The organism is Variovorax sp. YR750, from assembly GCF_900109805.1.
GTDB classification, from domain to species: domain Bacteria; phylum Pseudomonadota; class Gammaproteobacteria; order Burkholderiales; family Burkholderiaceae_C; genus Variovorax; species Variovorax gossypii.
Map to the genome: position 1 here is coordinate 114,618 of NZ_FOBJ01000004.1, position 56,237 is coordinate 170,854.

Genomic DNA, 56,237 nt, shown 5'->3' on the forward strand with positions numbered 1-56,237 from the left:
CGAAACCTACAAGGTGGCCGTCACGCGTTTCGACAACCGCATCCGCGTGGGCGGCATGGCCGAACTCGGCGGCTTCGACCTGCGCCTGAACCCGGCGCGCCGCGCCACGCTCGAAAAGGTCGTGACCGACCTCTTCCCCGGCGGCGACGTGCCGAAGGCCACCTTCTGGACCGGCCTGCGCCCGATGACGCCCGACAGCACGCCCATCGTCGGCGGCACGCGCTACGCCAACCTGTTCCTCAACACCGGCCACGGCACCCTGGGCTGGACCATGGCCTGCGGCTCGGGCAAGCTCATCTCCGACATGGTGATGGGCCAGCGCCCCGAGATCCGCACCGACGGCCTGGCGATGGACCGCTACGAAACGGGCTCGTCGCGCGCAACGCGCCCGAACCCGGCGACCGCGCCGGCTTGATGCGCTTGATGCAGGGGCCGCTCAGGCGGCCTTTGCGATCGGAATCACGGCACTGCTCATGCCACGATAGACCTCCGCCTCGCCGTGCTTCGCGAGCAACTGCATCAGGTGCTTGCGGATCAGCATGCCGGGCCGGTCCGACTCCATCGAATACTCCACCCCGCGCCGGCGCGTGTCGACCAGCGCGTCGGGGTCGGTCGACTCGAGGATGTCCTTGTCCTCGCGCGTCACCGCCTCGTCGAAGTCGATCAGCATCTGCGCAGTGCAGTCGGCCTCGGTGTCGTTGCGGAACAGCCATTGACAAAGCTGCATGCGGCCGTCGTCGATGGGCGTGAAGCAGTTGATGATGATGTGGCGCACGCCGCTCGGATACTCGATGTCGAGCCGGCGCGAGAACGGCAGGAAATACGCGTTGCGCATGTGGCGCGTGGTGATCGGGTCGGTCACGCCGCTGATCGCATGGAACTTCACCGGGTTGGTGGCCTCGATGACCGTCTCCGCGTAGAAGCCCGAATCGTTCTCCACCAGCTCGTACTTGCTCGGCTTCGGGCTCGCGGCCACGCCGAAGGTGGCGCGGTGCACGAAGCTGAAGTGCGAGTTGTCGAAGGAGTTCTCCAGCGCGCGCATCGGGCTGGTCTGCCACTCCTCGTAGAACTGGAAGATGGTGCGGTAGCCCGGGTCGTCGAACTCCGGAATCGCCGGAATGTCGGCGATGGGCTCCTCCAGCGCCACCCACGCATAGCCGTAGCGCGCGGTGCAGCGGTAGGCCGTGGTGCGGTACTCCGGCGAGATCTTCCGGTCGGGCTCGTACTGCGGAATGCGGATGACCTGTCCGCTGCGGTCGTAGGTCCAGCCGTGGTAGCCGCACTGGATCGCACCGGTGCCGCAGGCCTGGCCTTCGGCGTCCACGCACCAGCCCTTGGAAAGCTTCGCGGTGCGGTGGCAGCAGCGGTCGCGCAGCGCGGCGGGCTGGCCGTCGGCGTCGATGAAGAGGACGATGTCTTCGCCCAGCAGCCTGAAGGGCTTCGGGCCGTTGGCAAGTTCGGTGAGCGGCATGACGGCATGCCAGAACTTGCGGAAGACGGGTTGTTGGGTGACGAGCATGCGCGGACTCCTTCCGTGGTCGTGTGGGGACGAACTGAAAGAGCAATTTCCTGCCTGGATGCGTGGGGCATCGCGCGGCTGAACGCTTCTACTCTGCGCAGACTGCCTTGCAAGTTGCGCGCCCGGATTGTGGCTCGACCGCGCCGCCGCTCCAAGCCCCGGCCCGCAAAGCCCGAGCAAAACACCCGAGCAAGATAGTCGAGAGGGCCCTTGGCATGCGTCGTGCATGACCGGCCGCAAGAGTAGAAGCGTTCAGCAGCGCACGCACCATGAAAGTGCGCCCGCCCGGAAATTGCTCTTGAAATGCCCGCCGCCCTCCTTCACCAGGAAAAGGCGACCGGATTCAAGACACGAAGCTTCCGAGGCCCCACATGCAACGTCGATCCTTCCTCGCGGCCAGCGCCGCAGCCATTGCCGCCCCCGCCGTGCTTGCGCAGAACGGCAAGCTCACCCCGCTCAAGTTCACGCTCGACTTCCGCATCAACGGACAGACCGCGCCCTTCTTCCTGGCGCTCGCCAAGGGCTACTACCGCGACGAAGGGCTGGACGTGAGCATCGACACCGGCGCCGGCTCGGTCGCATCCATCACCCGCATCGCCAGCGGCGTCTACCAGCTGGGGCTGGGCGACATCAGCTCGCTGGTGGAGTTCAATGCGCAGAACTCCGGCACGCCGGTGGTGCAGGCCGTGTACCAGTACTACAACCGCGCACCGTTCGTGATCATCGGCCGCAAGGACCGCGGCGTGAACGGCGACTTCAGGAGCCTTGCGGGCAAAAAGGTCGCTGCGGCGGCCGTCGAATCGACCCGCCGCGCCTGGCCGATGGTCGCGCGCAAGCAGGGCATGCGCGCCGACGCCTTCCAGTGGCAGACCACCGACTTCAGCGCGCGCGACAACGTGATGGTGCGCGGCGACGTCGACGCCGCCACCTACTTCCACGACTCGGCCGTCTCGCTCTTCGCGCGCATGAAGCCCGAGGAGCTCTCGGTGCTCAAGTACGCCGACGCGGGCGTCAACCTGTACGGCAACGCCATCCTCGCGGGCAGCAACCTGATCGCGCAGAACCCGAAGGTGGTGGCCGCCTTCCTGCGCGCGAGCAACCGGGCCATCGTCGAGACCTTCGCCAACCCGGCACCGAGCATCGCGGCCATGCGCCAGCGCGAGCCCATCCTCGATGAGAAAATCGAGCTCGAGCGCTGGGGCATCACGGCGCAGTACGTGGGCGCCGCCGACACACGCGGCCACGGCCTCGGCGATATAAAGAAGCTCACGCTGGAGCAGCAGGTCGACGAAGTGGCCGATGTCTTCGGCCTGAAAGTCAAGCCCGCCTCCGACGCCATCTTCAACACCTCGATGCTTCCATCGCGCAGCGAACGCTCCCTCCCCAAGGCATGAACACCACCAGCAGCAACAACGGCATCACCTACCCCGCGGAAACCGCGCTCGACGAGCGCGACGGACGCTACCTGCGCAAGGCCATCGTGTGGTCGCACGCGGCGCGCCGGCGGGGCAACCGCCCCTTCGGCTCGGTCATCGTCTCGGCCGCCGGCGAGATACTGGCCGAGGCCGGCAACAGCAACACGGAAACGGGCGACTGCACCGCCCATGCCGAGGTCAACGCATTGCGCGCGCTGGCCGGGCGCAACATCTCGCGCGAGGAGCTGGCCGGCGCCACGCTCTACGCCTCGGGCGAGCCCTGCGTGATGTGCGCGGGCGCGATCTTCTGGTCGAACATCGGCCGGGTGGTGTTCGGCATCGACGCCGAGCGGCTGCGCGTGTTCCGCGGCGAGCGGCAGGACCAGCGCGACGCGGAGCTGTCGTGCCGCGACGTGTTCCGTGCCTCGCCGCATCCCATCGAATGCATCGGCCCGGCGCTGATCGACGAGGCCAGCGCGGCCCACGACGGCGCCTGGAAGACCTGAAAGCCGGCGCACTAGACTCCCCGGATGCCCTGGCACGCCCGTCTCCATCTTTCCTACCGGCAGGAAGCCTCCCGCACCGTCGCCCGCTTCCGCCATGACGGCCCGCTGCGCATCCTGCAAAGCCTGTATCCCGAGGGCGACGCCGTGTGCCACAACGTGCTGGTGCATCCGCCGGGCGGCCTGGTGGGCGGCGACACGCTCGACATCGACATCGAGGCGGCCGATGGCAGCCACGGCCTGATCACCACGCCCGGCGCCTCGCGCTTCTACCGCTCCGAGGGCGATCTCGCGCTGCAGCGCACGCGCATCCGACTCGAGGCCGGCGCACGGCTCGAATGGCTGCCGCTCGAGGCCATCTGCTACAGCGGCTGCCGCGCCGAGAACCGGCTCTCCATCGAGGCCGCGGCCGGCGCCGAGCTGATCGGCTGGGACGTGACCGCACTGGGCCTGCCCAACGCCGGCCAGCCCTTCGAGCGCGGTACCTACCTGCAGCACATCGAAGTGCCCGGCATCTGGCTGGAGCGCGGGCGCATCGACGCGGCCGACCAGCGCCTGCTGCAGAGCCCCATCGGCCTCGGCGGCCAGCGCTGCCTGGCTTCGCTCTTCTTCGTGGCGGGCTCGCCGATCGCGCGCGCCCGGCGCGACGCCCTGCTGGCGCACGCGCGCACGCTGCTCGATGCGAGCCCGCTGGCCGAAAGCGCCGGCGCCACCAGCCCGCACGCCGAAGTGGTGGTGCTGCGGGTGCTGGCGCCCGTGGTCGAACCCGCGATGCAGCTGCTGCGGCAGGTCTGGCAGGCATGGCGCGCGGAGCTGTGGCGGCTGCCGGCGGCCACGCCGCGCATCTGGTCGACCTGAGGCCGTTTCGCCCTGCCCCCGGGGCCTCGGGGGATGAATCTGTAGGCACCGTCTGACGGACAGCCGCCGCGCAAAGGCGCACTCTGGCCCCTTGCCCAGCGGATGACGAGGATCGGCCATGCCTGTTGACGACACCCCGGACACCCTTCACCGCCGACTGGCGCGGTTCAACGCCGCACGGCTGAGGCCCGGCATCCCTTCGCCCCGGTGGAAGGAAGAGCTGGAGCATGAGCATGCCTGCCGCCTGCTCGAAGGCGAGTACGTCGAAGGCCTGCGCACCACCGTGCAGGCGGCCGCGTCGGCTGCCTGCGGCAACGCGGCGCATTTCGTCGCCTGGTTCGAGTCGCTGGCGCACACCGGGCCGGGCCAGGGCCACCCGCTGTTCGACTGGCTGGCGCAGGAGGCCACGCTGCCGCAGATGCGCTGGTTCCTCACGCAGGAGGCCGCGGGCGAGGCCGGTTTCGAAGACCTGCTGGCCTACGCCCAGGTCAAGTTGCCGCCGCAGCCCAAGCTGGAATGCGCGCGCAACTTCTGGGACGAGATGGGGCACGGCAAGCAAAGTGCCATGCACGGCCAGATGCTGGAGCAGATGGTGCGCGAGCTCGACCTGCATCCGGCCGTCGACACCACCGTGTGGGAATCGCTGGCACTCGCCAACACCATGGTCGCGCTGGCCACCACGCGGCGCTACGCCTTCCACGCCATCGGCGCGCTCGGCGTCATCGAGCTCACGGCCCCCGGCCGCGTGAAGCAGGTGGCCGCCGGCATGCGACGGCTGGGCCTCGGCGGCCGTGCGCGCGCCTACTTCGACCTGCATGCGGCGCTCGACGTGTCGCACTCCCGCGCGTGGAATCGCGAGGTGATCCTGCCGATGGTCGAGGCCGACCCGGCCTGCGGACAGTTCATCGCCGAGGGCGCGCTGATGCGGCTCACCTGCGGCGAACGCTGCTTCGAGCGCTACGGCGCCGAGCTGCGGCAGCCGGAAGAGGTCGCCGCATGCTGAACGCGGCCGAAGTGCTGCGCCAGGTGGCGGCCACCGGCTACCGCTTCACCGCGGTCACGCCGCTGACGCACCAGCGCGTGCTCGCGCGGCGCGGACGCGAGCCGGGCGCCACCCTGCGCGACATCTTCGGCTGGAACCTGCCCTTCGAGACGCGCGCGCTGCCGCCCGAACTGCTGGCCGGCATGGAGCGCGCCGGCATCGTGCGGCGCGAGGGATCGCTGCTGCGCAGCACGGTGCGCATCGCCAGCCTGGGCGACGACCTGTTCTTCCACTCGGCCTATCCCACGGTCGAGGAGAACGCCGTGTTCTTCGGCCCCGACACCAGCCGCTTCGCACGCTTCATTGGCCATGCACTGGCCTCGCGCAAGGCGCAACGGCAGTCTCTTCGCGTGCTCGACGTGGGATGCGGCAGCGGTGCGGGCGGTATCGCGGTTGCACGCGCTCTGGCTAGCACGGGCGCGACGCCGACGGTGGTGATGAACGACATCAACCCCCTCGCGCTGCAGTACACGGCGACCAACGCGGAGGTGGCGGGCATCGCCGTCGCGCTCGCACAGGGAGATGCGCTGTCGGCAGTCGATGGCGACTTCGATCTCATCGTGTCGAACCCGCCCTACCTCGACGACGCCGCGCAGCGCGCCTACCGCCACGGCGGCGCGCGGCTGGGGCGGGCGCTCAGCGTGCGCATCGCGGCCGAGTCGCTGAGACGGCTCGCGCCGGGCGGGCAGCTGCTGCTCTACACCGGCGTGGCGATGGTCGACGGCGAGGATCCCTTCCTCGCCGAGATGCAGCCGCTGCTCGCGGCACCGGGCCTGGCCTGGTCCTATGCCGAAATCGACCCCGACGTGTTCGGCGAGGAGCTGGAACGGCCGGTGTACGCGCACATCGACCGCATCGCCGCGGTCGGCCTGGTCGCCACCCGCGCGGCGGAGGCAGCCTGATGGCCGCCGGGCTCGACCTCGGCATCGACACCGCCCGGCTCGCCGTGGTGCGCGAGTGCAGCGTGCTGGAGCGCATGCCCAAGTGGCTCATCTGCGTGCCGCTGGTGGTTCAGTGGCTGTGGCTCTCGGTGCGCTACGGCGGCGCCACCGTGCCCACCGCCGCCAATCCGCACATCACCTCGGGCGGGATGGCCGGCGAAGGCAAGCTCGAATACTTCCGGGGCATGGGGCCGCTGGCGCGATCGGTCACGGCCGAACACGTCGGGGTGCTGAACGACGGCACGGCCACCGAAGACGCGCTGTTGCAGGCCATGGCCTCCAGCGGCCTCGCGTTTCCCGTGGTCGCCAAGCCCGACCTGGGCCTGTGCGGCTACGGCGTGCGCCTGGTGCCCGACATGGCGGCGCTGCTGGCCTACCTGGCCGTCTTCCCCGCGGACGAAACGGTGGTGCTGCAGCGCTACCTGCCGCAGGAAGGCGAAGCCGGCATCTTCTACGCCCGCGATCCGGCCACCGACGAGGGCCGCGTCATCGGGCTGGCGCTGCGCTACTTTCCCCGCGTGACGGGAGACGGCCGCAGCACGGTGGCGCAGCTCGTGGCGGCCGACGTGCGCGCCCGCCGCATCGCGCGCTCGCCGCGCCACCAATGCAGCGTGCCGCCGGACAGCGTGCCCGCCGCCGGGCAGCAGGTTCGGCTGGCCACCATCGGCTCGACGCGCGTGGGCGGCCTCTACCGCGACGGCGCGGCGCTCGTCACGCCGGAGCTGGTGCGCGCCATCGACGCCGTAGCTCGCGACATGCCCGACTTCCGCTTCGGGCGCTTCGACGTGCGCTACGAAAGCCTGCGCGAGCTCGGCGCCGGGCGCGGCTTCACCATCATGGAAGTCAACGGCGCGGGCTCCGAGGCCATCGAGGCGTGGGACCCCGACATCGGCGTGATCCAGGGCTTCCGCATGGTCTTCGCCAAGCAGCGGCTGCTGTTCGCCATCGGCGCGGCGCAGCGCAGGGCCGGCGTGAAGCCCATCGGCCTGCTCGCGCTCGCGCGGCTCAACCGGCGGCAGAACCGGCTGGTCGACCGCTATCCACCTTCCAACTGAGCACCTTCCAACCGAGTCGTCGCACGCACATGGACATCACCGCCCCGCACGCCCTGCCCCACCGCTCGCCCACGCCCCTCGCGGCCGTGGCGCCCGTCCTGGAAACCCGCTGGGCCGATTGCGAGGAGGACGTTCGCGAAGCGCAGCGTCTGCGCTTCTGCGTATTCGCGCAGGAGATGGGCGCCCGGCTGACGCCGCCCGAGGGCACGCCGCCCGGGCTGGACGCGGACCGCTTCGACGCCTTCTGCGACCACCTGCTGGTGCGTGCCGTCGATCCGGTGCACGGCCCCGGCCCGCTCATCGGCACCTACCGCGTGCTCACGCCGGAGGCGGCGCGCCGCGCGGGCGGCTTCTACACCGACACCGAATTCGACCTGGCACCGCTCGCCCCGCTGCGCGGCAGCGCGCTGGAGCTGGGCCGCTCCTGCGTGGACGCCGACTGGCGCTCGGGCAGCGTGATCATGGCGCTGTGGACCGCGCTCGGGCAGTACATGGTCGACCACGCGCTCGACACCATGATCGGCTGCGCCAGCATCGGGCTCGACGACCAGGGCACGGCCGCGGCGCGGCTGTGGCACCGGCTGTGCCGCACCCACCTGGTGGAGGAGCGCTGGCGCGTGGAGCCGCGCATCGCGCTGCCGCTCGATGCTGAGCCCGACACCGATGCCGACAGCGACCTGCCTCCTCCCGCCACGCCGCCGCTCATCAAGGGCTACCTGCGCTGCGGCGCGCGCCTGCTCGGGCCGCCCGCGCTCGACGTGGCATTCAACACCGCCGACCTGCCGCTGATGCTGCGGGTGGACGAGGTTTCGCCGCGCTACCGCCAGCATTTCTTCGGCATTCAGGCGTGAACACGGGCACCTGAACGGCAACGCGAAGACGGCGCAAAACGGGCGCAAAAACGGCGCCGAAAGGGCAGCAGGAGCGCTTCGGATACAGTCCCGCACCAGCCCGCCTCAAGACCTGCCGCCAGCGTGACCTTCCGAAGAACCGCCAACAGTCTGGTTTTCCGTCTCCTCGTCATGGGCCTGGCGATGGCGCTCGTCGGCACCGCGGCCAGCTACATCCAGCTCACCCGCTTCCTGCGGGAGGACCTGACGAAGTCGGTGGCGACGCAGCAGACGGCGCTGGCCGCCTACGTGGCCCGCGACGTGGACAACTACATCGTCGAGCGGCTGTCCTTCCTGGAACGACTGGCCCTCGCCCTGCCGCCGGAACTCATGTCGCAGCCCCGGCAACTGCATGCGTGGCTGGCGGAGCGAGGCGCGCTGAGCGACCTCTTCCCGCTGGGCCTGGCGGTCGCCGACGTCGACGGCAAGCGGCTCGACGACTCCGGACAAATCACAACGGACAGTCCGGAATTCACCGCCGCATCCGCCGGGCGGCGCGCCGTGGGCCGGCCACGGGCCACGGCCTCGCAGCACTCGGCCCTGCCCATGGGCGTGCCCGTGCGCAACGCCGCCGGCCAGGTCATCGCAGTGCTGCTCGGCATGGCGGACCTCACGGCCGACGGCCTGCTCGACCATCTGCAGGAGGGGCGCGTGGGCCAGAACGGCGGCATCCTGGTGATCTCGCCGCGCGACCGCCTCTTCGTCGCCTCGACGGACGTCTCGATGTCCCTCAAGCCGACGCCGGCCGATGGCGTGAACCTGCTGCACGACCGCGCCATGGCGGGCTTTCGCGGCAGCGGCACGACGCGCAACGCCAGGGGCATCGACGAGATATCCGCCATCGCGTCGGTGCCCAGCGCCGGCTGGTTCGTGGTGGCGCGGCTGCCGGTCTCGGAAGCGCTGGCGCCGGTGGCGCGCATGCAGACCTTCATCCTGCAGCAACGCGCGCCCGCCGTGACCGCGGTGCTGCTCGTGATCGGCCTGATCATGACCTGGCTGCTGCGGCCGCTCTTCCGCGCCGCCGACCAGGCCGACCGCATGACCCGCGGCGAACTCGCGCTGGCGCCGCTGCGGGTGGTGCGCGACGACGAGATCGGGCACCTCACGCAGGCCTTCAACCGCCTGCTGGCCAAGCTCGTCGACAACCAGGAGGCGCTGGCGCACCTCGCCCACCACGACGCGCTGACCGGCCTGCCCAACCGCCAGCTGCTGCGCGACCGGCTGCAGCAGGCGCTGGCCCACGCCGGGCGGCACGGGCACCAGGTGGCCGTGCTCTACCTGGACCTCGACGGATTCAAGAGCCTCAACGACACCTTCGGCCACGAGGCGGGCGACAAGGCCCTCGGGGAAATCGCGCGCCGCCTGCAGTGCCTGGTGCGGCAGACCGACACCGTGGCGCGCATCGGGGGCGACGAGTTCGTGCTGCTCGCCACCGGCCTCAAGGCGCCGGCGGAACAGGGCGCGCTGGTGCTGGCGCAGCGATGCATCGACGCCATTGCCGCGCCGCTGCCGCAGGAACTCGCCGGCATGGCGATCGGCGCGTCGATCGGCATCGCCCTGGGCAACGGAAGCGAAACCCCGCAGGACCTGCTCGCCGCGGCCGACAAGGCGATGTACCGGGCCAAGCAAGGCGGGCGCGGCAGCTATGCGATGACGGGCGTGGCGACCGGGACGTAAGCCCTGGCGCCGCTTCGGCTCCTACGCCGGCATGTCGGTACGCGGCAGCCGCAGGTGCTTCTTCAGCGTCTCGAACACCTGCCGCGTGACCGGGTTCACCACGTGGCTGCGCACGTAGAGGTAGTAGGCCAGGTCGGGCAGCCTGGGCATGCCGTCGCCCGCGCCGAGCACGCGCAGGCCGGCGTCGAGCTGCTCCACGCCGCGCGCCGTCACGCCCAGACCCGCCCGCAGCGCGGCCTTGATGCCGATCAGGCTCGACGAGGTGTAGCGCGGCGTCCAGGCCACGCCCGCCGTGTCGAGCGCCTCGTGGCCGATGCGGCGGAAGATGCTCGGACCGTCGGCCATGATGAGCGGCACCGGCTTGGTCGGGTCGTGCACGTAGCTCGCGGCGCACAGCCACACGGTGGGCGAGTTGCGCAGCACCACGCCCTCGAACTGCGACTGCGCGTCGGCGCGGTTGGAGATGATCATGTCGACCTCGCCGCTCTTGAGCGAAGTCATCAGGTAGGGGCTGCGGCCGATGTGGATGTCCAGCTGCAGCAGCGGCGAGGTGCGCGCCACCTCGGCCAGCAGCAGCGGCAGCATGGTCTCGGCCACGTCGTGCGGCGCGCCGATGCGCAGGTTGCCCTCCAGCTGCCCCTGCCGCAGGCTGCGCAGCGCCTCGTCGTTCAGCGCCAGCATGTGGTGCGCGTAGGTGAGCAGCCTCTCGCCGTGCTCCGTCAACCGCTTCTGCCGGCCCTGCTTGACGAACAGCGGGTGGCCGATCTGCTCTTCCAGCCGCTGCATCTGCTGCGTGATGGCCGACTGCGTGCGCCCCAGGTGCACGGCGGCGGCGGCAAAGCTGTGGAGGCTGACGACGGCCGCGAAGGAGCGCAGCAACTCGAGATCTAGCGTGGGCATCCATCAATTTTATTAATGTGTTTACTGCGTCGGCTGGATTGTTGCGTCACGCCCCCGTCACTACAGTGGATGCACACGAAACAGGCAACCCCACTGGAGAAACCGCATGAGCACCCCATCCGAGCAACGCAGCCGGGCCGTCGAGGCGTCCATCGCCGAGATGAAGAAAGCCATCGGCGGCGCTGAAGCCACCCGCGAAAAACTCGACGTGGTGCTCGATTCGCTGCAAGGCCTGGCCGCGCACACCGAATACTGGGGCGCCGCCGACTTCCCACCGCCCGAGGCCGGCGAGCACCAGGCCCGCTACCTGATCGCCGAGGACCCGGACCAGAGCTATGCGCTCTACCTGAACGTGATGCGCCCGGGCAAGAAGATCGTTCCGCACAACCACACGACCTGGGCCTGCATCGCGGCCGTGGAAGGCACCGAGCACAACCGCGTGTACGAGCGCACCGACGACGGCAGCGTGCCGGGCGTGGGCAAGCTGAAGCAGACCGAGCTGGTGGTCGTCGCGCCGGGCAAGGGCATCGCGCTGATGCCCGAGGACATCCACTCGGTCGAGATCCAGGGCGAGCAGGTCATCCGCCACCTGCACATGTATGGCCGCGCCCTCGAGACGCTGAACAGCCGCACCGCCTACGACCTGGCTGCCGGCACGTACCAGACCATGGGCATCGGCGTGCAGACGCGCCGCTAGCCGCCGCTTCCCCATTCGCATCCCTTCCTCATGCGGGCCGCGCGCCGTGGCCCCGCAGGACTTCGTTCGTCCCGACGACTTGCCCTCATGACTTCCTTCATCGACCCGAAGACCCTCAAATCCTGGCTGCACGACGGTGGCGAGATCGCATTGCTCGACGTGCGCGAGCACGGCCAGTACGGCGAGGCGCACCTGTTCTACGGCATCCCCCTGCCCTTCAGCCGCTTGGAGATCGATGCGCCGCGCCTCGTGCCGCGCCGCGCCGCGCGCACGGTTGTCTACGACGAGGGCGACGGCACCAAGGTCGCCGAGCGCGCCGCCGCGCGGCTCGCCGCGCTGGGCTATACCGACGTGCACGTGCTGCAGGGCGGCGCCCCCGCATGGAAGGCGGCGGGCTACGTGCTCTTCGCGGGCGTGAACCTGCCTTCGAAGACCTTCGGCGAGCTGGCCGAGGAGGTCTATCACACGCCCCGCGTCAGCGCCGACCAGCTGGCCGACATGCTGGCGCGCAAGGACAAGGTGGTGGTGCTCGACGGCCGCCCCACCGGCGAGTTCCGCAAGATGAACATCCCCGGCGCCACCTGCTGCCCCAACGGTGAGCTGGCCTACCGCGTGCGCCGGCTGGTGCCCGACACCACCACGCCCATCGTCATCAACTGCGCGGGCCGCACGCGCAGCATCATCGGCGCGCAGACGCTCATCAACCTCGGCCTGCCCAACCCGGTGTATGCACTGGAGAACGGCACGCAGGGCTGGTACCTCAACGACCACAAGCTGGAGCACGGCGGCACGCAGCGCTACGCCGACGACAGCGGCAACACCGACCTGCGCCCCGCCGCGAAGGCGCTGGCCGCGCGCTTCGACGTGCCGAGCGTGAACGCGCAGACCGTGCGCCAGTGGGCCGACGACGCGGGCCGCAGCCTGTTCCTGTGCGACGTGCGCACTCCGGAAGAATTCGCGGCCGGCAGCCTGCCCGGCGCACAGCACACGCCCGGCGGCCAGCTGATGCAGGCTGGCGACCAGTACTTCGGCGTGCGCGGCGCGCGGCTGGTGCTGTTCGACAACGACGGCGTGCGCGCGCCCACCGTCGCGAGCTGGCTGCGGCAGATGGGGCACGACGCGTGCGTGCTCGAAGGTGGCCTGGCGAGCGGGCTCTCGCTCGCACCGGTCGCACCGGTCGCGGCACCCGCGGCGCCCGCGCTGGCCACCATCGACGCGCAAGCGCTTGCGGCACGCATCGAGCGCAACGACGCGGCGGCGATCGACCTGCGCGGCAGCATGCAGTTTCGCGCCGGCCACATTGCGCAGGCGCGCTGGTCTATCAGGCCCCGCCTCGCGGCCGATGTGAAGAGCGAGACCCGCCAGCTGGTGCTGATCGCCGACGACGCGGCGCTCGCCGCATGGGCGGCCGCCTCCGAACTCGCCGGCATCTCGCCCGCCCCGCTGCTGCTGGCGGGCGGCATGGCCGCCTGGAGCGCCGCCGGCCTGCCGGTGGAAGCCACTCCCGCACTGCCCGCCGATGCGGACTGCATCGACTACCTGTTCTTCGTGCACGACCGGCACGACGGCAACAAGGAAGCCGCGCGCCGCTACCTCGCATGGGAGACCGGCCTGGTCGCGCAGCTCGATGCGCAGGAGCGCGCGGCCTTCCGGCTGCCCGCCGCCGCATCGCACGGCTGACCTGCCTGCCAGCCTGCCAACGGTCCCGCTTTCTGTTCGTCCTTGTCAGTTCCTATTCCAGGAGTTCCGTCATGTCGTTCGCCAGCCGCATCCCGCATATCGCCCGTCTCGCCGTCGCAGCCGCCTGGCTCTCGGCACTCGCACTGCAGCCAGCCACAGCCGAACCGATGGCGCCGCGAAACGGCTTCCCGTCGCAACCGGTGAAGTTCATCTCGCCGTTCCCGCCGGGCGGCGGCAACGACGCCACCGCGCGCCTCGTCACCACGCGCCTGCCGGAAATCATGGGACAGCCCGCCGTGGTCGACAACCGGGGCGGCGCCGGCGGCAACATCGGCGCCAAGGCCGTGGCCGATGCCAAGGCCGACGGCTACACGGTGCTGACCTCGCAGGTGTCGATCATGGCCGTGAACCCGTCGCTGTATGCGTCGCCCGGCTTCGATCCGATCAAGAACTTCGTTCCCATCACGCAGATCAACGCCGCGCCGCTCGCGCTGGTGGTGGAGGCGAACTCGCCCATCAAGAGCTTCGCCGACCTCGCCGCCAAGGCGAAGGCGAGCCCCGGCAAGGTGACCTACGCGACGCCGGGCAACGGCACGCTCTCGCACCTCGTCGGCGTGGTGCTCGCGAAGGACAACGGCGTGGAAATGACGCACGTGCCCTACAAGGGCGCCGGCCCGGCGCTCACCGACCTGATCGGCGGGCAGGTCGACGTGATGGTCACCTCCACCGCATCGGTGGCCGGCATGGTTCAAGGCGGCAAGCTGCGCGTGCTGGCCGTGACCAGCCCGCGCCGCATCGGCGTGTTCGCCAAGGTGCCCACGCTGGAAGAGCTGGGCTACCACGGCGCGCGATTCGAGGACTGGTACGGCTTCTTCGCCCCCGCCGGAACGCCGCCCGAGCGCGTGGCCTTCCTCAACGAAGCCATCGTGCGCACCCTGCGCATGCCCGAAGTGAGCAAGCTCGTCACCGACGGCGGCAGCGAGGTGGTGGCAAGCACGCCCGAGGCCTTCGCGGCGCAGCTGAAGCAGGACATCGATCGCTGGTCGCGCATCGTCAAGCTTTCCGGTGCGCGCGCCGACTGATTGGAGCAACATAGCGGGCCGCCCGCTCCTCGTCTTCTCTTCTCCTCGCCTCCTCTGCACATGTCCGACTCGCACAACGCTCCCGCCGACCTGAAGCTCGACACCCGGCTCACCCGCACCGGCAAGACCGCGTCGTACGCCGGCGGATCCCCCGTCAACGTGCCTCTGGTGCGCGCGAGCACCGTGCTGTTCGACAGCGTGGGGGCGATGCGCGACGCACGGGCGCGGCGCGACGAGGAGCGCGTCTTCAGCTACGGCGCGCGCGGCACGCCGACCGCGTTCGCGCTGGAAGACGCGGTGAGCGAACTCGAGGGCGCCTACCGCACACGGCTCTTTCCGACCGGCCTCGCGGCCATCGGCATGGTGCTGCTGTCGTACCTGAAGCCGGGCGACCACGTGCTGATGTCGGACAGCGTGTACGAGCCCACGCGCAACCTCGTGCACTCGTTCCTGGAGCCGTACGGCATCCGCAGCTCGTTCTTCGCGGCGGACGGCAGCGGCATCGAGGAGCTGTTCGAGCCGAGCACGCGGCTGGTGTACGCCGAGTGCCCCGGCTCGCTGGTCTACGAGATGTGCGACCTGCCCAAGCTCGCCGAACTGGCCCACTCGCGCGGCGCGCTGCTCGCCGCCGACAACACCTGGGGCTCCGGCTGCCAGTACCGCCCTCTCGCGCTGGGCGCCGACATCTCGACGATGGCCGCCACCAAGTACCTCTCGGGCCACTCCGACGTGATGATGGGCACCGTCGCCACGACCGAAGCCGCATGGCGCCCGCTCAACGAACGCTGCGACGCCTTCGGCATGACCGTGAGCCCCGACGACGCATGGCTGGTGCTGCGCGGCATGCGCACGCTGTCGGCGCGCCTGCAGGTGCACGAGCGGCATGCGCTCGAAGTCGCGCACTGGCTGGAGAAACGGCCCGAAGTCGCGACCGTGTTCTGCCCGGCCCTGCCTCAGCACCCGGGGCACGAGATCTGGAAGCGCGATTGCACCGGAACGAACGGGCTGCTTTCCATCGAGCTGCAGCCGGGCGTCGAGAACGCGGCGGTCGAGCGCTTCGTCGATGCGCTCAGCCTGTTCGGGCGCGGCTCGTCATGGGGCGGCTACGAGAGCCTCGTCGCATGGACCAACATGCGCGCCGCGCGCAGCGTGACGGACTGGAGCAAGCGTGGGCCGGTGGTGCGGCTGCATGTTGGGCTTGAGGCGCCGGCGGATCTCACGGCGGATCTGGCGCGTGGGTTCGATGCGATGAACATGGTGACCTGAGATCGAGCCTCCATGTGTCGCATGTCCTGGTCGCTGCGCGCCTACTTCCTCGGCCAGTCCAGCGATTGCGGCGTACTGAACTCCAGCACGGGCGATCCATTCTTGAAGGCATTGAACTGCACGAGGATCTTCTTTGCCTTCTTGGCCGATGCAATGAACTTGCCCGCGCCCTGTAGAAAGATCGTCTCGCTGCTGTGGTCAGCCGGCCCGTTGCCCCCGAAGCGCACCGGAGGCCCGTCGTCGAATTTGATCGTGACCTTGCAGTCATAGGTGCTGCAGAGCATCTGCCCCTTGTCGATCGAAATGAGGACATCAAGCCCGTACTGAGGATGCTGACGGACGGTGAGGTAGCCCCGGTTTTTTCCTTGATAGGGAAAGTCGAAATTCAGCAAGTTGTCCGAAACCGTCTGAGCGCTTGCAGATTTCTTCCCTGTCATCTTGTCGACCGACTCTTCGTAGTTCCAGCCTACGGCATGGGCGGCCGAACAAGCGGCCAACAGAACGGCAACGCCGAACCTTTTCATTTCCTCGCTCCTTTTACTGAAGGAGCAACCTTACCCCATGGAAAACGCCAGGATGACGAAGGTCGGCTAGCGGTTTTCCCCGATCAGCGCCCCAGATGCCTGTCGAAGAACCGCGCGATATCGCCGAACGCCTCCCTCGTCTCAGGCGCATCCGGATTGATGCCGTATTGCGCGTGCGACTGTCCCTCGTACACGTTGAGCTCGGCTTCCACGCCTGCGCGGCGCAGCTTGCGATGCGTACGCACGGTGTTCGACAGGAACAGGTCGCGCGTGCCGCTGGTCAGGATCGCGGGCGGAAAACCCTTGAAGTCGCCGTAGATCGGCGAGAGCTGCGGATCCTTCAGGTCGCGGCCCGCCGCGTACAGCAGCGCGGCGCGGCCGAGCCAGCCGTCCCAGGTGACGAGGATGTTGTCTATCCATTCGTTGGTCTGGTAGCTGTCGCCGATCTTCGAGATGTCGGACCACGGTGTGCCCGGTGCGATGGCGGCGGGCAGCGGCACGTTCTCCGCCTTGGCGCGCAGCACCAGCGCCAGCGTCATCGCGCCGCCGGTGGAAGTGCCGAAGACCGCCATGTTCCTCGGCCTGTTGGTCTTCACCAATTCCTTCCATACGGCCATCGCGTCGTCCATGGCGGCCGGGTACGGGAAGTCCGGCGGCATGCGGTAGTCGACGGAGACGACCTTGTAGCCGCCGATGCCGGCCAGCAGGATCGCCTCGGGCAGGGCCGACTCGCCGGGGCCGAACACGTAGCCGCCGCCGTGCACGTGCATCAGCAGCCGCTTCTCGTTGCCGGGCGCGATCTTGTTGGGCGTGACGATGAAGGCGTTCACGCCCGCGATCTTCGTTGCCTGCACGGAGACGCCGAGCTTCTGCTTCAGCGCGGGTATCGCAGCGATCACCGGCGCGGCGCGGCTGTTGACGAGCTGCTTCCACTCCGCCGCGTCCTTGGGCGCCGCGTTGAAATGCGGCGGGTACGGCGCCGCGATCAGCGCCTGCATCTGCGGGCTCACCTCGTTCGTGGGCACGGGGCTGAGCTGGGCCGGCGAGCGCCGCCCGCCGGCCTGCGCATTGGCCGCGGCCTGTGCGGTGGCCTTCTCGGCATAGGTCTGCGGGGCTTGCGTGGAGCACGCAGACAGTACGACGGCAGCGAGCAGCGCCGCGGCGCGCGAGATCCTGGAAATCATCGGCTTCCTCTTCTTTGTCTTGTGGATGGCGCCGGCTGAAGGCCGTGCGCACCGATGCTCGCATTGCACGCACGCGGCAAGCACCCGTTGAAACCCCAAGCGAAGGCATCGCGATTGCGCCCGATGCGGACAAAAGCACTCAGATGGAATGAAAACTCAGCGCCACTGCGCCAATATCCGGCGCACTTCTTCGTCGGTGGTCGCACCGAACGATCGGTACCAGTTGCCGACAGCGACGAAGGGCTCGGGCACGTGCATGCACACCACCTCGTCGGCACGGGGCGCCGGGCCTTTCAACGCATCGCACGCGGTCGCACTGCCCACGGGCACGGCCACGACGACAGACGCGGCACCGAGCGCCCGCGCCGCGATCACCGCCGCGCGCATCGAAAGACCGGTGGCGAGCCCGTCGTCGACCAGCAATGCCGTCATGCCGCGCAGGTCCAGCGGCGCGCAGTGCTCGCGGTACTCGTGCTCCCGCCGCTGCAGTTCGCGCCGCTCGCGTTTCAGGACGCGCGCCACGCCCGGCACGTCTTCGCCGGTCACGTGGATGCCGCCCGTGGCGATGGCGCCGACTGCGTATTCCTCATGGCCCGGGAAGCCAAGCTTGCGCACGACGAGCACGTCGAGCGGCAGGTTCAGCGCCCGAGCCACCTCGGCGCCGACCGGCACGCCGCCCCGCGGCAATGCGAGCACGATGCAGCACTGCGCATCGCGGTAGTGGCTCAGCAGCGTCGTCAGTTGCCGGCCGGCATCGGTTCGATCCCTGAACATGGCATGCCTCTTTGCACGCGCTTCATCCGTGGCCGCCTGGCGCGTGAGCGTCGCCGCCTTCGAGGACGGTTTCGGCGCGCATGCCCATGCCACCGCCGCCTCCGCCGATCCCACTCTTCGAACCGCCACCGCGCCCGCCACCAGCGCCCTCGCCGCGCGCGGGCGTGCCCTTGGCTCGCACGGGGCCCTGCCTGGGAATGCTCAGTTCCGCCGGAACGGGGTCGAGGTCGAGCACATCGCGGATGAAGGTGCGCAGCGCCACTACCAGCTCGGCGGTCTCGACCGCCCGGCCCGCGACCATGTCGTTGGCGGCCTTGGTCGCGAGGCGCACGTGCGTCTCGGTGCCCAGCAGGATCACGTCGGAGAGCGCAGCCTCCACGGTATCGCGGATGCGCCGGCGGCGGTCCGATGCGGACAGGTCGGCATGGCCCGCCGCATCCTCCGGTGAAGCGGCTTCGGCCCGCTGCCTGAGCTCACGCAGATGGCTGGGGTCGACGGCCAGGTCGCCGGTGAACGAGCCACCCAGCACCTTGTAGGCCGCGATGAGTGTCTTCAGCCGCTCGTTGATCTGGCGGTTCTGCCGCTCGCGCCGCTGCTGCACGCCGTGCATCACCAGCAGGCGGATGCCGACCGCCACGACGGAAACCAGCACCAGTCCCAGCAGCGTCGTGAAGAGGCCCTGCCAGGAACTGAAGTCGAGCACATTGCGCATGGTTGGCTGTCCTTGCGTCGAGGGCGACCGGATGCCCTCGCCATGCGGCATTGTGCGACCGGCGCACGGGCGCCGCCGTAGTCGGATGCCGACTCAGTCAGTCGCAGGCACGCTTGCCGGAGGGCGAGGTCCGCAGGCGGTTCAGGAAGGTCAGTTGCACCTTCGCCGTCTCGCTGCCCTGCACCGCCGCGCGGCGCATCCACTCGCCGGCTTCGCAGCGGTCGGCCTTCACGGCGGTGCCGTAGAGCGCCGGGCCGGTCATCAGCACCATGCCGAGCATCTCCTGCGCCTCCGCGTGGCCTTCGATGGCGGCCTGCCGCAGGTGATCGAGCATCGCGCGGTAGTCGCGACCGGCCTGCGCCTCTAGCGCGAGCTGGAAGCGCTGCTCGGCCTGCAGGTCGAGGTCGGCACCCGCGGGACGCGCCGCACTGATCGCCGCCACCAGCAACAGCACGCCCGACAGCAGGACGCGCAGGCGCAGCGACAGGCCGGTCATCTGGTTGAGGTTGAGTTCGGATGGCATCGAGGTTCTCCACGAGTGATGTTGTCGTGGAGGCATCGTCGCGCTGCCGCGCCGAACGGAAAAGCTGGAATTCGCGCAGGCGGGCTCAGCCGCAGACTGAGGCGACGCCCTCACCCATGCTCAGCGTACCCGGGCTCGCGTCAGCAGGTAGCTCTGGTGCACCACGTTGTCGACGTAGTACGGCTCGGCCAGCGCATCGAACTCGGCCCGCAGCGCCGCCAGCTTCTGCGGATCGTCGGCGAGGCCTTCGACGAGCTTGCGCATCGGGCCGACCGAGCGCTCCAGGAACAGGCGGAAGTGGTCGATGCTCAGGGCCGGAAAGTGCATGGTGCCGCGCCCGAAGAACGGAGCATCGAAGTGCGGCCCCAGGCGCTCCGCGACGATGCCGGGGTTGCCCCATTGCGGCGGCGGCGATGCGCCGGCCGGAGGCGGCGGTGAGTTGCGACCGATGAAGGCGAACAAGCGGCCCACGAAGTGCTCGGGCGGCCAGGTGGCGAAGGCGATGCGCCCGCCGGGCTTGAGCACGCGGCGCATCTCGGCAATGGCCACTTCCGGGCGCGGCGCGAACATGTGGCCGAACTGGCTGAGCACCACGTCGAAGGAGGCATCGGCATACGGCAGGTTCTCGGCATCGCCTTCGGTCCAGACGATGTCCTCGAGCCCGGCGATGGTCGCGTTCTCTCCCGCGGCCTCGATCAGCTCGGGCGTCAGGTCGAGCCCCGTGACGCGTGCGCCGCGGCGTGCCGCCGTGACGGCCACCACGCCGGTTCCGGTGCCGACGTCCAGCACCGACTCGCCTTGCTCGACCTGCGCGAACCTGACGAGATGCCCGGCCACCGGGGTCGTGAACATGGCGGTCGGCGCGAAGGTCGACCACATCTCGCGCTGCCGGTTCTTGAACTCTGCAAACGGGTCCTGGGACATATCACCCTCCATGTCAGCCACGAGGCTGCGGACATGGGCGGGACTCTAGGCCCGGGGAATGAGCCCGTCCATCCCTCGGGACGGGGCTTCGACAGGCAAGAGCTGTAACGCAATGCCGCGCCGGGCTCAGCAGCAGCGGCCCTTGCCGGCGCCGTAGCGCGCCTCCAGCCGCTCGCGGAAGAAGGCCTCGTAGCTCATCGGCGGCTGGTCGGGGTGGGTAGCCGCCATGTGCGTCAGGTAGGCGTCGTAGTCGGGCAGCCCGACCATGAGCCGCAGCGACTGCTTGAGCGAGCGCGCGAAGTAGCGCCCGGCTTCCGGCAATGCAGCGAGGCCCATGGCGTTCAGTGGGCGGCCGTGGTGGCGGCGCCCATCGCCTCGAACGGCGTCTCTTGCGTGGTCGGCCGGTTGGCCGCGCGCGCAGCGATGCAGGCCTTGATGCTGTACACCAGCACGCTCAGCACCACGAAGATGAAGAGCGCGCACAGCGCGGCGTCGAGGCGGTCGTTGAAGACGATGCGCGACATGGCCTCGGGCGTCTTCGCCGGCGCCACCAGCACGCCGTTGGCAATGCCCTCGGTGTACTTGGCCGCGTGCGAGAGGAAGCCGATCTTCGGGTCGGACGAGAAGATCTTCTGCCAGCCCGCCGTGAGCGTGCAGGCCAGCAGCCACGCGGCCGGCGCAATGGCAACCCACGCATAGCGCTCGCGCTTCATGCGGAACAGCACCACCACGCCCAGCATCAGCGCGACGGCGGCCAGCATCTGGTTGGAGATGCCGAAGAGCGGCCACAGCGTGTTGATGCCGCCCAGCGGATCGACCACGCCCTGGTAGAGGAAGTAGCCCCAGGCCGCCACGCACAGCGCGGTGGCGACGAGGTTGGCCGGCAGCGAGTCGGTGCGCTTGAGCGCGGGCACGAAGCTGCCCAGCAGGTCCTGCAGCATGAAGCGGCCCGCGCGGGTGCCGGCGTCCACGGCCGTGAGGATGAACAGCGCCTCGAACAAAATCGCGAAGTGGTACCAGAAGGCCATCATGGCCTGCCCGCCGATCGCCTGGTGCAGGATGTGGGCCATGCCCACGGCCAGCGTCGGCGCGCCGCCGGTACGCCCGAGGATGGTGGTCTCGCCCACGTCCTTGGCGGTCTGCACCAGCATCTCGGGCGTGATCACGAAGCCCCAGCCCGACACCGTGGCAGCCACCTGCTGCGCGGTGGTGCCCACCAGCGCGCCGGGGCTGTTCATCGCGAAGTAGATGCCGGGCTCGATGCACGAAGCGGCCACCAGCGCCATCACGGCGACGAAGGACTCGGCCAGCATGCCGCCGTAGCCGATGAAGCGCGCGTGGCGCTCGTTGTCGAGCATCTTGGGCGTGGTGCCCGAGGAGATCAGCGCGTGGAAGCCGGAGACAGCGCCGCAGGCGATGGTGATGAACAGGAACGGGAACAGGCTGCCCGACCACACCGGGCCGTTGCCCTGCGCGAACTGCGTGATGGCGGGCATCTGCAGCGTGGGCATCACGAACACGATGCCGATGGCCAGCGCGATGATGGTGCCGATCTTCAGGAAGGTCGAGAGATAGTCGCGCGGCGCGAGCAGCAGCCACACCGGCAGGCTGGCGGCGACGAAGCCGTAGCCCACCAGCATCCAGGTGAGCGCCTTGCCGTCGAAGGTGAAGAGCGGCGCCCATTCGGGGCTCTGGCTCACGGCCTGGCCGCCGAAGATGGCGAGCATCAGCAGCACGAAGCCGATCAGCGACACCTCGCCGATGCGCCCCGGGCGGATGTAGCGCAGGTACACGCCCATGAAGAGCGCCACGGGAATAGTCGCGGCCACCGTGAAGGTGCCCCACGGCGATTCGGCCAGCGCCTTCACCACGATCAGCGCCAGCACCGCGAGGATGATGATCATGATCATGAAGGTGCCGAACAGCGCGATCATGCCGGGCACCGGCCCCATCTCCTGCTTGACGAGGTCGCCCAGCGAGCGGCCGTCGCGCCGCGTGGAGATGAACAGCACGATGAAGTCCTGCACCGCGCCGGCGAACACCACGCCGGCCAGCACCCACAGCAGGCCGGGCAGGTAGCCCATCTGCGCGGCGAGCACCGGGCCCACCAGCGGCCCCGCGCCCGCGATGGCCGCGAAGTGGTGGCCGAACAGCACGTTCTTGTCGGTCGGCACGTAGTCCAGGCCGTCGTTGTGGCGGTGCGCCGGCGTCTTGCGGTTGCCGTCCAGGCCCAGCACCTTGTCGGCGATGAAGAGGCTGTAGTAGCGGTAGGCGATCAGGTAGGTGCAGATCGCGGCGGCCACCACCCAGAGGGCGTTGACGCTTTCGCCTCGGGTCAGGGCCACGGTGCCCAGCGCGAACGCGCCGATCACGGCCACGACCAGCCACACCAGATGGCGTCGGATGCTGTGCATGCGGATGTCTCCTAGGTATTGAACCCGGGGAGTTTTGCCGGGCCGGGGCGTCGGCGCATCCGTCGGACCGCGCGGAGCGGCCGCGTGGCTTTGCGTAATGGAAAACCCTCGATTGCGCTGTTGCGCGGACCCGGCAACGGGCCCGTTCGAGGGCTTGCATTTTGCATAAATGTGATAAATTCACATTCTTAACAATGTGAAACATTCCTTTCGAGCCACGATGAACCAGCATTCGCAGGCACGCAGACGCAGCAGCGGCTTCACATTGATCGAGCTCATGATCACGGTCGCGATCGTGGCCATCCTGGCGTCGATCGCCCTGCCGAGCTATCAGCAGTACGTCATCCGCTCGAAGCGCTCGGCGGCCCAGGCGCAGATGCTGGACATCGCCAACCGGCAGCAGCAGTTCCTCATCGCCAACCGCGGCTACGCCGACAAGGCGGCGCTCACCGCCAGCGGCTACAGCCTGCCCGCCGAGGTTTCCGGCAGCTACAGCTACGACGTCACGCTCTCCACCACCGGCGCCCCGAGCTACACGCTCACCTTCACGCCGACCGGCTCGCAGTCGGGCGACGGCGCTCTCTCCCTCACCAGCGAAGGCGTGAAGACGCCGTCCGGCAAATGGTGACGAGCCGCCCCGCCCGCCGCCAGCGCGGCACCACGCTCATCGAGGTGCTGGTCACGCTGCTCATCCTGGCCTTCGGCCTGTTCGGGCTCGTGGGCCTCCAGGCCCGCATGCAGGCATCCGAGATGGAGTCGTACCAGCGCTCGCAGGCGCTGATCCTGCTGAACGACATGGCCAGCCGCATCGCAACCAACCGCCGCACGGCCGCCAGCTACATCACCAGCGCACCGCTGGGCGCCGACGCCGCCTGCCCCACCTCCACCGGTACGCGGCAGCAGGTGGACGCCAAGGAATGGTGCAACGCGCTGCAGGGCGCCGCCGAGGTCTCCGGCAACAGCAAGCTCGGCACCGTGATCGGCGGGCGCGGCTGCGTGGAGGACATGGGCAACAACGAGTACCTCGTCACCGTCGCCTGGCAGGGACTGGGGCCGATCTCGGCGCCGCCCGACGGCGTGGCCTGCGGCAAGGGCCAGTACGACACCGGCACCCAGTGCAAGGACGACAAGTGCCGCCGCACCGTGACCACGCTGGTGCGCATCGGGTCGCTCTCATGAGCAGCCGCCGCACCGCGGTCGTCGCGCCGCGCCGCATGCGCACGCCACTGCGGGCCCAGCGCGGCCTCACGCTGATCGAGCTGATGGTCGCCATCACCATCATGCTCATCGTGGTGGCGGCGCTGCTCGCGCTCTTCCTGAACGTGAGCAACTCGCAGCGCGAGCTGGAGCGTGTCAACCGCCAGATCGAGACCGGCCGCCTCAGCGTCTTCGTGCTCGAGAACGAGCTTTCCCACGCGGGCTTCTGGGAAAACTACATGCCCGAGTTCGACGACCTCACCGTCACCGGCGCCCCCACGCACGTGCCCACCGGCGCGCTGCCCGACCCGTGCCTGCCCTACTCCGCCGCGAACTGGACCGACGACTACAAGCGCCAGTTGCTCGACCTGCCGGTGCAGACCTACGACAGCGTCCCCGCGAGCTGCGCCGACCTGCTGAAGAACAAGAAGGCCGGCACCGACATCCTCGTGGTGCGCCACGCCGAGACCTGCCTGCCCGGCACGACCAACTGCGATGCCGACACGAGCGGCGCCATGTATTTCCAGTCGTCGCTGTGCGGCACGCAGAAGCCCTCCTCGTTCGCCCTGTCGACCGCCGGCTTCGACACCATGTTCCGCAAGGACTGCACCACCCCATCGCCCAAGCGCAAGCTCGTGGCGGACATCTACTACGTGCGCGACTACGCCGAGACCGCCGGAGACGGCGTTCCCACGCTCGCGCGCTCGCGCTTCGACCTGGCGGGCGGCACGCTCGCGCAGCAGCCGCCCGTGCCGCTGATCGAGGGCGTCGAGGGCTTCCGCGTCGAGCTCGGCCTCGACACGCTGAGCAAGACCGGCGCCGCCGTCGACTACACCACGGCCATCGCCTGGGCCGACCCCGCGAACAAGTCCACGCCCGCCAACCGCGGCGACGGCAGCCCCGACGGCGCCTTCGTGCACTGCAGCACCAGCCCGGCCTGCACCGCCGACCAGCTGGTCAACGTGGTGGCCGTCAAGCTGCACGTGCTGGCGCGCAGCGCCGAGGCGTCGCCCGGCCACACCGACACCCGCACCTACCAGCTCGGCGGCTCCACGCTGGGCCCCTTCAACGACCACTACAAGCGGCACGCGTTCTCCACCTCCGTGCGCCTGACCAACGTCACCGGCCGGAGGGAAACGCCATGAACCCACGCGCGCCACTCGCCCGCGGCACCGGCCAGCGCGGCGCCGCCCTGCTCATCGGAATGATCATGCTGCTGCTGATCACGCTGGTGGTCACCGCCGCCTTCAACCTGAGCAACGCCAACCTCAAGGCGGTGGGCAACCTGCAGACGCGCAACGAGGCGGTCGCCGCCGCCAACCGCGCGATCGAGGAAGTCGCCAGCAGCCTGCTGGTGCCCGGCAGCGACGGCAGCCCGACGCTCGCGGCACCGCAGCAGACCGTGAGCATGGTCGACATCGACAACGACGGCGTCACCGACTACATCGTGACCGTCGCTCCTCCCGTCTGCGTGCGCGCCACCAAGGCCCTGGACAGCGGCGGTGGCGGCACCACGGGCCCAGGCGGCATCACCGGCGGCGCCTCCAGCAGCGGCTCCGGGCTTGCGACGCTGCCCGACCAATACAACTCCGTCTGGGACATCAGCACCACGGTCACCGACGCCCGCAACGCCACCGGCTCTTCCACTGCCGTGCGTCAGGGCGTGCGCGCGCTGCTCAACAAGGCGCAGTTCGATGCCTTCTGTGCCTCCTAGGCATGCCACTTCACGACAACCCGACGACGAACAGGCCCGCACCATGATCCGGAAACTTCTCGCTTCGCTGTGGACGGCCGCCGCGCTCACCGCGTTGACGGCGGGCCAGGCCCGCGCCGAGGACATCGACCTCTTCGTGGGCTACAACCCCAGCGCGGCGCAGGCGCCGAACGTGCTGTTCGTGCTGGACAACACGGCCAACTGGAACCAGCCCTTCACCGCCGAGATGACCGCGCTCGCCTCGGCCTTCGAAAGCCTGAAGGCCAACAAGTTCAAGGTCGGCCTGATGATGTTCACCGAGACCGGCCAGGGCAACTCCAACTCCGACGGCGGCTACGTGCGCGCCGCGGTGCGCACGCTGGACGACGGCACCAAGATCAAGTACGGCGCGCTCATCCGCAGCCTCGACAAGCTCGGCGACAAGTCCAACGGCGGCAAGGCCGGCAAGACCATGGCCGAGGTCTATCGCTACCTCGCCAGCGGCACGCCCATCGCCGGCAACAGCAAGAACAAGGCCGACTACAGCGGCAACGTGAGCGGCACGCAGGCCTCGAAGGACATCTACGCGCTCACGCGCAACGCGCTCAGCGGCTTCTCCGCCACCACCTACGTCGGCCCGAGCACCGAGAACTGCACCGGCACCTACGTCATCTACATCAGCAACGGCGCGGCGCAGGACAACACCAGCGACAGCCAGATCTCCAACGCCGCCCTGCGCGCAGCGGGCGGCGATGCGACGCAGATCGCACTGAGCCCCAGCGGCTCGCAGGACAACACGGCCGACGAATGGTCGCGCTTCCTGCAGACCAGCATGGGCGTGAAGGTCTACACCATCGAGGCCGCCAAGGCCACCGGCGGCCAGGGCCCGGGCTGGAGCGCGCTGCTCAAGAGCATGGCCACCCAGAGCAAGGGCGAGTACTACGACATCTCGGCGCAGCCCAACCTCGGCAGCGCGCTCGGCGCGGCGCTGGACGACATCTTCAGCAAGATCCAGTCGGTCAACAGCGTGTTCTCCTCGGTGAGCCTGCCGGTGAGCGTGAACACCCAGGGCACCTACCTGAACCAGGTGTTCGTGGGCATGTTCCGTCCCGACCAGGACGCCTTTCCGCGCTGGAACGGCAACCTCAAGCAATACAAGCTGGGCCTGGACAGCACCAACCAGCTGATCCTGCAGGACTCGGTGGGCAACAACGCCGTCAACAACCAGACCGGCTTCATCGCGCCCTGCGCGCGCAGCTTCTGGACACCCGCGCCCAGCGACACCGACGTCTACTGGAGCTTCCGGCCCTCCGGCGACTGCCTGGGCAAGGAAGCCGCCGACAGCCCCGACGGCAACGTGGTGGAAAAAGGCGCGCAGGGCTACATGCTGCGCCGCCTCGCAGTGGCCAACCGCAACATGAAGACCTGCGCGCCGGGCAGCTGCACCGCCCTCACCGCCTTTGCCGACGGCAACTCCGCCATCACCAAGGCCGCGCTGGGCGTCACGGCGGACACCGACCGCACCGCGCTCATCAACTGGGCGCGCGGCCTCGACAACAAGGGCGACGAGCGGCTCGACGCGCAGGGCAACCCCGTCACATCGACCTCCATGCGCCCCTCCGTGCACGGCGACGTGGTGCACTCGCGGCCGGTGGCCATCAACTACGGCACCGACGCCTCGCCCCAGGTGGTGGTGTTCTACGGCGGCAACGACGGCGTGCTGCGCGCCGTCAACGGCAACCGCAGCGCGGCCATCGGCTCGGCGGCCGCTGGCGACGAGCTCTGGTCCTTCATGCCGCCGGAGTTCTACGGCAGCCTCAAGCGGCTTTACGACGACACCACGCGCATCAACTTCCCCGGCCTGCCGGTCACCGCCGGCGCGGTCGCGCCCAAGCCCTACGGCATGGACGGCCCGGTCTCGGCCTACCGCAAGGACAGCACCGCCTGGCTCTACGCGAGCATGCGCCGGGGCGGCCGGCTGATCTACGCCTTCGATGTTTCCTCCGCCTCCGCGCCCACGCTGAAGTGGCGCAAGGGCTGCCCCAACCAGGGCGACGACACCGGGTGCGACACCGGCTTCGAAGGCCTCGGCCAGACCTGGTCGGCGCCCAAGGTGATGCGCGCCAGCGGCTACGGCGGCGGCAACAGCCCGCTGCTCATCTTCGGCGGCGGCTACGACAAGTGCGAGGATGTCGACACCAACAGCGCCAGCCAGGCCTGCGGCAGCGGCGCAAAGGGCAGCGGCATCTACGTGCTCGACGCCGACACCGGCGCGCGCCTGCAGATGTTCGCCACCGCGCGGCCCGTGGTCGGTGAAGTCACCGTCGTCACCGACTCCCTCGGCATCGCCCGCATCGCCTATGCCGCGGACCTGGGCGGCAACGTCTACCGCATCGCACTCGACAGCGGAGCGCCGTCCGCCTGGACCATGACGCAGGTCGCCTCGCTCGGCTGCGACACCGTGACCACCTGCACGCCCAACCGCAAGTTCATGTTCGCCCCCGACGTGGTGGAGGACAACGGCTCCTTCGTGATCCTGCTGGGCTCCGGCGACCGCGAGAAGCCGCTGCGCTACTACAACGCCGCGCTGGGCGTGGCCAACCGCTTCTACATGCTGGTCGACAAGCCCACCGACAGCACCTGGCTGAGCAGCGAAGTCAGCCGCTGCGGCACCGGCAACGGCCTGCTGTGCCAGGCCTCGCTGCAGCCCATCACCGACACATCCACGCCGAGCTCTTCCGACCTCGCGACGAAGAAGGGCTGGTACCTCGCCCTCGCCGCCGGCGAACAGGTGGTGACGAGCTCGGTCACGGCTTACGGCATCACCACCTTCAACACCCACACGCCGACCAACCCCAACACGCAGTCGTGCCGCGCCGACCTCGGCACCGCGCGGGTCTACAACGTGTCGTACGTCAACGCCGCTCCTCAGGGAACCGGCGGCCGGTTCCAGAACGTGGTGGGCGGCGGCCTCGCGCCCTCGCCCGTGGTGGGCCGCGTCCAGCTCGACGACGGCAGCATGCGCGACGTGGTGATCGGCGCCAACCCCGACTCCTTCCTCAGCCCCAAGGGCACCGCGCCCAAGGCCGCGTTCAAGCAGCCGAAGGGCCGGGTCTACTGGTTCATCCAGAAGTGAGCCCGCGGAGCTCCGGCAACATGCGCAACCGCCCCCGCACCGCCCGCGCGCACGGCTTCACGCTGGTGGAGCTGATGGTCACGCTGGCCGTGCTGGTGGTGCTCGTCGCCATCGCCGTGCCTTCGTTCGACAGCATCCGGCTGTCCACGCGCCTGAGCGGCTACGCCACCTCGCTGGTCTCGGGCAGCCAGCTCGCGCGCAGCGAGGCCATCAAGCGCAACGCCCCGGTCACCCTGTGCGCCTCGGCCAACGGCACCAGCTGCAGCACCAACGGGCAATGGGAAGCCGGCTGGATCGTGCTGAGCGGCACGCAGGTGCTGCGCGTGGAAAGCGCCGCGGCCTCCGGCTACCTGCTGCGCGAAGCGGGCGGCGCCAGCGCCATCGTGTTCCAGGCCACCGGCATGGGCGCGGGCCAGAGCCGGATCACCATCTGCCGCACCACCCCCAGCGCCAACCAGTCGCGCGCCGTGAGCATCAGCGCGACGGGGCGCACCAACGTCACGAAGTCGAACGACGGGACCTGCACGTCGACCTAGGAAAAAGCGGCCCGGCGGACCAACGACAATACGGCGCAGCGACGGGGGTTGGATGGCGGCCCGCCCCCTGTCTTGGAACTTAGAACTCACGAACCCAGGAGCAACGACCGCATTCATGGAACACCGGCTGGATTGGGCCCTTGCCGCCTGCGCTCGCATCCTTCGTCCGGTCGTCCGGCTGGCGCTCGCCATGGGCGTCAAGCACCCGCACCTCGAGGAACTGCTGCGCGACCTGCTCATCGAGGAGGCGCAACGCTCCTGGCGCCAGCAGGGCGTGAAGCGGCCCAACCTCAGCCAGATCTCGGTGACCACCGGCCTGAACCGCAAGGCCGTCACCGCCAAGGTCCGCTCCACCGTCGATCCCCTGCCCCACACCGAACTCTCGGCCGCGGCCAAGACCTTCACGCTGTGGCTGCAGATGATGACCGGCGACGACGCACTGCGCCGCCTGCCCGTGACCACCGAGAGCGAGGAGCCTTCGTTCGAGCGCGTGGCGCGCCTGGCCAGCCGCGGCAACATCCATCACCGCACCATCCTGGATGAGCTGGTGCGCCTGAACATGGTGGCCGAGGACAGCGGCGTCGCCGAGCTCATGTCAGACGGCTTCGTTCCGGTCGAAGACCTCCAGTCGATGCTCGCCTTCCTGGGCGACAACGGCCGCGACCACCTGCTGGCGGCCGTTTCCAACACGCTGGGCGAATCGCCCCGCATGCTCGAGCGCGCGGTGTACGCGCGCGGGCTCACGCTGGAAGACTGCGAGAGCATCGAGCGCCTCGCGCGCGAACGCTGGGCCGGACTGCATCACGAGCTGGCCCGCGAAATGACCAAGGCCGTCGACCGCGCGCCCGCCGACAGCAAGGCGCGCATCCGCGTCGGCATCTATACCTATTACGAAGACGACGAAGCCGCGCCGAAGAAGAGCGGGCCCTCACGATGAACACGATCCTCACATTCACACGCTCCTTCCGGTTCGCGCACGGCGTCCTGCGCGGCCTGCTGCTCGCAGGCGGCATGGCCATGCTTCTTTCCTGCGGCGGCGGTGGCGGCGGAGCGTCCGGCACCGGCGTTGCGGGCGTCTCTGGCACGGCAACGGGTACCACGGCTGGCACGGACACAGGCGGCGGTGGCGGCGGCAACGCCTCGGGCGGCGACGCCGGCGGCAGTTCGGGCGCCGGCAGCGGCAATGCAGGCGGCGACGGCACCAGCACCGCAGGCAACACCAACGGCGACGGCTCCGGCGTGGGTTCGGGCGGCACCGGCGTGAGCGCGGACGCCGCCGGCATCGGCGCCGCTGACGGCCTCGGCAGCGTCATCCTCAACGGCCTGCGCTACGACACCGACAGCGCCACCTTCGCCATCGAAGACGCCAGCGAGCTGCAGATCGGCATGAGCGCGCGCATCGCCGGCAAGGTCGACGCCAACTTCACCAGCGGCACCGCCGCGCAGGTCGTCTCGGCCGCCGAGTTGCGGGGCACCGTCTCCGCCATCGACCTCTCGAACGGCAGCTTCACCGTCATGGGCAGCCGCGTGACCACCGACACCGCCACCGTCTGGGGCGACTCCAACGGCGCGGCCGACCTGGTCGACGGCGCCGTGATCCAGGTCTGGGGCCTGCCCGCCGCGCCGGGCACGCTGCGCGCCACGCGCGTCCAGATCGCGCCGGGCTCCGTCGAGCCTCTGGTGACCGGCACCGTCCAGAACCTCGACCTTGTCGGCCGGCACTTCACGCTCGGCCTGCTCACCGTCGACTATGGCCCCGGCCTCGACACCGCCAGCCTGGCCGAAGGCGCCATCGTCCGTGTGCGCGGCACCGTGGCGCCGGTGGCCGGCCACTTCACCGCCACCACGGTCAAGGGCTGGTACGCCATCCCCACGGCCGACGGCATCGCGCTCCAGCTCGCGGGCGTCGCCACCGACTTCGCCTCGCTCGGCGACTTCCGCGTGCTCGGCAAGAAGGTCGACGCGCGCAATGCGCAGATCACCGGCGGCCCGGCCGGCTCCATCGGCAACGGCGTCAAGGTCGAGGTCGACGGTTTCCTCTCGGGGCAGGTGCTCGTGGCGAAGAAACTGCGCATCCGCTACGTGCCGGGCACGGGCGGGCCGGCGTCCTTCACGGTGATCGGCCCCGTCGCCGGCTACCAGTCGGCCGCCGACTTCATGGTGCGGGGCCAGCGCGTGAATGCCAGCGGCTCCGCTACCATCTTCGAAAACGGCACCGCCGCGGACCTGGGCAATGGCAAGCGCGTGACAGTAGTCGGAGACCGCGTGGTCGACGGCGTGCTCATCGCCCAGCGCGTTACCTTCGCGCAACCCTGAGCCACGGGGGCCGAGCCCGGTACTGCGCGGTGCCGGGCAACCCAGGCCACGTCGTCCGCGGCGCGACCGGATCGATCGATCGGAGCCATGGACACGCAAGCCACCCAAGCGCCCGCATCCTCGACGCCACGCTGCTGCATCGCAGGTGGCGGCCCCGCCGGCATGGTGCTGGGCTTGCTGCTGGCCCGCGCCGGCGTGCCGGTCGTCGTGCTGGAGAAGCATCTCGACTTCCTGCGCGACTTTCGCGGCGACACCGTGCATCCGTCCACGCTCGAAGTGCTGCACGAGCTGGGCCTGCTCGAAGCCTTCCTGCAGCGCCCGCACGACCGCATCGACGAACTGCGGGCCACCTTCGAGGGCCGCAGCGTCGCGGTGGCCGACTTCAGGCACCTGCCCTCGCACAGCAAGTTTCTCGTGCTGATGCCCCAATGGGACTTTCTCGACTTCATGTGCGACGAGGCCCGGCGCTACCCCTGCTTCGAACTCTGGACCGACGCCGAGGCAGTCGGCCTGCTGCAGGACAAGGGCCGCGTGAACGGCGTGAAGGTGCGGCTCGGCCGCCATGCCGGCCAGCCGCGCGACGTCGAGCTGCACGCCTCGCTGGTGGTGGCGGCCGACGGCCGGCATTCCGCGCTGCGCGATGCGGCGGCGCTGCCGCACATCAGCTTCGGCGCGCCCATCGACGTGCTGTGGATGGCCGTTCCGAGACTGGCCGGCGACCCGTCGGCCACCGCGGGCCACGTCGCGGGCGGCCACTTCCTGGTGACGCTGAATCGCGGCGACTACTGGCAGTGCGCCTTCGTCATACCCAAGGGTGGCCATGACGCGCTGCGGGCGCGCGGCATCGGAGCCTTCCACGAGGAAATCGGCCGTATCGCGCCTTTCCTCGCCGTCCGGCTGCCTTCCGCCTTGCCCGACTGGGATTCGGTGAAGCTGCTCGAAGTGACGGTCGACCGCCTCGAGAGCTGGTCGTGCCGCGGCCTGCTGTGCATCGGCGACGCCGCGCATGCGATGTCGCCGGTGGGCGGCGTCGGCATCAACCTCGCCGTGCAGGACGCCGTGGCCGCCGCCAACCTGCTGGCCGCCGCGCTGGCCGGCGACGCGACCGAGAAGCAGATCGACGCCCTGCTGCCCCAGTTGCAGCGCCGCAGGGAACTGCCCGTGCAGGTCACCCAGGCCGTGCAGCGATTCATACAGGACCGCGTGCTCATGGCCGTGCTCGACGGCAAGCCGGCGACAGGCCCGCGGCGCCTGCCCTTGCCCCTGCGGCTGCTCGCGCGATGGCCGCTGCTGCGCAGGCTGCCGGCGTGGGCCGTTGGGCTGGGCCTGCGGCCCGAACACGTGACTTCGCCGCGCTCGCCGCGCACATGATGAAAAACTGGCATTTCGTTACATAGCCGGGGCCTGACGGGCCTTGGCAGAAGGGCTCGGACAGAGGGCCCTGTTGTAGACTGCCGGGTTTTTCGGATCACGCGCAATCGGGCGCTTTCAGGGGGCATGGAGCAAGTTTCAAGGCGCACAGGTTTCAACGGCTCGGCGCTCATTCGCTTGCTCTCAAGGCTTTCCAACGTCGACGCCCGGGAACCCGCGCAACCCACCGCCGACCGGCTGAGCCAGTGGTTCGGCTGGACCGACGCCATCTCGCTGTCCGCCGCGCTCGACGGTGCCCCGGCAACGCCGCAAACCGGCCTCCGCGCGCCCCGCAACAACGAAGAAAGCGAATGCCAGCGCGTGAAAGCCGCGCTGGCCACTGCCATCGTCGAGGACGACACCTTCGGCGCCGGCAAGGACGCAGCCTCCGACTTCACCCCCTACAAGCGCCGCTACCTGGCCCGGCAACAAGCCATGGAAGCAGGCGCGAGCACGCTGCGCGGCAAGCTGCGCGCGGCCATGGCGGCAAAGTCGCCGGCCATGGCCCGGCTCGCATCGGTCGACGTGGTCATGGCGCAGGTGCTCGAAGCGCGCGAATACAGCCTGCTGTCGGCCGTGCCGGGCATCCTCGAGCGGCACTTCGAGCGCCTGCGCAAGGCCGCCGAAGCTCCGCCGGCGGAAGCCGACGCCGAAGCATCCGAGACAGAAGACAACCCCCACAGCGCCCAGCCCACCGACGAGTGGCTGGACGTGTTCCGCAAGGACGCCCAGGACGTGCTGCTCGCCGAACTGGACTTCAGATTTCAACCGGTCGAAGGGCTGCTCGATGCCCTTCGCACCCAGGCCACCAGGACCTCATGACCCGATTCCTCCACTACGCCGTATTTGTCGCTGGCCTTGCCGTCGTGGGCTGGGTGGGCGCCGGATACATCGGCACCAACCCGCTGGCGCTGGCCGTCACGCTGATCATCGGCGCGTTCTACATCATGGGCGCGCTGGAGCTGTACCGCTTCCAGCAGGCCACCGACAGCCTGGCGCAGGCCACGGCCGACCTTTCGGCCCCGCCCGACAGCCTCGGCATCTGGCTCGACCGGCTGCATCCCTCGCTGCGCAACGCCGTGCGCCTGCGCATCGAGGGCGAACGCGTGGGCCTGCCCGGCCCCGCCCTCACGCCCTACCTCGCCGGCTTCCTGGTGCTGCTGGGCATGCTGGGCACCTTCATCGGCATGGTGGTCACGCTCAGGGGCACCGGCATCGCACTGGAAAGCTCGACCGACCTGCAGACCATCCGCGATTCGCTCTCCGCGCCCGTGAAGGGCCTCGGCCTCGCCTTCGGCACCTCGGTGGCGGGCGTGGCCGCATCGGCCATGCTCGGCCTGGCCTCTGCACTGAGCCGCCGCGAGCGCCTGCAGGCCGGGCAACTGCTCGACACGAAGATCGCCACCGTGCTGCGCGTCTTCTCGCAGACGCACCAGCGCGAAGAGTCCTTCAAGCTGCTGCAGCAGCAGGCCCACGCCATGCCCGAGATGATCGGCCAGCTGCAGGCCATGGTGCATGCCATCGAACGGCAGAACCAGTCCCTCAGCGACCGGCTCGCGGCCAGCCAGGACAGCTTCCACAGCAAGGCCGAGGCCGTGTACGGAAACCTCGCTTCCTCCGTCGACCAGTCGCTCAAGCAGAGCCTGACCGAGAGCGCGCGCGTCGCGGGCGCCGCGATCCAGCCCGTGGTCGAAGCCACCATGGCCGGCATCGCACGCGAGACGGCCGCGCTGCACCAGACCATCTCGAACACCGTGCAGCAGCAGCTCGACGGCCTCTCCGGCCGCTTCGAGGCCACCACCGACCGCGTGGCCGACACCTGGAAGACCGCGCTCGCCGAACACCAGCACACCAGCGAAGCGCTGTCGAAGGACGTGCGCGGCTCGCACGACCACTTCGCGCAGACCTTCGAGCAGCGCTCCGCCGCGCTGGTGGACAGCGTCTCCGCGCGCCTCGAAAGCACCGTCGGCAACGTGTCGAAGACCTGGGGCGACGCGCTCGCGCAGCACCAGCAGGTCAGCGAGAAGCTGTCGGGCGATGCGCACCAGGCCCTTACCTCCGCCACCGCCGCGTTCGAGCAGCACACCGCATCGCTGCTGCAGACCGTGGACCAGGCGCACGCGAAGCTGCAGACCGAGCTGGCCGCACGCGACGAACAGCGCCTCTCGGCCTGGACGCAATCGCTGGCCGACATGGGCGCCTCGCTCCACCAGCAATGGCAGCAGGCCGGCGCACACAACGCGAGCCAGCAGCAACAGCTGCTCGACACCATGGCGCAGACGGCACGCGACACGATGGCGCAGACCGAGACGCATGCGAAGAGCACCGTCGCAGAAATCGCGCGACTGCTGCAGGCCGCGGCCGAAGCACCGCAGGCCGCGTCCGACGCGATGTCGCAGATGGCACAGCGCGACGAGCAGCGCCTTGCGGCCTGGACGCAATCGCTGACCACCATGGCCGCGTCGCTGCAGCAGGAATGGCAGCAGGTCAACGCGCACCACGCAGGCCAGCAGCAGCAACTCATCGACGCGATGACGCAGACCGCTCGCGACACGATGGCGCAAACCGAAGCACACGCGAAGAGCACGGTCGCAGAGATCGCGCGGCTGCTGCAGGCTGCATCGGAGGCACCGCAAGCTGCTGCCGACGCGATGTCGCAGATGGCATCGCGCGACGAAGAGCGCCTCGCGACCTGGACACAATCGCTGACCGCCATGGCCGCTTCGCTTCAGCAGGAATGGAAACAGGTCAACGCGCACCACGCAGGTCAGCAACAGCAGCTCATCGACACGATGGTGCAGACCGCGCGCGACACGATGGCGCAGACCGAGACGCACGCAAAGAACACCGTCGCCGAGATCTCGCGGCTGCTGCAGGCCGCCGCCGAGGCACCGCAGGCCGCGGCCGATGCGATGTCGCAGATGGCGTCGCGCGACGAACAGCGCCTCGCTGCATGGACGCAATCGCTGGGCGCCATGGCCGCCTCGCTGCAGCAGGAATGGCAGCAGGCCAATTCGCACAACGCGAGCCAGCAGCAGCAGCTCTTCGACACCATGGCCCAGACCGCGCGCGACATGTCGGCGCAGACCGAGGCGCACGCGAAGAGCACCGTCACCGAGATCGCCCAGTTGCTGCAGGCCGCTTCGGAAGCGCCACGTGCCGCAGCCGAAGTGGTAACGGAGCTGCGCCAGAAGCTCGCCGACAGCATGGCGCGCGACAACACCATGCTGGAAGAGCGCAGCCGCATCCTCGAAACGCTTTCGACCCTGCTCGACGCGGTGAACCACGCCTCGACCGAACAGCGCGCGGCCATCGACACGCTGGTGTCGGCATCGGCCGAGATGCTGGAGCGCGTCGGCAGCCGCTTCACCGAGAAGGCCGAAGCCGAGTCCGACAAGATGAGCAACGTGGCCGCACAGATCGCCGGCAGCGCCGTCGAAGTGGCCAGCCTGGGTGAGGCCTTCGGCCTCGCGGTGCAGCTCTTCAGCCAGTCGAACGACAAGCTCGCGGCCCACCTGCAGCGCATCGAAGGCGCGCTGGGCAAATCGATCTCGCGCAGCGATGAACAGCTCGCCTACTACGTCGCGCAGGCGCGCGAGGTGATCGACCTGAGCATCATGTCGCAGAAGCAGATCGTCGAAGACATGCAGCAGATCGCCAGCAGGCAAGAGAAGCAACTGCAGGCGCCCGTGGACAGCGAAGCATGATGGGCACCCGCGAAGACATCGAGGCCGGCTTCGACGAGCCCGGCGTGCCGGTATGGGCCGTGTTCGGCGACCTCATGGCCGGCCTGCTCGGCGCCTTCGTGCTCATCCTCGTGTGCGCGCTCGGCATGCAGATGGAGCTGGCGTCGAAGCTGGAAACCGAAGTCAAGCAGCGACAGGCCGAAGCCAAGCGCCTGCAGACGCTCGAACAGGCCCTGGCGGCACCGCTTGCCGCCGGCCGCGTGACGCTGACCAACGGCCGCATCGGCATCAGCGGCAACGTGCTGTTCGCCTTCAACTCGGCCGAGCTGCAGCCCGAGGGCAAGCAGCTGCTCAAGAGCCTGGCCGCGCCGTTGACCACCTATCTCAAGTCGCGCGACGAGATCCTGATGGTGAGCGGCTTCACCGACGACCGGCAGATGCGCGACAACGCACGCCAGTTCGCGGACAACTGGGAGCTGTCGGCACAACGCGCACTGACCGTGACGCGCTCGCTGATCGAGGCCGGCGTGCCGTCATCGACGATCTTCGCCGCCGCCTTCGGCTCCGAGCAGCCCGTGGCGTCGAATGCCGACGCGGATGGCCGCTCGAAGAACCGTCGCGTGGAAATGGCACCCACGCCGCGCCCTTCTTCTTCCAGCGCCAACGCGAAGCCTCGTGACTGAGCAGGAAGACGCCACCGCTCGCGACACCGGCGCCATGGTCGCCGCGGCGCTCGCGCGTGGCGACCAGCGCTTCGATCCGGTGCGCTTTCGCGTCATCGAGGCGATGGCCCGGCGCGCGGCTGCGCTCGATGGCGAAGTGCGGCGCATCGTCGACGACAAGGTGATCGCGCTGCTTGCGGCGTATGGCGAGGATCTGGAGAAGGCGAAGTCCGCGGAAGCTGCGGAGCAGCCGGCTGAGCCCGAGCGCGACGCATTCGCTGAGCTCATCGAGCACATCGCGAAGCATGCGCCGGCTGCCGTCGACGTTCCCGCAACAACGGCAACAACGGCAGCAACGGCAGCGAAGACAACAGCGACGGGCAAGGCAGCGCCTCGCCCCTCTTCTCGCGCTGCAGCGCCTGCGCCAGCCGCCGAGCTGAAGTCGATCCGCTACTTCAAGAGCACGTGGTCCAAACTCAGCGCCGACCGGCGGCTGAATCAGTCGCGCGCGAAGGTGCCCCAGAACGCCGGCCCGCTCAACTCGCACCAGCTCGTGCACCGCTCTCTCACGCTCATGCGCGACATGTCGCCGGAGTACCTCAACCGGTTCATGGCGTATGTCGATGCGTTGTCGTGGGTCGAGCAGCTGAATGGTGCTGCTGCAGCGGCGAATGCTGCGAGCCCGCGTGCCGAGGGCGCGAAGAAGAGCGGTCGCGGCAGCAAATCCGGCTGAGGACTCTACTCGCTCAGCCGAAGCAGCTCAAGGCCGCCGCGCCTGCACCGTCTGGCGCGACCAATACACGCCATCGAGCCGATCGAGCCGCACCACGCCGCCCGTCGAAGGCGCATGCACGAAGCGCCCTCCTCCAACGTAGATGCCCGCATGCGATGGCGTGGAAGAGCCGAAGAGCACGAGATCGCCAGTGCGAAGCTCGGACACGGCCACCGGGCTGCCGAAGGCCGTCATGCGCGCCACCGTGCGAGGCGGCGATTCACCCACGCTGTTGAGGTATACGTAGCCGATGAGCCCGCTGCAGTCGAAGCCGCCGTCGGGCGTGTTGCCACCGTAGCGGTACGGCGTGCCCACGAGGCCGAGCGCATGGATCGCGATGCTGTTCGATTGCTCGGCCGTCAACGTGCTGGTTCCGCCGATGACGGGCCCGGGGCCGCCGCCTTGCCGTGGTCCCGAGGGGCTCGCACAGCCGATGAACAGAAGGCAGGCCCCTATCGAAAGAAGCCGAAGCAGCCACTGCTGCAATGTGGTGGTGGATGGGGGTGTCGGCACAGGCGCGTCGTACATGTCGGATGGCTGGGCTCGTGAACCTGCACGAACTCTAGCGCGGAATGCGACGGTTTCCTGAAGATGCCGCCCCTCCGCGGCCCGCACTGCTGCGCGGGCGCCACGGAGGGAAGTGTGGGCAAGAGGCCTGCGCGTGCCTCCTGCGCGTTCTTTTGGGTCTCTTTTCTTACTTGCTTACTCTGCGGCGGGCGCGTTGACCGCGTCCTTCAGCGCCTTGCCGGCGGTGAACTTCGGCGCCTTGCTGGCCTTGATGGTCATCGGCTCGCCGGTCGAAGGGTTGCGGCCCGTGCGCTCGGGACGGCTGGCCACGGCGAAGGTGCCGAAGCCGATCAGTTGCACCGTGTCGCCCTTGGCCAGCGCGCGCGACAGGTTGTCGATGGCGGAGTCGAGCGCGCGGGCGGCGTCGGCCTTGCTCAGGTTGGTGTCCGTGGCGATGGCGGCGATGAGGTCGGTCTTGTTCAAAACGGGTGTCTTTCTTTGGTCGGACGATGGATGGATTGAAATGAAACAGGTGCGCACGGAGCGCACCGGGCTCGAACTTTAAACGCCCCGTCGGGGAATGAAGACACACACCCGCGTTTCAAAAGTGAAACATCGTGATCGATGCACGTTGTGGATGCACGAAACTCCGGCCCGGACTGGATGAAAAGTACCGACGATGACGCTGTTCGAACGTTTTCGGGCCTGGCAGGACCACAGGCGCTGGCACCGGCTCGCATGCGAGCGTGCGCTGGCCGAGTTCGCGCTCACGCACGCGGAGCGGACGGTTGGGGCACATGTGCTGCGGCTTGGCGCGCAGGAAGCGGTGGTTCGCGTGATGTACGCCAATGGGCGGATACCGCTTGGGCGCTGCTGGTATGCGGTGCCGCGCGATGGTGGGGCCGTGCGGGAGTTGTCGTTCGAGGACGTGGCGCTGATGGAGTCGCCCTGGCGGTGAGATAGCTTTGCCGATTCGATCGGCCTCGACTGGCTTTTCCATGTGCAAGGTAGGTAGATAACATCCCCGCGATGAAGAAAGCGGCAAGGAGCTCTGCCAAAACGCGAACCCAGCGGCAGTTGATTCGCATGGCACTACGCGGCTGGGGCAGCGAAAAGCGCTGGCGCGCCATCGTCGAACTGCAGATGCGCGGATCGCCTCAGATGCTCGAGTTTGTGCAACGGCTGTCAGGCAATGCCAGCTGGAGACGCAGGGCTCTCGGCCTCTATGTCGCATCCCAACTACGCAAGCAAGTACGCAGCGCCGAATTCGGCAGCACCGAATACGGTATGGACGCGACACAGGCACTGCTGCTTGCCGGCCTGCATGATCCGCACGACGAGGTGATTTGTGCGGCGGCCTCAGGACTCGGCCATCGGCCGCATCCCGCGGCATTGCCGGAACTCGTGCGACTGTCGGCTCACCGCAATGAGTCGGTCCGGTGGAATGTCGCGGTCGCGCTGGGCCGGTACCCTGAACCCGCCTCCATTGAAGCGTTGTGTCGACTCGCAGCCGATGCCGACGATGACGTACGCAACTGGGCCACCTTCGGCCTGGGAACAGCCCACGAAGAAGACACGCCAGAGATTCGCGACCTTCTGTGGAATAACCTGGAAGACAGAGATGCCGAGGTCCGCGGCGAGGCGCTCGTTGGACTGGCGGCGCGAGGTGATGCAAGAGCTATCGACTATCTGGTCGAGCATCTGGACGCCGACTGCCGGGTGTATGAGTTGGAGGCTGCAGAGAAGCTGGCGAGCACCTTGCTGCTGGAAGCATTGCAGGCAATTGCACGAGACCGGGGCTCGCCGAAGCTCGATAGCTATTGGTCTGGTCGCCTCCAGGCGGCCATCGCAGCGTGTACCGCGAGCACGGCCTAGATGATCTGACTGGCCTAAGAACGGAAAACCAGCAACAGATTGTTCGCAGGCATCGCATGCCGCTCCCGCAACACGAGCCCCGCCCTCCGCGCCTCCACAGCCACATCCTCCAGCCACCGAATACCCCACTCGGGATTCCGCGCACGCAGGTCTTCATCGAACGCGATGTTGCTCGGCGCCGTCGGCACTCCGTCTTCGATGTAGGGCCCGTACGTGACGAGCACCCCGCCGGCACGCAGATGCCGCGCGGCCCCTTGCATCAGCGCGGCGCATGTGGCCCAAGGCGAGATGTGCAGCATGTTGGCGCAGAAGATCGCGTCGAACTGCTTTTCTTCTTCTGTTGCTGCTGCGAACGCAAAGCCCTCCGATGGCCATCGAGGCGCCATCACGTCGAGCAGCAGCGGCGGGCGCAGATTGGGCAGCGCGGCCTCCTCGACGCGGCTTGCCATTGCGGGCAGCATGCGCGCGTCTGCGTCGGTGGGCTGCCAGGTCCATCTGCCCAACGCAGCCGCGAACCACGCTGCGTGCTGGCCCGTGCCGGATGCGATCTCCAGGGCGGCGCCCTCGTCGCCGAGGATGCCGGTCAACGCGTCGAGGATCGGCTGCTTGTTGCGGTCGGCGGCAGGGCTGTGGGGAAGACTGGACATTTGAATTTGAAGAGAAAGAGTGGCTGGGCGAGATCGGGAACTGCAGTTTGTACCCGCAGTTGGCCCCACGCTCGGCGCTGCGGGGCTGACCGGGCCACACCCGTGCGACTTGCGCCCCTACCCCGCCGCCACGATCACATGCGCCTGGATCTTGCCTGCCACCGGGCCTTCGCCATGACGGCTCGCAATCGCCTGTGCCGCGCGGTCCGTGGCCAGCTGGAGCGCGTTGGCGTCGCGCGACTCGATCTCGTTGCGCAGCGGCGTTCCCTGGCAATAGGCGGTGGCGACCTCGCGCGCCGAGGGTGAGCGGCTGAGCTTCTCGCGCGTGTCGATCTGGATGCTGGCGAAGCCTGCGCGGCTCAGGTCTTCGCGGATGAGCGCGACGTCGTGATAGCCGTGCGGCGTGCGCGCCAGGAAGCGCGGAGGGTCTTGCGGGAACAGCCCGGCCATGGCGTTGGTGACCTCGTCGGCAAAGGCGTTCTCCTCGATGCGGTCCCACACGTTGAAAACGAAGCGCCCACCCGGCCTCAACACACGGCGCGCTTCGGCATAGCCAGCGGTGCGGTCGGGGAAGAACATCGCGCCGAACTGGCAGCAGACGACATCGAACGAGGCATCTTCGAACGGCAGCTTGAGCGCGTCCGCCTGCCGCCATTCGATGTTGATGTTGCCGGTGCTGCTGCCGCTGTTGCCATCGGCGCCGTCGCCCTGCCGGGTGGCGGCGTAGTCGAGCATGGGCTGGTTGAGGTCGGTCACCACGTAGCGCGCGCCGGCGCCGAGCCTGGGCGCAAGCGCCCGCGTGACCACGCCGCTGCCGGCCGCCGTTTCGAGCACCGCGCCGGGCGAAGAGGCCGCGACCAGCTCCGCCATGTCGAGGGCATAGGCCTCGAAGATCAGGGGGACCATGAGCGTGTCGTAGAACTTCGGGATCGAACCCGCGAATACCTTGTCGGTTTCGGCCATGGGGTGTCTCCTTGAAAGGTGGTCTGGGCGGTGCCCTTGGTTAGCCCGTTGGGGCTACCGATCCGTCGCGAGCCTAGTTTCTACAACGGACAGACCGCGTGATTGAGCACTGTCGACGATACACAATGGTGACCCTGTGTGCTTACCTCGTCAACGTCATGCTGCGAGCGGCTCAAGCCAATCGTCGACAAGGACCTCAGTCTGCCCCTTTTCGGCATGCCATTCGACGTAAGAAATTCCGGAGCTGCACAAGACGACCTCTTGTTGTCGTGGAAGTGCCTTAGGGCTAGATCGCCATTACACAGGAGATGCATCCCTACAGTGACATTCGTCATCGACTGCTGTCTGATCTAGTTGCAGGCTCGCCGCCAGACCGTGATGGCTGTCCTATCCAACTTCAACGTCTCGAATCAATACTCGCTCAGGTACCGCGATATCGCTCACCCTACAGTGTTCAACGTAACTCAAAGTGAGAACCGCGAGACGCGGATCCTATATTGACCCTTGAGCTTACAGCTTCTTAGGGCTCGATAGCCAAGCGGCAAAACCGGGTTCAATATCGTCCGCGAATGCAATCAACCCTGCGAGCTCTCGTTGTTCCTCTGCACTCAGTTTTCCCAAGACCATGCGATGGTACATGGCGCGTATCTCACGCTTGCGAGTCCGCCCGATTGATAGCTGGTGATCTGCTGTTAGTGTCACTCCAGTAACGACTCTTCGCCCTGCACGAGAGGCGAAGACAGTCTTCCCTTCATTCAATTTCAGTTGGGGATACTTCAAGTCCGCAACGATCTTTGACACAAGGCTCGGATAATTTTTGAGTGCCCCCGAACGACACACTGAGAGTGCTAAGTCATCAGCGTAGCGGGTATAGCGGACACCATCCGCTGCGGCAACAGACGAGAGCTGCGTGTCGAAATCAAACATCACGCTGTTCGATAGTAGGGGAGAGCTTGGGGCTCCAATACAAAGTCTCAGAGGCCCTTGCCGCCCTGGCGCCCAAGTACATACGTAGGCGATCAACTTTATCGCAGACGCGTCGTACTGCTGCCCGCAGTGAATCTTAAGGTGACGAATGATGTCGGTCATGAGGATGGACGGGAAGAAATTCCTGAAGTCCATCTTGAGCAAGTAGTCGCTATCTACATGCCGTAGCGCGTTGTTCTTTATCGATGCTCCAGGGCGATATGCGGTCGCAGCTTCGTGGAGCGGCAAGAGTGGCCCGAAATGTGCCATGAGCCACCGCTGAATTGCCTTTACCTCTCGGGCAGGTTGCGCAACTTCGCGAAGCCCGCCGCTACGCTTCGGTATGTAAAAGACTTTGTATCGTATGGGCGCAGTGCGAACGATGCTCTGCAGATGGTTGGGCAGCATGCCAAAGTCGGACGACATCTGAGAAAGAAGATCGTTAGCTCCGAGCATGGCGCTTCCTTACCTCTTGAATTGCACGAAATCGCTTCTTGTCGTTCTGCGCGTAGTCTGCTATCTGGTCAACCCTGAAGCGAGATAAATCAACCGTTCCCTCGCGGATATGAAACCAGTAGAACTGTCTATCCTCAATACCAACGTAGAACCTCTGATCTCCCTTTGGCTCCACCGCAATTAGTTCGACTTTCTCCAAGAGAAAGAGATACTGCTTCAGTTCTGATTCTGTCTTGGCATGATCAAGTTGCTCAAGAATGCCTCGGATTTCGCGCAGAGTTAGCGCCGAGCAAAGACTAAGAAGGTCACAGATCAAGAGTGCGGTGTCGAACCATGACGTTGGCCTAAACGCATGCTCTGGCGCCGGCTTTTTGGCACGCTTCAAGATAGCCTCAGCCAATTCAGGTTGCAGTTCCTGCGCTGCTTTGGGGTCGAACTTGAACTGGCGATCTACTTCGACCATCCAACGGTGACATTCGGCAGAGTTACCGTGAAACTTTTCGAGGTAATCAACGGGACCTAACTTGATGAAGGAAGCGCTTTTGTAGTGGTTCGTCTCAATAAAAACGAGCAACTTTCCTTGAAATTCCTCCACCACGGAAAATAGCCCAAGCTCCGCGATGGACCCCGGGCTTTCGAGTACCAAGACGATGACTGAGGAGAGTTCTGCCAAGTGCCGCTCGAAAGAGACGAGGTCTCGATAGATGGACTCATGAGACCAGTCCTTGTAGTGTTCGGCTACGCGTATGCGCTTCTCTATCGCACTGTCTTTGGCCAGTTCCCGATACATCGCGTCTCGGATAGAAACCGGCTCGTAAGATCGGATATCGGTTTGTCCACCGCACAAAAAAATGAAGCCCTGATAGGGCTTCAATCGTGACGACTGCAGGTCAATCTTTGCAAAAAGTTCGTCCCTCATCACGTATGTGCAAGAAAAGCTCTTACCTTAAATTGCGCGGTGAAACCGGCTTCGGGTTCTCCGAGTGCCCGCAGGAGATCCCGAAGCCGGTTTCACCGCGGTAAATGCACTCAATCATTGAAAGTCTGGCGAATCGCCCGACTGTTTCTACGTGACCCATCCGTAGAGCGCGTAAGAACTGCACGATCGTATCGATCCTTTTGGCAGCATGTCAAGCCTTGCGACGACAGAAGACTCCTCGTTGATGTCCGCTAGTCTCCGCGGTCATCCTCAAAGAAAAGGCTTCGGTATGTGATCTTGGCCTGCCTCAGTCGGCTCTCGACTTGCTCTCTGAGCCAGCTCCACAAGTCAGCCCCCTGATCGGCGCACGTAGAAATGTCGATGCATGCGTCAGTTGCCTCCTGGCATATCTGCTCTTCCCCATCGTCGTCGTAGTAGTAGATCTCCTCCACGGACATCAAATCCTTCCCGTCATACTGAGTCCGGATATAGATTTCCTCATACGTGACCATCTGGGTCCCTCCTATAAGCGCGTCTGGCAATTTTTCCTGCTGAACACTTGCTACCTCGGGATGTAACCCATCCCTTCGCTGTCATCCAATAGAGTGCTTAGTGCTGGAACGCATCAGCCCGCACTCTCCTGAAACAACTCTACCGCCTCCCGCGCCAAATCAGAAGCAATCCAAAGCAGATTCTCCCGATGCGCCTCCCCCGCATCCTGGAACCATCCGTCCCCGGCGCCGTAGAAGCACCAGAGCAGCGAGTTCAACTGCTCCAGCTTGTTCTCCAGAAGACCAGACGGGTCCCGTGTCGTGGTGGTCGCGTCCGCGGATGCCGGCTTTGCAGGCCCGGCCATAATTCGTTTAGCCATTTGGTGTGCCCTTTCCAAGGTATCGCACGTCATTTGGTTAGACGGTCAAGGTGTTCGCGCACCTTGGCCGTCGCCTTTTGCGCCTCACGTTCGCGTCGATGCAAGTCGCACCAACAGCCCGCCGCAAGGCAACGCGGTTCACTCAAGAGAAGTCTTTGTGTGCTCTGCCCTCCATGCCCACTTGGTGGGTCGTTCAACCACAGGGGCATTCACTGTATAGAAGACCAGCCCCGCGCAGAAATAACTTTCTGCCCAGAATTTCTCGATTCCTTCGAGTAATCGCGAGGCCGCAGCGCCAGTCCACAAAGCGCTGACAGTGGCCGGGTCAATCAGCGAAAAAGAGGCAGCAGAAGCAGCGGCATCAGCTCAGGAATCGCGCCCGAATTCGCGCGCATGTTCCACCGCGTACTTGATGAGTTCCGCCTGCCCCTCGATGCCCAGCCGGCGCTTGATGCTCTGCCGGTGCGCCTCCACCGTGCGCACGCTCAGGCCCAGTTCGCGCGCGATCTGCTTGCTCGATTCGCCCCGGCCCAGGGCCGAAAGAATCTCGCTCTCGCGCGGGGTGAGCAGCGGCCTGGGCTCCTGCGTGCGAAACAGTTTTTTCGACACGGCCGGGCTCAGGAATGTGCCGCCGGCCGACACGGCCTCTATGGCCGCGACTATCTCCGCCGCGGGCGCGTCTTTCAGCACGTAACCGCGCGCGCCCACCTGCAGGGCCTTCTGCACGTACTCGGGGTTGTCGTACATGCTGAGCATCACGATGTGCGTCGCGCTCTGGCGCTGCAGCAGCACTTCCGCGAGCTCGATGCCGTTCATGTCCTTCATGCCGACGTCCATCAGCATCAGGTCGGGCCGCACGCTGTCGACCAGCTCCAGCGCCTCGGCGGCGCTGCCGGCCTCGCCGACGATCTCCAGGTTGGGCATGGAGCCGAGCCGGGCGCGCAGGCCGTCGCGTACCAGCGGGTGATCGTCGACAAGAAAGAGCCGGATGGTCTTGGCGGTGGTCATGCTCTGGCGCCTGATGCAGGCGCGTGTGCCTGCTGTTTCTGTTCGGCCGCTGCTGCCCTCGCGCTGCGGGCGGGCACCTCGGCCTCGATGGATGTGCGCCCGGCGTTGCTGCACATGGTGAGCCGCCCGCCAATGGCTTCCATGCGCTCGCGCATGTTGCGCAGGCCAATGCCGCGCCGGGGGTCGAGCTGCACGGCCTCGATGTCGAAGCCGGTGCCGTCGTCGCTCACTTCGAGCCGCACGCCTTCTTCCTCGTCGAAGTTCAGCGCAATGTGCACGTGCTGCGCGTTGGCGTGCTTGCGCACGTTGGTCAGCGCCTCCTGCGTGAGGCGGAAGAGCGCGGTCTTCACCTCGGGCTGCAGCTCGAAGGATTCGCCGCCGATCATCATCGAGGCATCGACGCCGCCGCCCTCTTCCCTGAACTCGTCGACCAGCCGCTCCAGTGCGGCGGGCAGGCCCAGGGTGTCGAGCAAGGCGGGGCGCAGCCGGTGCGAAATGCGGCGCACCTCTATCAGCGAATCGTTGAGCCGCTGCAGCGCCTTCACCAGCGCGGGCGGCGTGGGCTGCTGCTGGCGGTCGAGCGACTCCACTGCCGATTCGATCAGCAGCTTGGCCGACACCAGCGTCTGGCTGGTGCCGTCGTGCAGCTCGCGCGCGAGGTGACCGCGCTCTTCTTCCTGCGACTGCACCACGCGCCGCGCGAGCAGGCGCAGCTTGGCTTCGGCCGTGCGGTGTTCGCTGAGGTTGAGCAGCAGGCCGGCGGCGCTGACCACGCCGAGGCACAGCGCGGCAATGCCGGCTATCCACAGCAGCGTGGCGGTGACGTTGGCGTTCACCTGCCGGTCGAGGGTGTCCATGGTCGACTGGATGTCGTCGAGGTACAGGCCGGTGCCCACCATCCAGTTCCAGCGCGGCATGGCGGTCACGTAGCCGAGCTTGGGCGCCAGCTGCGCGCTCGATGGCTTGCGCCATTCGTACTCGACGTAGCCGCCGCCGTTTTCCTTCGCGCCCTTGATCAGCTCCTGGATGGTGTAGCGGCCATGCGAGTCGCGCAGTTCCCAGAGGTTCTGCCCGACCAGCTCGGGCTGGCGCGAGTGCATGAGGGACTTGCCCTCCAGGTCGTACACGAAGAAGTAGCCGTCGTCGCCGTAGTTGAGCGCGGCCAGCCGGCGCAGGGCCTCGTTGCGGGTGGCCTCGTCGTCCTGGCCCGATTCGTACAGCGGCATCAGGTTGCTGACGGCCAGGTCCACGTAGCTGCGCAGCTCGCTGCGGCGCTGGGCCATGTAGCTGTTCTCGATGAGGGCCCGCTCGCGCTGGGCGAGGTCGTTCTCCTGGTGGCGCACCGCAAGGGCCACCAGCACCAGCGCCAGGAGCAGCGGTGCGACGGCGAGCGCAACGATCTTGGTGCGGAGGTTCATCGGGTGGCAAGGCTACCACCGCGCCTGGAGGCCGCCAGGTCGGGTCAGCCGCCGACGGCAGCAGGCACCGATGCCCGCCTGAACTCCGTCGCGTAGTAGAGCAGCGCCACCAGCACGTAGCCGCCACCCAGCAGGCACAGCCCGCCCCAGCCATGGAAGGCGTACACGGCGGCCGCGATGCCCGAGGCCACCGCCGCGCAGATGAAGATGAAGGTCATGAACAGCCCGTTGATGCGGCCGCGCAGCTCGGGCGCCAGCATGAACAGGCTGCGGAAGTTGAGCACCTGGCACAGCTGCACGGCGCCGTCGAGCAGGATGCCCGCCGCGACCAGCCCGGCCAGCGAGTGGTAGTGCATGGAAACGGCGCCCAGCACGAACGAGAGCAGCGCGACGACGATGGCCCAGCCGGTGGCGGCCCGCGTCCAGCCCCTGTCGGCCAGCCGGCCCGCCACTGGCGCGAGCAATGCGCCGGCCGCACCCGCCAGCGCGAACAGCGCGATGCCGCCCTGCCCCATGCCGAACTCGTGCACCAGCGCCAGCGGCACGGCCGTCCAGAAGGCCTGGAAGCCGGAGAACATCATTCCCTGGTAGAGGCTGCGCCTGCGCAGCAGCGGCGTGTTCCACACGATGCTGGGCAGCGAGGCCATGGTGCGCGCGTAGCCCACCGAGGCATGCGGGTGCCGCCGGGGCAGCACGCGCCACAGCACGGCGATGAGCGAGGACATCAGCACGGCCGACAGGCCGAACACCGCGCGCCAGCCCAGCGCCGACGCCACCACGCTGGCGAAGGGCCGAGCCAGCATGATCCCGCCCAGCAGCCCGGCCATGATGTTGCCGACCACCTTGCCGCGCGTGGCCTCGGGCGCGAGGTGCGAGGCGAAAGGCAGGAGCACCTGAGCCGCGACAGCGCAGGTGCCCACCACGAAAGAAGCCGCCAGGAAGGTAACGGCCGAGCCCGACAGCGCAATGCCGACCAGCCCGATCACCGCGCCGGCCAGCGCGCCGATGATGAGCTTGCGGTTCTCGACCACGTCGGCCAGGGGCACCAGCAGCAGCAGGCCGGCGCCGTAGCCGAGCTGGGTGAGTGTCATGATGAGCCCGGCCAGGCCGGCGTGCAGTTGCAGCGTGTCGGAGATGGGGCCGATCAGCGGCTGGGCGTAGTAGATGTTGGCTACGCACAGCCCGCAGGCGACGGCGAACACGAGCGTGAGCGCGGGCGTGAGCCCCGGAGCGGAAGGATAGGCAGCGTGGGCCGCTGGGGCCGTGGAGGATGAAGAGGACACGGAGGAATCCCGGTTGCCGGTTGCGAGAAGGCTGGATTCAGGGTTAACCCGAAGGCCGGGCACCTTAGCACGCGCAGCCGGTTTCTGCTGGCGTGGGCCCTGTGCAGGCCCTCGGGACAACTACGCCTCAGTCGACCGTGGTCGGCCGGCCCGAGGCCACCCAGGCGTCGAGCCCGCCCGTCAGCGGCAGGGCCCGCCGCGCACCGCGCGCCAGCAGCACGCGCGCGGCCTGTGCGGCCGACACCTCGTTGGGGCAGTTGCAGTACAGCACCACGTCGCGCCCCGCCGCATGCGACAGGTCGAGGCTGCGCTGCTGCAGCGCCTTGAGCGTGTAGGCCTGCGCCCCCGGAATGCGGCGCGGGTCGACCTGCACGCCGGCCTTGCCGCGCACGTCGATCACCAGCGGCGGCTCCTCGCCGCTCAGCAGCTCGTGCAGCTCTTCCACCGAGATGCGCGGCATGCCCGTGAGCCGCATGAAGGCGCGCCGGCGCCAGTAGCGCACCGCGAGGATCACCAGCAGCACCACCGCCAGCGCGGCGGTGGCGACGCCGCCGGCCTGCGCCATGATGGCCAGCACTTCCTGGATCTGGTTGCGGAACACCCAGCCCAGCCCGAGGAAGAGCCCGGTCCACACCAGCGCCGCGCCAATGTCGAAGCCGATGAAGCGCCGCACCGACATGCCCAGCGCCCCGGCCATCGGCGGTGCCACCACCGACACGCCCGGCACGAACTTGGCGGCAACCAGCGAGAGCCCGCCCCAGTCGGAAATGAGAGATTCGCCGCGCCGCACGCAGGAGTCGGGAGAAAGGGAGATGCGGCACAGCAGGCGCATGAAGCGGTAGCCGAAGCGTCGCCCGGCATAGAACCACGCCCCGTCGCCCAGCAGGTTGGCGATGACGGCCGCCAGCACCACGCCGGCCACCGAGACATCGCCCGCCGCCAGCAGCGCGCCCGTGAGCACCAACACCGCCGCCGCCGGCACCGGCAGCCCCAGGCGCGCAGCGAAGCTGGCGGCGAAAACCACCAGGATCGCGTTCTGCACGAGCAGGGACATCAGCTGTGCCATGGCTGCCCTTGTGGCCCGGATGCGGGTGAGATCTGCGGAGGTTGCGTGCTGTTCATGCCGGCAGCGATTCTCGGGCATGGCCCAAGAACGTACCGGGCACAGGCCATTGGCGGATGGCTCCAGCCGGCGTCAAACAGCGTCAACCGGCGGTTTTTTCAGGGGTGCGCGACACGCTGAAGCCGAAGGTATTCAAGCCCCCCTGGCTCGATGCGCTGACCTGCCCGCCATGCATGCTCGCCACGGCCTTCACGATGGCCAGCCCCAGCCCGTGGCCGTGGTGCTCGCCGCCGTCGTTGCGCGCCTCGTCGACACGGTAGAACCGGTCGAACAGGTGCTGCAGATGCTGCCCGTCGATGGGCGCGCCGGGGTTCGAAACCGTGATCCAGGTCGCGGCGGCCTCCTCGCGAAGCGTGACGGTGATCCGCGCGCCCGGCTTCGAATGCTCGATGGCGTTCTGCAGCAGGTTCGACATGGCGCGGCGGAAGAGCGCGCTCTCCAGCCGCGCCTCGGCGAGCACGTCGCCCTCGATGACGACCTGCGCGCGCGTCTCGTCGAGCACGAACTCGAAGAACTCGATGGTCTTGCGCACCTCCTGCGCCACCGGCGTGAGCACCAGCCCTGTCGCCACCTCGCCGCGGTCGGCTCGCGCGAGGAAGAGCATGTCGTTGACGATGGAGCGCACCCGCTCCAGGTCTTCGAGGTTGGCCTGCAGCACCTCCTGGAACTCGCCCGCGCTGCGCTGGCGCGAGAGCGCCACCTGGGTGCTGCCGATGAGGTTGGCCAGCGGCGTGCGCAACTCGTGCGCCACGTCGGCGTTGAACGATTCGAGCTGGCCGTAGGCTTCTTCCAGCCGGCTCAGCGCGCCGTTGAAGGCCTCGGCCAGCGCCGAGAGCTCCACGGGCAAAGGCTCCGCGCGCAGCCGCTGCGACAGTGTCTTGGGCCGAAGCGCCTGCGCCTCCTTCGACAGCCGCTCCAGCGGCCTCAGCCCGACCCGCGCGATCCAGTAGCCCGCGAAGGCCACCACCAGCACCGCGCCCAGCCCGAGCGCGACCAGCGCGCTCAAGAAGGCCTGCCGCGTGCGCGCATAGGGCTCGGTGTTGCGACCGACGATCAACCGTACCGCGGGCCGCTGCTCGAAGGGATCGATGTGCACGGAGAGCGTGCGGAACGGCCGCTCCTGCCCCGGCAGTTCGATCACGCTGGTGTGGCCGTTGGCCTCGCGCGTGAGGCCGTCGATCTCAGCCAGGCCCTTGCCGTACTGAAAGCGCGGATCGTCGCTGAGCACCCAGAAGCGCACGCTGCCGTCCTCGGGCGTGAGCGCGTCCATGCGCGCCTGCACGCGCGACCAGCGCTCGGGGCTGCCGATGGCCTTGATCCAGAACTGCAGGCTCTTGAGCGTGGTGTCGAGTTCTTCGTATTGATGCCGCTCCAGCTCGCGCGCCAGCACGTTGTGCAACGCGAAGCCGGCCAGCGCGAAGGTCGCGAGCGCCACGGCCGCGAACATGATCACCAGCCGAGCGGTGATGGAGCGCTTCACGACGCGGCGCCCTCCCCGCCGCTCTCGCGTACCTCCATCACGTAGCCCATGCCGCGGATGGTGTGCAGCAGCTTCGGGCTGAAGGGCACGTCGATCTTGTCGCGCAGCCGCTTGATGGCCACTTCGACCACGTTGGTGTTGCTGTCGAAGTTCATGTCCCACACCAGCTCGGCGATGGCGGTCTTCGAGAGGATCTCGCCCTGGCGGCGCGCCAGCACCGCGAGCAGAGCGAACTCCTTGGCCGTGAGGTCGATTCGGGTGCTGCCCCTGAAGGCCTTGCGCGCCAGCAGGTCGATCTGCAGGTCGGCGATGCGCAGCTGCATCGGCTCCTGCTTGCGGCCGCGCCTGTTCAGCGCCTGCAGCCGCGCAAGCAGCTCGAGAAAAGAAAAGGGCTTGACGAGGTAGTCGTCGGCCCCTTCGTGCAGGCCCTTGATGCGGTCTTCGACACGGTCGCGCGCGGTGAGCATGATGACCGGCGTCTGCTTCACGGCGCGCAGCGCGCGCAGCACCGAGAAGCCGTCCTGGCCCGGGAGCATCACGTCGAGCACGATCACGTCGTACTCGTGCGTGAGCGCTAGGTGCTGGCCGTCGATTCCGTTGTGTGCCATGTCGACGGCGCAGCCCTGCTCGGTCAGCCCCTTGGAGAGGTAGTCCGCGGTTCTCAGTTCGTCTTCGACTATCAGGATCTTCATGGCGCGTTCTGCCTTCTTGTCTTCGTCTCCACCCCTTCCGGCATCAGCCAGCATCAACCGGCATCAACCCGCGTTCATCCGTGCACCTCGGCAGGCACGGGAGCCTTGCCTTCCTTCGCGGCCTTGCGGGCCTTGCGCGCTTCCTTGCGTCGCATGTACCAGTAGTGGGCGCGGTCGAGGTATAGGTAGACCACGGGCGTCGTGAACAGGGTGAGCGCCTGCGAGAGTATCAGCCCGCCGACCATCGCGTAGCCCAGCGGCCGGCGCAGCTCGGAGCCCGAGCCGTGGCCCAGCATCAGCGGCAGGCCCGAGAGCAGCGCGCACATGGTGGTCATCATGATCGGGCGGAAGCGCAGCAGGCAGGCCTGGTAGATGGCGTCGTGCGGCGTCATGCCCTGCTCACGCTCGGCCTTGAGCGCGAAGTCGATCATCATGATGCCGTTCTTCTTCACGATGCCGATGAGCAGGATGATGCCGATCAGCGCGATCACGCTCAGGTCGTAGCCGCCCGCCATCAGTATCAGCAACGCGCCCACGCCGGCCGAGGGCAGCGTCGAGAGAATGGTCAGCGGGTGGATGTAGCTCTCGTACAGCAGGCCCAGCACGATGTACACCGCCACCAGCGCCGCCGCGATCAGGTAGGGCTGCGTGGCCAGCGAGTCCTGGAAGGCCTGCGCCGTGCCCTGGAACGAACCGGTGAGCGACTGCGGCAGCCCCATGTCGGCCTGGGCCTTGTTGATGGCGTTCACCGCGTCGCCCAGCGCATGGCCCGGCGCGAGGTTGAACGAGATGGTCACGGCCGGGAACTGGCCCTGGTGGCTGATCGACAGGTAGGCGGTCTTGCTGGTGTCCACCTTCACGAAGGTCGACAGCGGCACCTGCTGGCCGGTGATGGGCGAGTTGAGATACAGCTTGCTGAAGAGCGCCGGGTCCTGCTGCAGCGCTGGCGTTACCTCGAGCACCACGTGGTAGCTGTTGAGCTGCGTGAAGTACTGCGCCACCTGGCGCTGGCCGATGGCGTCGTACAGCGTGGCGTCGATGACGGCCGGCGAGATGCCGAAGCTCGATGCGCGGTCGCGGTCGATGGTGAGCACGGCAGAGGCCGCGGCGTTCTGCTGGTCGGTGGCCAGGTCGGTGAGCTCGGGCAGCTGCTTGAAGCGCTCGAGCAGTTTCGGTGCCCAGGTGTTGAGCTCGTCGAGGTTGGCGTCGGTCACCGTGTACTGGTACTGCGTGCGCGAGGCCCGACCGCCCACGCGGATGTCCTGGCCCGCCTGCAGGAACAGGTTCACGCCCTGCACCTTGGCCAGCTGCGGGCGCAGGCGCGCGATGATCTCGTCGGCGGTGGCGGTGCGGCCTTCGTCCTTCGGCTTCAGGCTGATGAAGAAATTGCCGGTGTTGTAGGTGGACGAACTGCCGTTCATGCCGAAGCCGGTCACGTCGGGGTCCTTGCGCACCACGTCGGCCAGCTCGAGCATGCGGGCGTTCATCGAGGCGAAGGAGGCGTCCTGCGCCGACTCGGCGAAGCCCGAGATGAAACCGGTGTCCTGCTGCGGGAAGAAGCCTTTGGGAATGAACACGAAGAGCACGCCCGTGGCCGCCACCGTGGCGATGAAGGTCATGAGCGTGATGAACTGGTGGTCGAGCACCACGTGCAGCCCGCGCTTGTAGGCGCCGAGCATGGCGTCGAAGCCGCGCTCGAAGAGCTGGTAGAGCCGCCCGTGCTGGCTGCCGTGCTCGTTCTTCAAAAAGCGCGAGCACAGCATGGGCGTGAGCGTGAGCGAGATCACCACGCTCACCACGATGGTGAGCGTGACCGTCACCGCGAACTCGCGGAAGAGCCGCCCCACGATGCCGCCCATGAGCAGCAGCGGAATGAACACCGCCACCAGCGACACCGAGATCGAGATGATGGTGAAGCCGATCTCGCCCGCGCCTTTGTACGCGGCCTCGACCGCCGACATGCCCTCTTCCACGTAGCGGTAGATGTTCTCGAGCATCACGATGGCGTCGTCCACCACGAAGCCGACCGCGATGGTCAGCGCCATGAGCGAGAGGTTGTCGAGGCTGTAGCCCAGCAGGTACATCACCGCCACCGTGCCCAGCAGCGCGAGTGGCACCGTCACGCTGGGGATGAGCGTGGCCGGCACGTTGCGCAGGAACACGTAGATCACGCCCACCACCAGCGCGATGGTCAGCAGCAGCGTGAACTCCACGTCCTTCACCGAGGCGCGAATGGTCTGGGTGCGGTCGATGATGGCGTTGACGTCCACCGTCGGCGGGATCGAGGCCTTCAGCCTGGGCAGCGCGGCGTTGATTCGGTCCACCGTCTCGATGACATTGGCGCCCGGCTGCTTGGTGATGGCGAGCACGATGGAGCGGCCGTTCTGCACGGTGCTGCCCTCGGGCGCGGCGGCGCCGGCATAGGCCCAGCCGGCGATCTTGGCGTTCTCGGGGCCGTCGACCGCCACGCCCAGGTCGCTCACGCGGATGGGCGCGCCGTTGCGGTAGGCCAGCACCACGTCGTTCCAGGGCTTGGCCTTCAGCAGCTGGTCGTTGGTGTAGACGGTGAAGCTCTGGTTGGGCCCGTCGATGGTGCCCTTGGGCGCGTTGACGGTGGCCGAGGCGAGCACGGTGCGCACGTCTTCCAGGCCCAGGCCCAGCGCCGCGAGCTTGGCCGGGTCGACCTGGATGCGCACGGCCGGCTTCTGCACGCCGCCGATGTTGACCAGGCCCACGCCCGAGATCTGCGATATCTGCTGCGCGAGGATGTTGTCGGCGTAGTCGTTCACCTCGGTGAGCGGCAGCGTCTTCGACTGCACCGAGAGAATGAGGATGGGCGCGTCGGCCGGGTTCACCTTGCGGAAGGTCGGCGGGCTCGGCAGGTTGGCGGGCAGCTGGCCGGTCGATGCATTGATGGCGGCCTGCACGTCGAGCGCGGCGGCGTCGATGCTGCGGTCGAGGTCGAACTGCAGCGTGATCTGGGTGGAGCCGAGGCCGCTGGTCGAGGTCATCTGCGACAGCCCCGCGATCAGCGAGAACTGCCGCTCCAGCGGCTGCGCCACGTTGGAGGCCATGGTCTCCGGACTGGCGCCCGGCAGGTTGGCCGAGACCTGGATGGTCGGAAAGTCGACCTGCGGCAGCGGCGCCACCGGCAGCAGCGGGAACACCGCCGCGCCGACCAGCAGGATGGCCAGCGCCAGCAGCGTGGTGCCGATGGGGCGCTTGATGAATGCGGCGGAGATGCTCAATTGCTGCTCCCGCTGCTGGTGGCGACCTTCGCCGCGTCCTTCACCGCGTCCTTGACGGCACTCTTCGCGGCGGCCGGTGGCTCGACGATGGTGGCGCCGGGCTTGAGCTTGTACTGGCCGTCGACCACCACGCGCTGGCCGGCCTCCAGGCCCTTGTCGATCACGGCCGTGCCGTCGGCGATCTGCACCACGTGCACCGGCACGTTGGCGACCTTGTTCTCGGCATCGACCGTCCAGACGTAGGTGCTGTCCTGGCCGCGCTGCACGGCGGCGGCGGGCAGCGTGAGCGAATCGGCCCTGCGGTCGAGCTGCAGCCGCACGTTGACGTACTGGCCGGGCCACAGCGTGTGCTGCGGGTTGGTGAAGCTGCCCTTGAGCTGCACGGTACCGCTGGTGGTGTCGATCTGGTTGTTCAGCAAGATCAGCTTGCCGGTGCCCAGCATCTGCGTGCCGCTGCGGTCGTAGGCCACCACCGAGAGCGGCTGGCTGCTCTGCTGCTGCACGCGGTTGATGTCCTGCACCGCGTCCTCGGGCAGCGTGAACTGCACGGCGATGGGGTCGATCTGGTTGATGACCACCAGCCCGTTGGTGTCGGCCGCATGCACGATGTTGCCCGGGTCCACCAGCCGCGCGCCCACCCGACCGTTCATCGGAGAAGTGATGCGCGTGAAGCTCAGTTGCACCTCGGCGTACTGCACCTGGGCCGCGTCGTTCTGCACCGCCGCTTCGAGCTGGTTGACGAGGGCCTTCTGCGTGTCGACCTGCTGCTGCGTGGCGGCGTCCTGCGCGATCA

Annotated in this window: 53 protein-coding genes (2 of these 53 cut by a window edge); 28 read left to right on the forward strand and 25 right to left on the reverse strand. The window is 67.9% G+C overall.

Features of this window, described 5'->3' with window-relative positions; translation table 11 throughout:
* Positions 1-415: the end of a D-amino acid dehydrogenase gene (locus BMY35_RS09650; protein WP_093197488.1), read on the forward strand. The gene continues 887 nt to the left of window position 1, outside the view; only the last 415 of its 1,302 coding nucleotides appear in the window; its start codon lies off the left edge, out of view; the stop codon is at positions 413-415.
* Positions 416-436: 21 nt separating this feature from the next.
* Here the strand turns inward: BMY35_RS09650 and BMY35_RS09655 are convergent, their stop codons facing one another.
* On the reverse strand, positions 437-1,519 hold the full coding sequence (locus tag BMY35_RS09655; RefSeq protein WP_093197490.1) for an aromatic ring-hydroxylating dioxygenase subunit alpha: 1,083 nt from the start codon (positions 1,517-1,519) through the stop codon (positions 437-439).
* A 371-nt stretch (positions 1,520-1,890) separates the two neighbouring features.
* Here BMY35_RS09655 and BMY35_RS09660 point away from each other — a divergent pair, with 371 nt between their 5' ends.
* From BMY35_RS09660 to BMY35_RS09695, 8 genes are all read left to right on the forward strand, one after another.
* Positions 1,891-2,913 (forward strand): ABC transporter substrate-binding protein, encoded by a 1,023-nt coding sequence (locus tag BMY35_RS09660; protein ID WP_093197493.1) that lies wholly within the window; start codon positions 1,891-1,893, stop codon positions 2,911-2,913.
* Positions 2,910-3,440: a nucleoside deaminase gene (locus tag BMY35_RS09665; RefSeq protein WP_093197494.1), complete on the forward strand. Its 531-nt coding sequence runs from the start codon at positions 2,910-2,912 to the stop codon at positions 3,438-3,440. Before BMY35_RS09660 ends, BMY35_RS09665 begins: the two co-directional genes overlap by 4 nt.
* 24 nt (positions 3,441-3,464) lie before the next feature.
* Positions 3,465-4,295, forward strand: coding sequence for an urease accessory protein UreD (locus BMY35_RS09670; RefSeq protein ID WP_093197497.1), 831 nt, complete (start codon positions 3,465-3,467; stop codon positions 4,293-4,295).
* A 118-nt stretch (positions 4,296-4,413) separates the two neighbouring features.
* Positions 4,414-5,298, forward strand: a complete 885-nt coding sequence (locus BMY35_RS09675) for an iron-containing redox enzyme family protein (RefSeq protein ID WP_093197499.1) — start codon at positions 4,414-4,416, stop codon at positions 5,296-5,298.
* Positions 5,292-6,239, forward strand: a complete 948-nt coding sequence (locus BMY35_RS09680; RefSeq protein WP_093197502.1) for a methyltransferase — start codon at positions 5,292-5,294, stop codon at positions 6,237-6,239. The genes BMY35_RS09675 and BMY35_RS09680 overlap by 7 nt, the downstream gene beginning before the upstream one ends.
* The gene (locus tag BMY35_RS09685; protein WP_093197504.1) at positions 6,239-7,333 is read left to right on the forward strand and encodes a hypothetical protein; all 1,095 of its coding nucleotides are present in this window, start codon (positions 6,239-6,241) and stop codon (positions 7,331-7,333) included. Before BMY35_RS09680 ends, BMY35_RS09685 begins: the two co-directional genes overlap by 1 nt.
* Positions 7,334-7,362: 29 nt before the next feature.
* A complete protein-coding gene (locus BMY35_RS09690) occupies positions 7,363-8,184 on the forward strand; it encodes a GNAT family N-acetyltransferase (RefSeq protein WP_093197507.1) in 822 nt (273 codons plus the stop codon).
* Between the two features lie 123 nt (positions 8,185-8,307).
* On the forward strand, positions 8,308-9,900 hold the full coding sequence (locus BMY35_RS09695; protein WP_256228285.1) for a GGDEF domain-containing protein: 1,593 nt from the start codon (positions 8,308-8,310) through the stop codon (positions 9,898-9,900).
* Between the two features lie 21 nt (positions 9,901-9,921).
* Here the strand turns inward: BMY35_RS09695 and BMY35_RS09700 are convergent, their stop codons facing one another.
* Complete coding sequence (locus tag BMY35_RS09700; protein ID WP_093197513.1) at positions 9,922-10,800, reverse strand: LysR substrate-binding domain-containing protein; 879 nt, start codon at positions 10,798-10,800, stop codon at positions 9,922-9,924.
* Between the two features lie 106 nt (positions 10,801-10,906).
* On the opposite strand from BMY35_RS09700, the gene BMY35_RS09705 reads away from it, so the two are divergent.
* The 4 genes from BMY35_RS09705 to metC all read left to right on the forward strand — a co-directional run bounded on the left by BMY35_RS09705 (position 10,907) and on the right by metC (position 15,525).
* A complete protein-coding gene (locus BMY35_RS09705) occupies positions 10,907-11,497 on the forward strand; it encodes a cysteine dioxygenase family protein (protein ID WP_093197515.1) in 591 nt (196 codons plus the stop codon).
* Between the two features lie 87 nt (positions 11,498-11,584).
* Positions 11,585-13,177 carry a rhodanese-like domain-containing protein gene (locus BMY35_RS09710; protein WP_093197518.1) on the forward strand — a complete coding sequence of 531 codons (1,593 nt, stop codon included), beginning with the start codon at positions 11,585-11,587 and terminating at the stop codon, positions 13,175-13,177.
* 71 nt (positions 13,178-13,248) lie between these two features.
* Positions 13,249-14,259 carry a Bug family tripartite tricarboxylate transporter substrate binding protein gene (locus tag BMY35_RS09715; RefSeq protein ID WP_093197521.1) on the forward strand — a complete coding sequence of 337 codons (1,011 nt, stop codon included), beginning with the start codon at positions 13,249-13,251 and terminating at the stop codon, positions 14,257-14,259.
* A 60-nt stretch (positions 14,260-14,319) separates the two neighbouring features.
* Positions 14,320-15,525, forward strand: coding sequence for a cystathionine beta-lyase (metC, locus tag BMY35_RS09720; RefSeq protein ID WP_093197524.1), 1,206 nt, complete (start codon positions 14,320-14,322; stop codon positions 15,523-15,525).
* Positions 15,526-15,566: 41 nt separating this feature from the next.
* Here the strand turns inward: metC and BMY35_RS09725 are convergent, their stop codons facing one another.
* The 8 genes from BMY35_RS09725 to BMY35_RS09760 all read right to left on the reverse strand — a co-directional run bounded on the left by BMY35_RS09725 (position 15,567) and on the right by BMY35_RS09760 (position 22,580).
* On the reverse strand, positions 15,567-16,049 hold the full coding sequence (locus tag BMY35_RS09725; RefSeq protein ID WP_093197527.1) for a hypothetical protein: 483 nt from the start codon (positions 16,047-16,049) through the stop codon (positions 15,567-15,569).
* Between the two features lie 83 nt (positions 16,050-16,132).
* Positions 16,133-17,233 carry an alpha/beta hydrolase gene (locus tag BMY35_RS09730; protein WP_093197531.1) on the reverse strand — a complete coding sequence of 367 codons (1,101 nt, stop codon included), beginning with the start codon at positions 17,231-17,233 and terminating at the stop codon, positions 16,133-16,135.
* Positions 17,234-17,389: 156 nt separating this feature from the next.
* Positions 17,390-18,007 (reverse strand): phosphoribosyltransferase, encoded by a 618-nt coding sequence (locus tag BMY35_RS09735; protein ID WP_093197534.1) that lies wholly within the window; start codon positions 18,005-18,007, stop codon positions 17,390-17,392.
* Positions 18,008-18,029: 22 nt separating this feature from the next.
* Positions 18,030-18,719, reverse strand: a complete 690-nt coding sequence (locus tag BMY35_RS09740; RefSeq protein WP_093197536.1) for a hypothetical protein — start codon at positions 18,717-18,719, stop codon at positions 18,030-18,032.
* A 97-nt stretch (positions 18,720-18,816) separates the two neighbouring features.
* The gene (locus BMY35_RS09745) at positions 18,817-19,242 is read right to left on the reverse strand and encodes an SEL1-like repeat protein (RefSeq protein ID WP_093197539.1); all 426 of its coding nucleotides are present in this window, start codon (positions 19,240-19,242) and stop codon (positions 18,817-18,819) included.
* Between the two features lie 120 nt (positions 19,243-19,362).
* Entirely contained in the window at positions 19,363-20,166 is an 804-nt protein-coding gene (locus tag BMY35_RS09750; protein WP_093197542.1) for a class I SAM-dependent methyltransferase, read from the reverse strand.
* 126 nt (positions 20,167-20,292) lie between these two features.
* Positions 20,293-20,502: a YbdD/YjiX family protein gene (locus tag BMY35_RS09755; protein WP_093197545.1), complete on the reverse strand. Its 210-nt coding sequence runs from the start codon at positions 20,500-20,502 to the stop codon at positions 20,293-20,295.
* A gap of 5 nt (positions 20,503-20,507) precedes the next feature.
* Entirely contained in the window at positions 20,508-22,580 is a 2,073-nt protein-coding gene (locus BMY35_RS09760) for a carbon starvation CstA family protein (RefSeq protein WP_093197547.1), read from the reverse strand.
* Between the two features lie 220 nt (positions 22,581-22,800).
* On the opposite strand from BMY35_RS09760, the gene BMY35_RS09765 reads away from it, so the two are divergent.
* The 13 genes from BMY35_RS09765 to BMY35_RS09825 all read left to right on the forward strand — a co-directional run bounded on the left by BMY35_RS09765 (position 22,801) and on the right by BMY35_RS09825 (position 37,949).
* Positions 22,801-23,208, forward strand: a complete 408-nt coding sequence (locus BMY35_RS09765) for a type IV pilin protein (RefSeq protein WP_093197550.1) — start codon at positions 22,801-22,803, stop codon at positions 23,206-23,208.
* Positions 23,202-23,759, forward strand: a complete 558-nt coding sequence (gene pilV / locus BMY35_RS09770; RefSeq protein WP_093197553.1) for a type IV pilus modification protein PilV — start codon at positions 23,202-23,204, stop codon at positions 23,757-23,759. The genes BMY35_RS09765 and pilV overlap by 7 nt, the downstream gene beginning before the upstream one ends.
* A complete protein-coding gene (locus BMY35_RS09775) occupies positions 23,756-24,922 on the forward strand; it encodes a PilW family protein (protein WP_093197555.1) in 1,167 nt (388 codons plus the stop codon). Before pilV ends, BMY35_RS09775 begins: the two co-directional genes overlap by 4 nt.
* Positions 24,919-25,491 (forward strand): hypothetical protein, encoded by a 573-nt coding sequence (locus tag BMY35_RS09780; RefSeq protein WP_093197559.1) that lies wholly within the window; start codon positions 24,919-24,921, stop codon positions 25,489-25,491. Before BMY35_RS09775 ends, BMY35_RS09780 begins: the two co-directional genes overlap by 4 nt.
* A 43-nt stretch (positions 25,492-25,534) precedes the next feature.
* Entirely contained in the window at positions 25,535-28,606 is a 3,072-nt protein-coding gene (locus BMY35_RS09785) for a pilus assembly protein (RefSeq protein ID WP_093197562.1), read from the forward strand.
* Between the two features lie 20 nt (positions 28,607-28,626).
* Positions 28,627-29,142, forward strand: coding sequence for a GspH/FimT family pseudopilin (locus tag BMY35_RS09790; protein WP_093197564.1), 516 nt, complete (start codon positions 28,627-28,629; stop codon positions 29,140-29,142).
* 115 nt (positions 29,143-29,257) lie between these two features.
* Positions 29,258-30,079, forward strand: coding sequence for a DUF6502 family protein (locus tag BMY35_RS09795; protein ID WP_093197567.1), 822 nt, complete (start codon positions 29,258-29,260; stop codon positions 30,077-30,079).
* Positions 30,076-31,458 carry a DUF5666 domain-containing protein gene (locus BMY35_RS09800; protein ID WP_093197569.1) on the forward strand — a complete coding sequence of 461 codons (1,383 nt, stop codon included), beginning with the start codon at positions 30,076-30,078 and terminating at the stop codon, positions 31,456-31,458. The genes BMY35_RS09795 and BMY35_RS09800 overlap by 4 nt, the downstream gene beginning before the upstream one ends.
* A gap of 87 nt (positions 31,459-31,545) precedes the next feature.
* Positions 31,546-32,829, forward strand: coding sequence for an FAD-dependent oxidoreductase (locus tag BMY35_RS09805; protein WP_093197572.1), 1,284 nt, complete (start codon positions 31,546-31,548; stop codon positions 32,827-32,829).
* 126 nt (positions 32,830-32,955) lie between these two features.
* Complete coding sequence (locus tag BMY35_RS09810; RefSeq protein ID WP_093197575.1) at positions 32,956-33,690, forward strand: DUF3348 domain-containing protein; 735 nt, start codon at positions 32,956-32,958, stop codon at positions 33,688-33,690.
* Entirely contained in the window at positions 33,687-36,575 is a 2,889-nt protein-coding gene (locus tag BMY35_RS09815) for a DUF802 domain-containing protein (RefSeq protein ID WP_093197577.1), read from the forward strand. Before BMY35_RS09810 ends, BMY35_RS09815 begins: the two co-directional genes overlap by 4 nt.
* Complete coding sequence (locus BMY35_RS09820) at positions 36,572-37,237, forward strand: OmpA family protein (RefSeq protein ID WP_093197580.1); 666 nt, start codon at positions 36,572-36,574, stop codon at positions 37,235-37,237. The genes BMY35_RS09815 and BMY35_RS09820 overlap by 4 nt, the downstream gene beginning before the upstream one ends.
* Positions 37,230-37,949, forward strand: a complete 720-nt coding sequence (locus tag BMY35_RS09825; RefSeq protein WP_256228287.1) for a DUF2894 domain-containing protein — start codon at positions 37,230-37,232, stop codon at positions 37,947-37,949. Before BMY35_RS09820 ends, BMY35_RS09825 begins: the two co-directional genes overlap by 8 nt.
* Positions 37,950-37,976: 27 nt before the next feature.
* Here BMY35_RS09825 and BMY35_RS09830 read toward each other — a convergent pair whose 3' ends face one another.
* Positions 37,977-38,516: a C40 family peptidase gene (locus tag BMY35_RS09830; RefSeq protein WP_093197582.1), complete on the reverse strand. Its 540-nt coding sequence runs from the start codon at positions 38,514-38,516 to the stop codon at positions 37,977-37,979.
* 174 nt (positions 38,517-38,690) lie between these two features.
* The gene (locus BMY35_RS09835) at positions 38,691-38,978 is read right to left on the reverse strand and encodes an HU family DNA-binding protein (protein ID WP_093197585.1); all 288 of its coding nucleotides are present in this window, start codon (positions 38,976-38,978) and stop codon (positions 38,691-38,693) included.
* Between the two features lie 196 nt (positions 38,979-39,174).
* On the opposite strand from BMY35_RS09835, the gene BMY35_RS09840 reads away from it, so the two are divergent.
* Positions 39,175-39,453 (forward strand): hypothetical protein, encoded by a 279-nt coding sequence (locus tag BMY35_RS09840; protein ID WP_093197587.1) that lies wholly within the window; start codon positions 39,175-39,177, stop codon positions 39,451-39,453.
* A 71-nt stretch (positions 39,454-39,524) separates the two neighbouring features.
* Positions 39,525-40,370, forward strand: coding sequence for a HEAT repeat domain-containing protein (locus BMY35_RS09845; RefSeq protein WP_093197590.1), 846 nt, complete (start codon positions 39,525-39,527; stop codon positions 40,368-40,370).
* 14 nt (positions 40,371-40,384) lie between these two features.
* Here BMY35_RS09845 and BMY35_RS09850 read toward each other — a convergent pair whose 3' ends face one another.
* From BMY35_RS09850 to BMY35_RS09915, 13 genes are all read right to left on the reverse strand, one after another.
* Entirely contained in the window at positions 40,385-41,017 is a 633-nt protein-coding gene (locus tag BMY35_RS09850) for a DUF938 domain-containing protein (protein ID WP_093197593.1), read from the reverse strand.
* Positions 41,018-41,134: 117 nt separating this feature from the next.
* Entirely contained in the window at positions 41,135-41,980 is an 846-nt protein-coding gene (locus tag BMY35_RS09855) for a class I SAM-dependent methyltransferase (RefSeq protein WP_093197595.1), read from the reverse strand.
* A 510-nt stretch (positions 41,981-42,490) separates the two neighbouring features.
* The gene (locus BMY35_RS09860; RefSeq protein WP_093197597.1) at positions 42,491-43,402 is read right to left on the reverse strand and encodes a retron St85 family RNA-directed DNA polymerase; all 912 of its coding nucleotides are present in this window, start codon (positions 43,400-43,402) and stop codon (positions 42,491-42,493) included.
* Complete coding sequence (locus BMY35_RS09865) at positions 43,389-44,321, reverse strand: retron St85 family effector protein (RefSeq protein WP_093197600.1); 933 nt, start codon at positions 44,319-44,321, stop codon at positions 43,389-43,391. The genes BMY35_RS09860 and BMY35_RS09865 overlap by 14 nt, the downstream gene beginning before the upstream one ends.
* A gap of 625 nt (positions 44,322-44,946) precedes the next feature.
* Positions 44,947-45,192 (reverse strand): hypothetical protein, encoded by a 246-nt coding sequence (locus BMY35_RS09875; RefSeq protein WP_093197605.1) that lies wholly within the window; start codon positions 45,190-45,192, stop codon positions 44,947-44,949.
* Between the two features lie 366 nt (positions 45,193-45,558).
* Positions 45,559-46,200: a response regulator gene (locus tag BMY35_RS09880; RefSeq protein ID WP_093197607.1), complete on the reverse strand. Its 642-nt coding sequence runs from the start codon at positions 46,198-46,200 to the stop codon at positions 45,559-45,561.
* A complete protein-coding gene (locus BMY35_RS09885; protein ID WP_093197610.1) occupies positions 46,197-47,618 on the reverse strand; it encodes a cache domain-containing protein in 1,422 nt (473 codons plus the stop codon). Before BMY35_RS09885 ends, BMY35_RS09880 begins: the two co-directional genes overlap by 4 nt.
* Positions 47,619-47,662: 44 nt before the next feature.
* Positions 47,663-48,901, reverse strand: coding sequence for an MFS transporter (locus BMY35_RS09890; protein WP_093197612.1), 1,239 nt, complete (start codon positions 48,899-48,901; stop codon positions 47,663-47,665).
* 127 nt (positions 48,902-49,028) lie between these two features.
* Positions 49,029-49,967: a DedA family protein/thiosulfate sulfurtransferase GlpE gene (locus tag BMY35_RS09895; RefSeq protein WP_093197615.1), complete on the reverse strand. Its 939-nt coding sequence runs from the start codon at positions 49,965-49,967 to the stop codon at positions 49,029-49,031.
* 139 nt (positions 49,968-50,106) lie between these two features.
* On the reverse strand, positions 50,107-51,504 hold the full coding sequence (locus BMY35_RS09900; protein ID WP_093197617.1) for a heavy metal sensor histidine kinase: 1,398 nt from the start codon (positions 51,502-51,504) through the stop codon (positions 50,107-50,109).
* Positions 51,501-52,196, reverse strand: a complete 696-nt coding sequence (locus BMY35_RS09905) for a heavy metal response regulator transcription factor (protein WP_093197620.1) — start codon at positions 52,194-52,196, stop codon at positions 51,501-51,503. Before BMY35_RS09905 ends, BMY35_RS09900 begins: the two co-directional genes overlap by 4 nt.
* 74 nt (positions 52,197-52,270) lie before the next feature.
* The gene (locus tag BMY35_RS09910) at positions 52,271-55,444 is read right to left on the reverse strand and encodes an efflux RND transporter permease subunit (RefSeq protein ID WP_093197622.1); all 3,174 of its coding nucleotides are present in this window, start codon (positions 55,442-55,444) and stop codon (positions 52,271-52,273) included.
* A protein-coding gene (locus BMY35_RS09915) for an efflux RND transporter periplasmic adaptor subunit (protein WP_093197625.1) crosses the window boundary here: on the reverse strand, positions 55,441-56,237 show its 3' portion. It continues 439 nt past the right edge of the window; only the last 797 of its 1,236 coding nucleotides appear in the window; its start codon lies beyond the right edge, outside the window; it ends in the stop codon at positions 55,441-55,443. The genes BMY35_RS09910 and BMY35_RS09915 overlap by 4 nt, the downstream gene beginning before the upstream one ends.

Excerpts from the sequence above, each read along its gene's own strand:
- BMY35_RS09655 (WP_093197490.1), bottom strand. The coding sequence starts at position 1,519 with ATGCTCGTCACCCAACAACCCGTCTTCCGCAAGTTCTGGCATGCCGTC.
- BMY35_RS09660 (WP_093197493.1), top strand. The coding sequence starts at position 1,891 with ATGCAACGTCGATCCTTCCTCGCGGCCAGCGCCGCAGCCATTGCCGCC.
- BMY35_RS09665 (WP_093197494.1), top strand. The coding sequence starts at position 2,910 with ATGAACACCACCAGCAGCAACAACGGCATCACCTACCCCGCGGAAACC.
- BMY35_RS09670 (WP_093197497.1), top strand. The coding sequence starts at position 3,465 with ATGCCCTGGCACGCCCGTCTCCATCTTTCCTACCGGCAGGAAGCCTCC.
- BMY35_RS09675 (WP_093197499.1), top strand. The coding sequence starts at position 4,414 with ATGCCTGTTGACGACACCCCGGACACCCTTCACCGCCGACTGGCGCGG.
- BMY35_RS09680 (WP_093197502.1), top strand. The coding sequence starts at position 5,292 with ATGCTGAACGCGGCCGAAGTGCTGCGCCAGGTGGCGGCCACCGGCTAC.
- BMY35_RS09685 (WP_093197504.1), top strand. The coding sequence starts at position 6,239 with ATGGCCGCCGGGCTCGACCTCGGCATCGACACCGCCCGGCTCGCCGTG.
- BMY35_RS09690 (WP_093197507.1), top strand. The coding sequence starts at position 7,363 with ATGGACATCACCGCCCCGCACGCCCTGCCCCACCGCTCGCCCACGCCC.
- BMY35_RS09700 (WP_093197513.1), bottom strand. The coding sequence starts at position 10,800 with ATGCCCACGCTAGATCTCGAGTTGCTGCGCTCCTTCGCGGCCGTCGTC.
- BMY35_RS09705 (WP_093197515.1), top strand. The coding sequence starts at position 10,907 with ATGAGCACCCCATCCGAGCAACGCAGCCGGGCCGTCGAGGCGTCCATC.
- BMY35_RS09710 (WP_093197518.1), top strand. The coding sequence starts at position 11,585 with ATGACTTCCTTCATCGACCCGAAGACCCTCAAATCCTGGCTGCACGAC.
- BMY35_RS09715 (WP_093197521.1), top strand. The coding sequence starts at position 13,249 with ATGTCGTTCGCCAGCCGCATCCCGCATATCGCCCGTCTCGCCGTCGCA.
- metC (WP_093197524.1), top strand. The coding sequence starts at position 14,320 with ATGTCCGACTCGCACAACGCTCCCGCCGACCTGAAGCTCGACACCCGG.
- BMY35_RS09725 (WP_093197527.1), bottom strand. The coding sequence starts at position 16,049 with ATGAAAAGGTTCGGCGTTGCCGTTCTGTTGGCCGCTTGTTCGGCCGCC.
- BMY35_RS09730 (WP_093197531.1), bottom strand. The coding sequence starts at position 17,233 with ATGATTTCCAGGATCTCGCGCGCCGCGGCGCTGCTCGCTGCCGTCGTA.
- BMY35_RS09735 (WP_093197534.1), bottom strand. The coding sequence starts at position 18,007 with ATGTTCAGGGATCGAACCGATGCCGGCCGGCAACTGACGACGCTGCTG.
- BMY35_RS09740 (WP_093197536.1), bottom strand. The coding sequence starts at position 18,719 with ATGCGCAATGTGCTCGACTTCAGTTCCTGGCAGGGCCTCTTCACGACG.
- BMY35_RS09745 (WP_093197539.1), bottom strand. The coding sequence starts at position 19,242 with ATGCCATCCGAACTCAACCTCAACCAGATGACCGGCCTGTCGCTGCGC.
- BMY35_RS09750 (WP_093197542.1), bottom strand. The coding sequence starts at position 20,166 with ATGTCCCAGGACCCGTTTGCAGAGTTCAAGAACCGGCAGCGCGAGATG.
- BMY35_RS09755 (WP_093197545.1), bottom strand. The coding sequence starts at position 20,502 with ATGGGCCTCGCTGCATTGCCGGAAGCCGGGCGCTACTTCGCGCGCTCG.
- BMY35_RS09760 (WP_093197547.1), bottom strand. The coding sequence starts at position 22,580 with ATGCACAGCATCCGACGCCATCTGGTGTGGCTGGTCGTGGCCGTGATC.
- BMY35_RS09765 (WP_093197550.1), top strand. The coding sequence starts at position 22,801 with ATGAACCAGCATTCGCAGGCACGCAGACGCAGCAGCGGCTTCACATTG.
- pilV (WP_093197553.1), top strand. The coding sequence starts at position 23,202 with ATGGTGACGAGCCGCCCCGCCCGCCGCCAGCGCGGCACCACGCTCATC.
- BMY35_RS09775 (WP_093197555.1), top strand. The coding sequence starts at position 23,756 with ATGAGCAGCCGCCGCACCGCGGTCGTCGCGCCGCGCCGCATGCGCACG.
- BMY35_RS09780 (WP_093197559.1), top strand. The coding sequence starts at position 24,919 with ATGAACCCACGCGCGCCACTCGCCCGCGGCACCGGCCAGCGCGGCGCC.
- BMY35_RS09785 (WP_093197562.1), top strand. The coding sequence starts at position 25,535 with ATGATCCGGAAACTTCTCGCTTCGCTGTGGACGGCCGCCGCGCTCACC.
- BMY35_RS09790 (WP_093197564.1), top strand. The coding sequence starts at position 28,627 with ATGCGCAACCGCCCCCGCACCGCCCGCGCGCACGGCTTCACGCTGGTG.
- BMY35_RS09795 (WP_093197567.1), top strand. The coding sequence starts at position 29,258 with ATGGAACACCGGCTGGATTGGGCCCTTGCCGCCTGCGCTCGCATCCTT.
- BMY35_RS09800 (WP_093197569.1), top strand. The coding sequence starts at position 30,076 with ATGAACACGATCCTCACATTCACACGCTCCTTCCGGTTCGCGCACGGC.
- BMY35_RS09805 (WP_093197572.1), top strand. The coding sequence starts at position 31,546 with ATGGACACGCAAGCCACCCAAGCGCCCGCATCCTCGACGCCACGCTGC.
- BMY35_RS09810 (WP_093197575.1), top strand. The coding sequence starts at position 32,956 with ATGGAGCAAGTTTCAAGGCGCACAGGTTTCAACGGCTCGGCGCTCATT.
- BMY35_RS09815 (WP_093197577.1), top strand. The coding sequence starts at position 33,687 with ATGACCCGATTCCTCCACTACGCCGTATTTGTCGCTGGCCTTGCCGTC.
- BMY35_RS09820 (WP_093197580.1), top strand. The coding sequence starts at position 36,572 with ATGATGGGCACCCGCGAAGACATCGAGGCCGGCTTCGACGAGCCCGGC.
- BMY35_RS09830 (WP_093197582.1), bottom strand. The coding sequence starts at position 38,516 with ATGTACGACGCGCCTGTGCCGACACCCCCATCCACCACCACATTGCAG.
- BMY35_RS09840 (WP_093197587.1), top strand. The coding sequence starts at position 39,175 with ATGACGCTGTTCGAACGTTTTCGGGCCTGGCAGGACCACAGGCGCTGG.
- BMY35_RS09845 (WP_093197590.1), top strand. The coding sequence starts at position 39,525 with ATGAAGAAAGCGGCAAGGAGCTCTGCCAAAACGCGAACCCAGCGGCAG.
- BMY35_RS09850 (WP_093197593.1), bottom strand. The coding sequence starts at position 41,017 with ATGTCCAGTCTTCCCCACAGCCCTGCCGCCGACCGCAACAAGCAGCCG.
- BMY35_RS09855 (WP_093197595.1), bottom strand. The coding sequence starts at position 41,980 with ATGGCCGAAACCGACAAGGTATTCGCGGGTTCGATCCCGAAGTTCTAC.
- BMY35_RS09860 (WP_093197597.1), bottom strand. The coding sequence starts at position 43,402 with ATGCTCGGAGCTAACGATCTTCTTTCTCAGATGTCGTCCGACTTTGGC.
- BMY35_RS09865 (WP_093197600.1), bottom strand. The coding sequence starts at position 44,321 with ATGAGGGACGAACTTTTTGCAAAGATTGACCTGCAGTCGTCACGATTG.
- BMY35_RS09875 (WP_093197605.1), bottom strand. The coding sequence starts at position 45,192 with ATGGCTAAACGAATTATGGCCGGGCCTGCAAAGCCGGCATCCGCGGAC.
- BMY35_RS09880 (WP_093197607.1), bottom strand. The coding sequence starts at position 46,200 with ATGACCACCGCCAAGACCATCCGGCTCTTTCTTGTCGACGATCACCCG.
- BMY35_RS09885 (WP_093197610.1), bottom strand. The coding sequence starts at position 47,618 with ATGAACCTCCGCACCAAGATCGTTGCGCTCGCCGTCGCACCGCTGCTC.
- BMY35_RS09895 (WP_093197615.1), bottom strand. The coding sequence starts at position 49,967 with ATGGCACAGCTGATGTCCCTGCTCGTGCAGAACGCGATCCTGGTGGTT.
- BMY35_RS09905 (WP_093197620.1), bottom strand. The coding sequence starts at position 52,196 with ATGAAGATCCTGATAGTCGAAGACGAACTGAGAACCGCGGACTACCTC.